Genomic DNA, 56,962 nt, shown 5'->3' on the forward strand with positions numbered 1-56,962 from the left:
CCGCACCCGCCGGTCGCCGGGCGCGGGCTCCACGGTCACCAGGCCGTCGGCCTCCAGGGCGCGCAGCAGCCGGCTGGTGTACCCGGAGTCGAGGCCGAGCCGGTCGCGCAGCCGGCGGACGTCCTGCCCCTCCTCGCCGACCTGCCACAGCAGCCGGGCCTCGCCCACGGGCCGGGCGCGGCCGAGGTAGCGGTCGTGGAGCACGCCCACCCGTTCGGTGACGGTGCGGTTGAAGCGGCGCACCTGGTCGATCTGCGTCTGCGGTTCATCCATTGTCTGACTCTAGTCAGGCAATGGGGGCGGGGGTCAACCCGTGGCGGCGGCGCGGGGCCGGAGGCCGGGTGCCCGGACCGCGCGGCGGCCGCCGGGCGTAGGGTGCGGGAAGGTGAACGTTCAGCCATTGCACGGGCATGGACACCCCAGCGCGCGGAGGCGGCCGATGGAGGGCAGTACGGGCAGGCCGCGACGGGCCCTGTGGATCACGGCCGCGGCCGGCCTCGCGGTGGACCAGGTGACCAAGGCCGTCGCCGCGGTCGTCGTGGAGGGCCGGCAGCCGGTGCACGCGCTGGGCGGCAGCGTGACCTTCACCGCCTTCCGCAACCCCGGTGCCGCCGGGTCCTTCGCCCCGCACGCCACCGTCGTCTTCACGCTGCTGGCCGCCGGTGTGCTCGCCTTCATCACCTGGGCGTCGTCGTCGGTGCGTTCGGTCGGCTGGGCGGTCGGCCTCGGCCTGCTCTTCGCCGGTGCCGGCGGCAACCTCGCCGACCGGCTCTTCCGGCACCCCGGTTTCGGCCGTGGCGCCGTGCTGGACTTCATCCAGGTCGGCCACTCCGGGATCTTCAACCTGGCCGACCAGTGCGTGACGTTGGGCGCGCTGACGATCCTGGTGCAGACGTTCCGCGGCGTCCCGATGCGCGCGCACAGCGCCGCCCGCTGACGGGGCCCCGCGGCGGGGCCCCGGACGACAAGCCCTGGCCGGGGCCGTTCAGGAGCCCTCCTGCGCGGTCCACACGTCCGGTCCGCCGCCGTGCCAGACGAACAGGTCGGGGTCGTCGAGGCTGACCGTGTCCGGGTCCAGGCCCGCCCGGCGCAGGAACTCCAGTAGGTCGGCGGGCCCGCGGGCGAGCCCCAGGGACTCCCGGCCGACCCGTATCCGCCGGCCGCCGGGGGTCGGCGGCTCCACGATCACCTGCGCTCCGCTGTCCGCGTCCATGCCCCCAGCCTGCCCACGCGTCGCCGCGTACGCACGTCGGCGCGGTCACGACCCGAGCCAGACGCGGACGCGGGCACCGGACGAGCGCGCGGGGCCTGGCGGTCGCGCGGTGCCGGGCAGTCGGTTGCTGTGGCGGGGGAGGGGACGCGGGTCTCAGCGCGCGGCGCCGAACGCGCGGCGGTACGCCTGGGGGCTGACGCCGGTCGTGCGCTTGAAGCGGTCGCGGAAGGCGGTGGGTGAACCGAACCCGACCTGGGCGCCGATGCGTTCGACGGTGTGCGGAGTGGTCTCCAGCAGGTGCTGGGCCTGCCGCACCCGGGCCCGGTGCAGCCACTGGAGCGGGGGGAGCCCGGTCTGGTCGCGGAAGCGCCGGATCAGGGTGCGGGTGCTCATGCCCGCCCGCGCGGCGATGCCGGCCAGGGTCAGTTCCCGCCCCAGGTCCTCCTGGAGCCAGGCGAGCAACGGTTCCAGTTCGGCGCCCTGCGGGGTGGGCGGGTGGGCGTGCGCGATGAACTGGGCCTGGCCGCCCTCGCGTTCGAGCGGCACCACGGACAGGCGCGCGGCGTCGGCGGCGACCGCGGAGCCGTAGTCGGAGCGGATCATGTGCAGGCACATGTCCAGGCCCGCGGCCGCGCCCGCCGAGGTGAGGAACTGGCCGTTGTCGACGTAGAGCACGTCGGGATCGACCTCGACGGCCGGGTACGCGGCGGCCAGCAGGTCGGTCGCGACCCAGTGCGTGGTCGCGCGCAGGCCGTCCAGCAGGCCGGTCGCGGCGAGCGGGAAGGCGCCGCTGCAGATGGAGGCGATCCGCGTGCCGTTCGCCGCGGCGGCGCGCAGCGCGTCGCGGACGGCCGGCCCGAGCGGCGCCGCGGGGTCGGCGGTGCCCGGCACGATGATCGTGTCCGCGCTCGCGAGCGCGTCCAGCCCCCAGTGCGCGGTGAGGGTGAAGGCGCCCGCGTCGACCTGGGGCCGCTCGGCGCAGACCCGGACCTGGTACGCCGTCCGCCCGTCCGGCAGCCGTGTCCGGGCGAAGACCTCCAGCGGTGTCGACAGGTCGAACGGGATCACCCGCTCCAGCGCGAGTACGACGACGGTGTGCATGGCACGAAACTACCCTGCCGCTCTGGTGGCGCAGCAGGCCGACCGCCCCCGGGCGGACGGTGGAACCACACGTCAGGACACGTTCCGGGCCGACGCCGCGCACTTGGCGATATCCCGTGGGAACCTGGCGTTCCCGCCACTGGGGCGTGGCCCTCCCGATGCCTAGCGTCAGGGGGTGAACCGGCTCCGACCGGCCCCCGCACCCGAAGGAATCTCAATGACGAAGTCAAGCCGCTTGTGTGACCGGTGGGGCGGAGGTGAACGGCTTTCCGTCACGCAGCATCGCCCACAGCACGTCGACTCGGCGGCGGGCGAGCGAGAGCAGGGCCTGAGTGTGCAGCAGCCCCTCGCCTCGCTTCCTGAGGTAGTAGTCCCGGGACGGGCCCGGCCGCATCATCGCGGACTGGGCAGCCATGTAGAACACCCGGCGCAGGCGCCGGCTGTAGCGTTTGGGCCGGTGGTAGTTGCCGGTGCGGCGGCCGGAGTCCCGTGCGACCGGGGCGAGGCCGGCGTGCGAGGCGAGGCTGCCGGCGTCGCGGTAGCCGGACAGGTCGCCGACGATGGCGATGAACTCGGCGCCCAGGATGGGCCCCATGCCGGGCATGGACTCTATGATCTCGGCGCGGTCGTCGGTGTGGAAGGTCTCACGGATCTCCCGGTCGTTGTCCTTGATCCGCTCGTCCAGGGCCAGGAGCTGGTGGGCGAGGTCGCAGACCAGCTTCGCCGACCGTTTCTCGCCGGGCAGTGCGATCTGCTGGGACTGGGCGGCCTCGACCGCCTTGGCGGCGACGTCGGCGGCGCTGCGGATCTTGCGGCGTTCGAGCCAGGTCGTCAGACGCTTGACGCCGATGCGGCGCAGGGCAGCCGGGGTCTGGTACTCGGTCAGCATGACGACCGGGCCTTTGGCCGCGGAGTAGTCGAAGGCCCGCTCCAGGGCCGGGCAGATGCCCACCAGCAGATCGCGAAGCCGGTTGATCAGCCGAACGCGGTCGGCGATCAGGTCGGTCCGGTAGTTCGTCAGCACCCTCAGGCTGGTGACCAGCTCAGGAGGCGTGTCCAAAACGGCGAAGCCCTTCGGGCGCATGCGTGCCTGATCGGCGATGACCCGCGCGTCCTTGGCGTCGGTCTTCCCCTCGCCCTTGTACGCGCCGGTCATCCGGTTGACCGTGCGGCCCGGCACGTAGACCACGCTCTGTCCGTGGGCGACCAGCAAGGCCAGCAGGAGCGTGGAAGCTCGGCCGGAGATGTCCACCGCCCAGCGGATCTCGTCGGCCCGCTCTCGGGCGGTCTCGATGAGAGCGAGGATCTGGGCCTCGTCGTTGATCACCTTCGTCGAGAACAACGTCTCGCCGTCTGCGTCCAGGGCCACCGCCCAGTGGTGCCCCTTGCCCGCGTCGATGCCGACCCATATCCGGCCCTGTCGAGTGCTCAACCCGTCGCTTCCATTCCACCGTGACCAGCACTTCCGTGGCCCGAAGAACACTCCGCCGACAGGTCCCTAACCAGCGATGGCCGCAGTTCTCAATCAGTGGTCGGAGCGTCCCGGAGGACCGGGCGGCCATTCCTTCGGAGCCATCAACGGCAGAACCCCATCAGCCATACCCGGTCCTCCCGGACCGCCAACCATTCTTAGGGAAGCTCCATGCGCGTCCAGACCGCCCCGCCGCACCCCGTCGCCGCCCCGGCCCCGGCACCTGGCGGCGACGACCCGGGCGGCGGCCGCATGCCCGGGAGCCGCCGCCCGGCGCGCGCGGGGGCGGGGCGCCGGCCGTGACCAAGTTCCTGCTCTCCCTGCACGTGCTGGCGGCGCTGCTCAGCATCGGTCCGGTCGCCGTGGCCGCGAGCATGTTCCCCCGGGCCCTGCGCACCGCCCACACCGGTGCAGCGGACGCGCCCGCCGCGTCCGACCGCGCCACCCCCGACGGCGACCGCGGCTCGCCGGCCGGGGCCCGCACGCTCGCGGACGCCGGCCGCACCCACGCGGACGCCGGCCGGGCTCCCACCGAGAGCGGCCGCGCTCCCTCAGGCGGCGCCCCTGCCCCCTCAGGCGGCGTCCCCGCTCCCGCCGAGGACGGCCCCGCTCCCTCCACGGGCGACCGCTCCGTCACGACCCTGCGCCTGCTGCACCGCATCTGCCGCGTCTACGCGGGCATCGGGATCGCCGTTCCCGTGCTCGGCTTCGCCACCGCGAGCAGCCTGGGCGTCCTGGGGAGCGGCTGGCTGATCACGTCGATCCTGCTGACGGCCGTGGCGGCCGCCCTGCTCGCACTGCTCATCCTGCCGGCCCAGGAGAGCGCGCTCGACGCCGTGCGGGCGGCCGGACCGGGGCAACTCGCCCGGCTCGCCGGCCGGTTGGCCTCGCTCACCGGCGTCTTCAACCTGCTGTGGGCGGCGGTCACGGTGCTGATGATCGTCCGTCCCGGTTCGACCACGGGGGCGTGAGCATGCGTCCAGCCGCCCTGCGCGTCGCGGCGCACGTCGAACTCCTGTCCCTGGCCGTCCTGTTGGTGAACCTGGCCACCGCGCACCTGCGGGCCGTCTCCTCGCTGGTCGGCCCCGCGCACGGCTGCGCGTACCTGTTCGTCGTCGGGGCGACCTGGCGGCTGCGCGCGGCCGACCGCCGCACCCGGGCCGTCGCGTGGGTCCCCGGCGTCGGCGGACTGCTCGCCCTGCGCCGGCTCGCGCGGGCGGCCGGGGGGAACGGGGCGGACGGACCCGCCCGCACACAGGCCGCGGCCGCCCACGCGGGCGATGGGGCCGGCGGCGCGGAGGGAGGCGCCGCGGCGGAGTGGACCGCCGGGGTCAGCCCTCCGTGAGCGCCGACCCGCCGGGGTCAGCCCTCCGTGAGCGCCTTGCCGTAGACCGAACAACTGCGCCGGACCCGCATGCCGAGGTGCTCGTAGAGGGACAGGGCGCCGGTCCCGGAGTGGGTCCACAGGGTGCAGCCGTGGCGGCCGTGCCGGTGGAAGGCGCGGAACGCCTCCCGCAGCAGCACGCCCGCGATGCCCCGGCCGCGGTGGTCGGCGCGGACCGCGAGCCGGTCGACGTAGCCCTCGGCCGCGTCCGGCGGGTCGAGGGCGACCAGCGCGCCGACCATCTCGCCGCCGGAGAAGGCCACCGGGGACATGGCCGGAGCGAACGCCTCCCGCCGCACGGTCTGCCGGGCCCACTCGTCGTACGGGAGGCGGTGCTTCTGCCACCGCCCGAAGGCGTCCTCCACGAGCCGGTGCGCCGCGCGCCCGTCGCCGGTGCGGAACGGCCGTACGGTGACGCCCGCCGGCGGATCCGGCACGGCGGGCTCGTCGGGCACCGCGATGCCCAGCAGCCACTGCGTCACGAAGGGCAGGTAGCCGCGCGAGCGCAGCAGCGCGACGGCCGCCGCGTCGCGCTCCTCGACCGGCTGCGCGAGCCGACCGCCGCCCGCCCGGCGGGCCCGCGCCTCGGTCCAGTCGAGCAGCATCCCGCCCAACCCCCGCCCGCGGTGGGCGGGATGGACGTCCACCTCGCTGCGGTCGGCGTGCACCCACGCCCGCCCCACCAGCCGGGGCCCGGGGCCCGGCTGGTGGACGAGCAGCGTGTCGAGGGCGGGATCGAGACCGGGCAGCGCCAGGCGGCCGGCGACGGCCTCGGGCCCGGTCTCCACGTCGCCGAGCAGGTCGCGCTCGCAGGCGGCGACGAGGGCGTGGATCGCGCCGGCGTCGGCGAGCGTGGCGGGACGGGCGCGGTACGGCGCGGGGAGGGGCGGCAGCGGCGGGACCACGTGGACGGGCGCCGGCGGGCGGCCGTCGCCGGAGGGCTCAGCCACGGGCCCCGCCGCCCCGGACCGTCCCGGCCGCCCGGTCCGCTTCCTCGGTCCCCGAGGCCGTACGGCCACCAGGTCCCCCCGTGCCCCCCTCGCCGTCCATGCCGTGCACCCGGTCCGCCCGGTCCGCCCGGTCCGACCGGTCCGACCGGTCCGACCCGTCGCCCGTGAGCGTGTAGCGGACGAAGAGCACCGCCTCCACGTCGCCGTGCGGCGCGCCGTAGACGTGCGGGCGGTCGGCCCGCCAGTGGGCGTACTCGCCGGGGCCCGCGGTGACCGGGGCGGCGGGCTCGCCCACCACCGCGGTGCCGTCGAGCACGTACAAGTGCTCCCGCACACCCGGCAGATGGGCGTCCGAGCGCTGGACCGCGCCGGCCCGGATACGGATGCGGAACACGTCGGTGACCGCGACCGCGCTCTCGTGCCGGTCGGTGAGCAGCGCCGTGACGGCCTCGCCGGTCGCGCCCGCCCGCGCGACGCCGGGCGCCCCCGCCGCCGGAGAACCGAGCGGGTCCCCGGGCGGGCCGGGGGCCGGATCGGCGAGGACCGAGCTGAGCGGTGTCCCGAGCGCCGTGGTCAGCGCGTACAGCGTCTCCAGGGTGGGGTTGCGCCGGCCGCCCTCCAGCTCCGACAGCGTCGCCTTGCCGACGCGCGAGCGCCGGGCGAGCTCGGACAGCGACAGCCGCCGCTCCTCGCGGAGGGCCCGCAAGCGCAGCCCCACCTGCTCGTTCAGCTCCATCGACCTTCCCCAGGGGCGCCGGCCCGCGGCCGAAAAGGATTGACGGCCGCGCTGCGCCCACTCTAGCGTTCCGTTTCCGGAACGTTCCGCAGGCGGAACGCTCGCGGGTCCCCCTCGCTCCGACCTCTCCGGGAAGTAGCCCATGTCCACCCCTGCGCCCCGTCGCGCCGCGGCCCGCATACGCGCGGCCGCGCCCCCGTCCGCGGTCACGGCCGGCCTCGTCACGGTGCTGGTCGGCACCACCAGCTCGGCCGCCGTCGTGCTCGCCGCGGCCCGCGCCGCGGGCGCCGACGCGGCCGAACTCGCCTCCTGGATGCTCGCGTTGGGCGTCGGCCTCGGCGCCACCTGCATCGGCCTGTCCCTGCGCTACCGGGCGCCGGTGGTCACCGCCTGGTCCACCCCCGGCGCGGCGCTGCTGGCCACCGGCCTGGCCGGCGCGTCGATGGGCGAGGCGGTCGGCGCGTTCCTGCTGTCGTCCGTGCTCATCCTGGTCTGCGGGGTGACCGGCTGGTTCGCCCGGGCGATGGCGTCCGTCCCGGTGCCGATCGCGTCGGCGCTGCTGGCCGGCGTACTGCTGGAGTTCGGCACCGGGCTCTTCCGCGCCATGCACGGCAGCTTCGGCGTCACCTTCCCGATGTTCGCCGCGTACCTGCTCGCCCGGCGTCTCCGGCCGCGCTACGCGGTGCTCGCCGCCCTGCTGGTGGGCGTGGCCGCGACCACCGCCGCGGGCGACTGGGGCGGCGCGGCCGGCCACATCGGCCTCACCCCGGCCGCGCCCGTCTTCACCGCGCCGCGGCTGGACTGGCACGTCCTGGTCGGCGCCGGCCTGCCGCTGTTCGTGGTGACCATGGCCTCCCAGAACCTGCCCGGCGTCGCGGTCCTGCGCGGTGACGGCTACGACGTGCCCGTCTCACCGCTGATCGGCTGGACCGGCGCGGCCGGGGTCGTCCTCGCCCCCTTCGGCGCCTTCGCGCTGAACCTGGCGGCGATCTCCGCGGCGATCTGCACCGGCCCCGACGCCCACCCGGACCGCGAGCGGCGCTATCTCGCCGCGGTGTGGGCGGGCGTGTTCTACCTGTGCGTCGCGGTGTTCGGCGGGACCATCGGCGCGCTGCTGACCGCGATGCCGCGGGAACTGGTGCTCGGCACCGCGGGCGTCGGGCTGCTCGGCACGATCGGGAGCTCGCTGCAAGGCGCGCTGGCGGACCCCGGCGACCGGGAGGCCGCCGTCGTCACCTTCCTCGCCACCGCCTCCGGGGTCACCCTGCTCGGGGTCGGCTCGGCGTTCTGGGGGCTGCTGGCCGGGGTGTTCACGATGGTGGTCACCACGGCTGGGCGGCGGAGGGACCCGGGCGCGCCCCGCGGCGGCGGTCCGGCGGCCGACCGTACGCACGCGGAGCGGACCGTCCGCCCGGGCCCCGTGGCGCCCGACCCGCCCGCCGCCGCGGCGCCCGCCCTGCCCCGCACCGCCGGGACCGCGGGCCCGGGGGGCCGGGCGCCGGGGACCGGCCGGTAGAATGAACGCGAGCGGCGCCCTTCGGGGGTGCCGCGCGGCGGTGGGGCCCGCCGTACCCGAACCGCGGCGATGATGCCGCCAACGGTCCCTGCTTGCGAAGCGCACACCCGCGTCGCGCCGAAGAGCGCGGTCGTGTGTGCCGTACCGATGCGAGTAGGAGACCGACGTGGCAGACCCGCGCCCCCCGTACGTCGAGGAACCGGTCGATCCGGACATCGACCTGCACGTCCCCGAGCAGCGCACCGAACTCAGCAGGCACCCGGCCGTCGTGCTCTCCGTGATCGCGGTCGGCGGCGCGGTCGGCGCGTGCGGCCGGTACGGCGCCGCGCTGCTGTGGCCGACCGCGACCGACGCCTTCCCGTGGACCACCCTGGGGGTCAACGCGCTGGGCTGCGCGGTCATCGGCGTGTTCATGGTGCTGATCACCGAGGTGTGGAGCGCGCACCACCTGGTCCGGCCGTTCTTCGGCACCGGGGTGCTCGGCGGCTTCACCACCTTCTCCACCTACGCCACCGACGTGCGCGGCCTCGTGGACCACGGCCACCCGCGCCCCGCGCTCGGCTACCTGGCGCTGACCGTCGCGGCCGCCCTGGCCGCGGTGTGGGCCGGGACGCACGCGACCCGGCGGGTCGTCGCCGCGACGGCCGGCGGGGAGGCCCGGTGAACTGGCTGCTGGTCGTCGTCGGCGCCATGGTGGGCGCCCCCGCTCGCTACCTCACCGACCGCGCGGTGCAGGCCAAGCACGACACCGTCTTCCCGTGGGGCACCTTCGCGGTGAACGTCAGCGGGTGCGCGGTACTCGGCCTGATCGGCGGTGCCGCGGCCGAGGGCGCCGTCTCCGCGCACGTCCAACTCCTGCTCGGCACCGGCTTCTGCGGCGCCCTCACCACCTACTCGACCTTCTCCTACGAGACGCTGCGGCTCACCGAGAACCGGGCCCGCTTCTACGCGGTCGCGAACGTCGTGGGCAGCCTGACCGCGGGGCTGGGCGCCGCGTTCACCGGGACCGCGCTGGCCCAGGCGCTCTGGGGCTGACCGGTCCCGGCCGCCGCGACGGGCCGCCGTCCGCCCCCTTCGCCTGCCCGTCCGGTCCGATTACCGTGGACACGACGGGAAGAGGCGTACGGGGACGCGGGGCGGGCGCGGCCGGGTCGGCCGGCGGGCGCCCGCGAGGACGGAGACGGCCATGCGCGGTGCGGACCCGAGGACGGACCCGGGCACCGGACCAGGTGCGGACCCGGGTGCGGAGGCCGGCCCAGGGCCGGCCGCGGAGCCGATCACGGACCCCGGCCCCCGTCCCGACCCGGACCCCCGTCTCGACCCCGGCGCCGCTCCCGACCCCGCTTCCGACCCTGGCGCCGGCACGCACACCGCGGCCTCCAACGCTGGCCGTGCCGCGGACGCCGGGGCGGGCACGGACGCCGCGGCGCACGACCCCGGCCTGTTCGGCCCTGACTCGGTGACCTGGCAGCTACACGCCGACCCGATCATGTGGATCGCCGGCATCCGCGCGCTCTACCTCCAGGCGCTGCACCCCCGCGCGGTGCGGGGCGTCGCGCAGAACTCCGACTTCCGCCGCGACGCGTGGGGCCGCCTGCTGCGCACCGCGTCCTTCGTCGGCCGGATCACCTACGGCACCACGTCCGCCGCGGAGCAGGCCGGAGCCCGCATCCGCGGGGTCCACCGCCGGCTCTCGGCGGTCGACCCGGACACGGGCGAGCGCTTCGGCATCGACGACCCCGAGCTGCTGCTGTGGGTGCACTGCGCCGAGATCGACTCGTACCTGGGTGTCGCGCGCCGCTCCGGCTTCCCGCTCACCGACGCCCACGCGGACGCGTACGTCGACGAGCAGCGCGAGGCCGCCCGGCTGGTGGGCCTCGATCCGGCCGGGGTGCCCGCCGACACCGCGCAGCTCGCCCGCTACCTCGCCGAGGTCCGCCCCCGACTGGCCGCGACGCCGGAGGCGCTCGACGTGGTCCGGTTCCTGACGGCGCCGCCGGTGCCCACCGCCCTGCGGCCGCTGCGGCGGGCGGTGTGGCCGGCGGTCTCGGGCACCGCGTTCGCGGCACTGCCGCCGTACGCCCACGAGCTGTACGGGCGGACCGCGCCGTCGCAGGCCGCCGCGGACCGCCGGCTGCGTGCCGCGGGGCGGTTGCTGCGGGCGGTACCGGCCACCGTGCGCTGGCAGTTGCCGCCCGGCCACATCCTCAAGGCGGTCGCCCGGCTCGGCCCCGGCACCCGCCCCTCGACCCGGCGCCTGCCGCCGAACGATCCCGAAGTGCCCTGATGCGCTGTCCCCCTTTGTCGCCCCTCCCGGCCATACTGGGTGCGGGGAAGCACCGACGAGCACCGACAGTCACGGGGGCACGGCGCTGATGGAGGCTGGACACCAGAACGGCCAGTACGGACCCGGGGGCGCGGCACCGCCCGCCGGGGCGGGGAGCGGCACGGCCACCGGCACGGCCGCCGGGACCGGCCGGAGCACGGCGAGAGGGGCGGGGACGGGCACGGTCGGCGAGGGCGCGGCGGAGCCGGACGGCGGCCGCGAGGACACCAAGTTGATCCAGGGCCGCTACCGGCTGCACGAACTCATCGGCCGCGGCGGCATGGGCGAGGTGTGGCGCGCGCTCGACGAGTCGCTGGGCCGCCGGGTCGCGGTCAAGTGCCTCAAGCCCATGGGCCACTCCGGCGACGCGGGGTTCACCCGGGTCCTCCAGGAGCGGTTCCGGCGCGAGGCACGGGTGGCCGCGGCGCTCCAGCACCGCGGCATCACCGTGGTGCACGACTTCGGCGAGCACGACGGCCTGCTCTTCCTGGTGATGGAACTGCTCGACGGCCGCAACCTGCTCCAGATCCTCGACGACGCGCGCCGGCACCCGCTGCCCGTCCCCGACATCACCGACATCGCCGAACAGGTGGCCGCCGCCCTGGCGTACACCCACGCCCAGGGGGTGGTGCACCGGGACCTGAAACCGGCCAACATCATGCGGCTGACCGACGGCGCGGTGAAGATCTGCGACTTCGGCATCGCCCGGCTCGGCCACGACATCGGGTTCACCTCCCGCCTGACCGGCACCGGCGTGGCCATGGGCACCCCGCACTACATGTCGCCCGAGCAGATCGGGAACTCCGCCGTGGACCAGCGCAGCGACCTGTACTCGCTGGGCTGCGTGCTGTACGAACTGGCCACCGGGCACCCGCCGTTCGACCTCGGCGACGCCTGGTCGATCCTCGTCGGGCACCGCGACAGCGCCCCGCCCCCGCCGCGTGCCGAGCGCCCGGAGCTGCCGGTCGACCTCGAGCGGCTGATCCTCGACCTGCTCGCCAAGGACCCCGAGGACCGCCCGCAGGACGCCGCCGACGTCGCCGGCCGGCTCAAGGCGATGAGCGCGGCGGAGCGGGCGTCCGTGCGGACCGGCGGAGCCGTGCCCGACTGGGCGCGGACGCTGACCACCGGGCCGCAGGCCCGCTCCACCCGGGCCCGTCCGGTGGCCGCCGACGCCCGGCACGAACTGACCGGCGCGTGGTCCACCCGGACCGTCACCGCGTCCGCCGACCCCGCCACGCTCGCCGAACTCGCCGCCCGCCAGGCCGAGGCCGACGACCTGGGCCGGATCGGCAACTGGCAGCAGTCGTACGAACTGCACACCGCCGTCGCCACCGCCCGCGACCGCGCGCAGGGCACCGAGCACCCGGACACCCTGTCCAGCCGGCACGAAGCGGCCTACTGCCTGACCCGGCTCGGCCGCGCCGAGGAGGCGCTGCGCCTGTACGCGTACGTCGCCGAGGTGCGGCGCCGGGTGCTCGGGCCCGACGACCCCGACACGCTCGCCGCCCGCCACGAGGCGGCCTACGCGCTCGGCGCGCTCGGCCGGCACCTGGAGGCGCACCGGGAGTTCTCCGCCGTGCTCGACGCGCGCGAGCGGACCGTCGGCCCGGAGCACCCCGACACGCTGCGCTGCAAGCACAACCTCGCCTACAACCTGGCCGAGCTGGGCCGCACGCAGGAGGCGTACACCACCGCCGTCGAGGTCGCCGACGCCCGGTCCCGGGTGCTGGGCGCCGAGCACCCCGAGACGCTGGGCACCCGCTTCGAGGTCGGCTTCACGCTCGGCCGCGCCGGGCGCTGGGCCGAGGCGCTGGAGGTCTACCGGGAGGTCGGCGCGGTCCGCACCCGGGTGCTGGGCGCCGAGCACCCCGCCACCCTCGCCGTCCGCTACGAGACGGGCATCTGCCTGACCCGGCTCGGCCGCGCCTCCGACGCGCTCCAGCTCTACGAGGATCTGGTCGCCGCCCTCACCCGGACCGCCGGCTCCGGCGACGAGGAGACGCTGCGCGCCCGGCAGGCGCTCGGCGTCAACCTCGGCCGGCTCGGCCAGTGGGACCGCGCGCTCGCCGAGGCGCGCGACGTGGCCGCCGTCCGGCAGCGCGTGCTGGGCGCCGACCACCCCGACACCCTCGTCAGCAAGCGGGAGATCGCGGTCTGCCTGGGCTGGCTGGGTCGCTGGGGCGACGCGCTGGGCGTCTACCGCGAGGTCGCCACGGCGCGCGAGGCCGTGCTCGGCCCGGACCACCCCGACACCCTCACCAGCCGCAACGACGAGGCCCGCTGCCTGGAACACCTCGGCCGCACCGACGAGGCCCAGGCCCTCTACCGCCGGGTCGCCACCCACTCCGAGGACGGTCCGGAACGCCTGTGACGCCCGCGGGCCGGGCCGCGCCCCCGCCGGGCGCCCTCGGGGCCGCGGCGGGGCGGCCGGTCACGGGACGACGTGCGCCGCGATCGTCCGGGCGCAGCCGCGCGGGTCGGCCCGGCCGGAATCCACCTCCAGGTCGTAGGAGACGCCGACGTGCACCAAGGACGCCTGGCGGGCCGCCATGCCGGGCGCGCGGTCGCCGCGCGCGGCCTCCCGGGCGGCCGCGATCGCGGGGTCGCACCGCACCCCCACCCACAGCACCCCGAGCCCCGCGGTCGCCTCGCGCCAGCGGGACTGCGAGGCGGCGCCGCCGAGGAAGACCTCGTCGATGACGAGGTGCGCGCCCGCGCGGGCGGTCGCGGCCATGCCGAGCGCCCAGGCGTCGTCGAGCCGGCGGAACTCCGCGCCCGGCACCACCTGGCCGCCGGACCCGAACGCGATGCCGCCGCCGACACCGCCGCCGGGCTCGCCGCCGCCGCCGGGCTCGCCGCCGCCGTTCCCGGTGCCCGCGTCCTGCCCGCGCAGACGGGCCGGCAGCGCCTCGACCAGCGTGTCGGTGCCGAACACCAGCCACGGCGGGCCCGGCAGCACGTCCTGGAGGGCACGGGCGATGCTGCTCTTCCCCGCACTCGATCCGCCGTTCAGAATGATCACCTGGGTGGACATCCCGTCACCTGGGCGTGGCCGTCCTGAGCCGGTACCCGGTCCTGGCCACGGCCGAGCGGCCGCTGCCCACGCTGCCCGGCCACCGGGACGACGGCAAGACCGCGCTGCACGCCCTCCTGGACGTGCCCGGCGGGCCGCTGCCCTTCTTCACCACCCACCTCAACTCCGGCATCGCCGAGTCCGCGGTGCGCTGCGCGCAGGTCCGCGAGCTGGCGGCGTTCGTCGCCGAGCACGCCCGCGGGCCCTTCCCGCCGGTCGTCACGGGCGACTTCAACGCCGAGCCCGACTTCGACGAGGTACGGCTGATCTGCGGCTACAAGACCGCGCCCGCCGTGCCCGGGCTGGTGCTGCTCGACGCCTGGCGGTTCGCCGACCCCGCGCTGCCGCAGGGCACCTGGGACATCAGCACCGAGTACGCCGTCAACTTCGGGGCACGCCCCAGCCGCATCGACTACATCCTCGTCGGGCCGCCGGGTCCGGACAGCCGCGGCTGGGTCCGCACCGCCCGCCGCGCCGGCGACCGTCGGACCGCCGGGGTGTGGCCGTCGGACCACGCGGCCGTCGTCGCCGAACTCGCCCTGCCACAGCCGTCGTTGAAGCTGAGGGGCGCCTGACCCCGCCCGGCCGGCGGCCCGGCCGCGCTGGGTGCGGTGCGCAGGCGGCGGCCCGCCTTCCGCGCGATCACCGCCCGCCTCACCACTGCCTGCCCGTCTCGACGGCGTCCAGCTCCGGCCGGGACAGGTGCAGCACCTGGAAGCGCTCGGCCCCGGGCTCCTCCGGCGCGCGGTCCCGCCACAGCGTGAAGCGCAGCAGCTCCCAGTGCCGCGGGTCGACCAGCAGCGCGGCGGAGTGCGTGCCGGGACCTGCCGCCACCTCCCGCAGTTCCTCCAGTTCGCGCGCGAGGACCTCCGCGAGCGGTTCGTCCGCGGCCAGCGGCCGGGCCGTCCGCGTGGCGGCCGACGGCGGTTCGGCCACGGCCGGCCCCCGCTCGAAGGCGAGCCCGGACCAGTGCTGGACCGCCGGGCGGCCGAAGTCGGCGACCAGGGAATGGAATCCGGGCCCCCACAGGAAGCCGTTCATGCCCCGCGCGGTGTTCCACAGGTAGAAGGGCGCGTACTCGTTCACCGGCGATCCGTCGGTCCCGCGCTCCCGGACCAGGTACGCCTTCAGCCCCAACCCCGGTGCGCTGTCGAGCAGATGGCCGCGGGTCGCGACCCGCTCCCTGATGACGCCCATGTCGTAGTCGGCGGGCAGGCCGATGCGGTAGTTCATGCCGTGCACGGTCGGGTGCTCCTTCGTGCGGTACGAGCCGACCGGGCGCCTGCGGACGCGCGGACGCACGGGGGCGGTTCGGGCCGGTCGGGGACGGTCGGGCTCGGGGGAGAGGGGGCAGGCGAGTCCGCGGCCCGGGGCCGGACGGACGGGGCCGGGTGAAAGGGGCGACGCGGCGGGGCCGGGCGGATGCGGTCAGGAGGAAGGGTCGGCCGCGGCGGCCCGGAGCAGGCCCAGCGCGCCGCGCACCGCCCGGTCGAACGGCTCGCGGTCGCCGGCCGCGCGGGCCAGCACGTAACCGCCCTGGACGACCGCGGCGAGCGCGGCACCGGTGTCCTGCGGGTCGAGGTCCGGGCGCAGTTCGCCGGTGGCGACGCCGTCGGCGACGATGCCGGACAGCCGCCCGCACAGCCACGCGAAGGTGTCGCGGACCGGCGCGCGCAGCTCGTCGCTGGCCACCACCTCCGGGTCCATCGCCAACCGGCCCACCCGGCAGCCGCGCAGTGGCTCGCGCTCGCGCACCAGGTACGCGCCCACGCTCGCCACGGCCGTGCCGCCCCCGGCGAGCTGTCCCTCGGCCTGGGCCCGCAGCTCCGCCGCGCTGCGGCGCATCGCGGCGGCCGCGAGGTCGGGCTTGCCCCTGAAGTGGTGGTACATGCTGCCCTGCCCGGCGCCGGCCCGCTCCTGGATGGCCTTGGGGCTGGTGCCGACGTAGCCGCGCTCCCAGAGCAGTTCCTGGGTGCTGGTGACGAGGCGGTCCGCGGTGTCCATGGCGCGATCGTACATACCAGTAGGTACAGAGACAAGGTCGTGGCCTTACGACGAGCCGTCGCCCGGGCGGGGCGGGGAGCGGCCGGGCGGTCAGGCGAAGTACACGTCGCCCCAGGCGACCACGTCGCCGAACCGGGGGAAGTCCAGCGCGACCGAGGCGTCGTGCTCCGCCGCGGTCAGCCCGGACATCGCGTCGTGGGCGAAGACCAGCCGGTAGCCGAGGTCGGCGGCGGCCCGGGCGGTGGACTCCACACCCACGTTCGTGGCGACGCCGGCCAGGACCAGCGTGTCGATGCCGCGCTCCCGCAGCCGCGCGTCCAACTCGGTCGACTGGAAGGCCCCGACGGTCCGCTTGACCACCAGCGCGTCCGCGGCCGCGGCGACCTCCGGCACCAACCCGCTGCCGGGCGGCTGTTCTGCGGCCCCCGACCGCTGCGCCCGGACCGCCACCACCGGCGCGCCCGCCGCGCGGAAGACCGCCGCGAGTCCCACCGCCGCCGCCACCACGTCCGGCCCCGGGTGCGGGGCCAGCGGCAGCGCGACGACCCGGTCCATCAGGTCGACGAGCACGAGGGCGGTACGGGCGGGGTCCAGACCCGGCGCGAGCGGGGACTCGCGGAGGTCGGCGGCCGCGCGGTGGCCGTGATCATGTGCGGTCATGATCGGACCCTACCGGCCGGGTCGGCCGAGCGGGTGCGGTTCGAAGCGGCCTGCACGGTAGGGAAGTTGGGGGTGCGCAGAGGGCGGACCAGGCCAGGCGGGCGTGCGGCGGCCCCGGGCGGGCCGGACCGCGTCCGCGTCCGCGTCCGCGTCCGCGTCCGCGTCCGCGTCCGCGTCCGCGTCCGCGTCCGCGTCCGCGTCCGCGTCCGCGTCCGCGTCCGCGTCCGCGTCCGCGTCCGCGTCCGCCGGGTGTCCTTAGCGCATCGGGCCGCCCGGCGTGCGGCTTCCGCCTTCTTCCCCGGGGCCGGGCCGACCCCGTTACGCTGGGGGCGGACGTCGATGTGGGAGGAGTCGGGACGTGGCCGAGAGCACCGTCGGACAGCCGTTGGCCAACGGGAAGAAGCCGCAGGTGGATCTGACCGGGGCGGAGTGGCTGTCCAGCAGCCAGGGCACCGGGGACGTGCAGATCGCTTTCGTGGAGGGGTACATCGCGATGCGGGACGGCCGCAATCCCGACGGCCCGGCGCTGATCTTCACCCCCGCCGAGTGGCGGGCGTTCGTCCTGGGCGCGCGGGACGGCGAGTTCGACCTGACCTGACCGGCCTCTGCCGCGGAGGGTCCCCGTCCCCGGGTGGGGCGGGGGCCCTCCGCTGCTTCGGTCAGGGCCAGTTGCCCAACGGGGGCAGGCGGTCCGCGGTCAGGGGCTGCTCGGGGTGGCGGCCGGCGAGCCAGGCGGCGAGGTCGGTCAGGTGCCCCTCGACGGCCAGGGGCGAGCCCGATCCGTGGGACCAGGAGAAGTCCGCGTCGGTGGCGGTGAGCGTCACCCGGTACCCGTCCGGCACGCGGGGCGCGAGGAAGCCGATGAGGTGGGTGCACAGGGGCACCGACCACGCGTGGGTGCGGTAGCCGAGGTCCGCGTCGGCCGTGTGGATCTCCAGTTCCCGCCACCAGGCCAGGCCGGCGTCCCGCAGGGTCCCCTCGCGGTAGCGGACCGGCCGGTCCCAGTCGTCCGGCCCGACCGCGGACCAGGACGCCTCCACCTCGTCCAGCGCGTCGGCCAGGGCCGGCGCGAGTTGCTGCACCGGCCGCCGGTGCCCCGTCTCGATGGCGGCGTCGCGGGCGGCCCGGCCCCCGTCGTAGACGTCGATCAGCTTGCCGCGCAGGGCGTAGCGGGCCTGCCGGGCCAGCGCGAGGCCGACCCCTTCGATGTGCGTGAGGACATGGCCGCGGCTCCAGCCCGGCAGCGGGCTCGGCCCGCGGAGCGCCTCGTCGGTGAGGTCCGGGAGGAAGGCGCGCAGCCGCGACTGCCCCTCCGCGAGCGCCTCCCGGAGGTCGGCGGGCGAGGTCCCGGTCACGGCCACAGCAGCCCCCGCTCCCAGCCGGCGTCCGTACGGCGGTACTCGACGCGGGTGTGCCGGCGCTCCTTGTCGCCCTGCCAGAACTCGACCTGCTCGGCGCGCAGGGTGTACAGCGTCCAGCCGGGGGCGACCAGCCCGGGCCGCGCGGCGATCCGCCCGGCGGCCTCGCGCACGTCGGCGTCGCGCACCGCGAGGTCGGCCAGCGGGGCGCTCTGCCGGCCGAGCAGCGCCTCGGCGCGCGCGCCGGGGGAGCGGGCGAGGAAGTCCGCGGCCGACTCGTCGGGAGTGCCGGGCCGGACCGTGCCGCGCACCCGCACCTGGCGGGCGAGCGGCGACCAGTAGAAGGTGAGCGACGCGGCGGGGCGGGCGGACAGCTCGCGGCCCTTGCGGCTGTCGCGGTCGGCGGCGAACTGCCAGCCGTCGGCGGTGATGTCCTTGCAGATCAGCACACGCGCCGACGGGGACCCGTCGAGTCCCGTGGTGGACACGGTCATCGCGTGCGGCTCGCGCACCCCCCTCCGGATGGCGTTCAGCAGCCACTCGGTGAACAACTCGTGCGGGTCCGCGGGCAGTTCCGAGACGTCGAAGTCCGGCAGCTCCCCCTCGAACACCTCGATCTCGCGCAGTACCTCGCGCAGGTCGGACACGGATACCCCCTCTGCGTTAATGGTGTACGGCGACGATACCATTAGCCCATGCCGGTTGATCATCTCGCCATCGCCCTCGCGGTCACCGTCCGCCACGACGGGCACGGCGGAGTCGCGGACGACCTCGCCGACCCCGCCGGGCTGGCCGCGTGGGTGCGGCTGCACGCGCGGGAACTGGCGGAGTACGGCTTCGCGGCGGCGGACCTGCCGTCCCCGCCGGAGGGACCGGGCGGACCGGACCTGCCGGACGGGTCTGCCGCGTCGGACGGGTCCGCTGAGTCCACCAGGTCTGCCGAGTCCACCGGGTCCGCCGGGCGGCACGGCCCGGACGCCGACCCGGTCACGACCGGCGCCGCCCCCGCAGGCGACGGTCCACACGGCACCGCCACCGGCCCCGCGATGCTCGCGGCCGCCGTCGGCGTACGGACCGCGCTGCGGGCGCTGTTCGCCCGCGCGGTGCTGCCCGGCGCGCCCAGCAAGGCCGACGCCGGGCGGCTGCCGGATGCTGCCGCGGCCCTGGACCGGCTGAACGCGGCCGCCGCGCGGGTGCCGGTCACCCATCGGCTCGCCTGGCCGCCCGGCGCCGCACCCGCCGCCGGCTACGCGGTGGCAGGGCGGCACGCCCCCGCCGACCTGCTCGCCGCGGCGCTCGCCCGGGCGGGCATGGCCTTCCTCGCCGGCCCGGACCGGCCCCGGCTGCGGGCCTGCCCGGCGCCGCGCTGCGTGCGCTACTTCGTCCAGGCGCACGCCCGCCAGGAGTGGTGCAAGCCCTCCTGCGGCAACCGCGCCCGGGTCGCCCGCCACCACGCCCGCCACCGCGACCAGCCCACCGACACCCCCAAATGACCCCGGACCCGGCCGGTCGTGGGCGGGGCTCCGGCAGCCCGGTAGTCCGGCAGTCCGGCAGTCCGGCGGTCCGGCAGTCCGGGGCGGGCCCGGGCCGTGACCGCGGTGCCGACCGGGTGGGTCGGCGCCGTCCCGGCGCGACCCGGGCCCGGATCGGCCCGTCCGGTCCCCACCCGCGCCCGGATCGGCCATGCCCGTGCTGGGTCGGTCCGGGTCCGGGCGGCGGGAGGTGCGGCCGGCCGCGGCGCGGACGCGTGCGGGGGCGTCCGCGCACTGCGGCGCAGAACCGTGCCCGCCGCGGTGGCACGGGGCGCCCGCCGGGCCCCGCCCGGCCGAGGAGGAGCCCCGTCGTTCCGGGGCGTCCCACCGGGACCGCCGCCCCGCCCGCGCCTCCCCTTCCGTGACGCATGGTGATGGGGGCGCACGCGGGGCGCATGGGAGCTTTGGCGGGGAGTGGGGCCCCAGCGCTGTGGTGGTGAGCGTGACAGCCGTGGGAAGGTCGCGGCGGGCCGACCGGGAGGTGCCCGCCTTCCTCGGAACCGCCGGGCTCCACCCCGCCGGTGCGCCTCCTGCCAGGGGCGCACCGGCACCGCCCGGCCGCGGACGTTCACCGTCGTACGCCCTTACCGCGCGCATCCGACGGCGTACGCTGTGGTCCCACCGGAACGAGTGCGCCCCGCGCGCGCCCCGCCGGTCGGCAAGGGGAGCAAGGATGCTGGGAGGGACGGTCGGCGGCGCCCGCGCGCTGTTCGAACGTGACGCCGAACTGGCCGCCGTGGATGAGGCGTTGACCGCCGTCACCGGCTTGGAGCCCGGGGCCGTGCGGGAGCCGGCCGCGACCCCCGGCCGGCGGCGGGGCGGGCTGCTGGCGTTCGCCGCCTCCGCCGGGCTCGGCAAGACCACCCTGCTCGCCGAGGTGCGCTCCCGCGCCGCGGACCGCGGCTGCACCGTGCTGTCCGCGCGCGGCGGCGACCAGGAGCAGCAGGTCGCCTTCCACGTCGCCCGGCAGCTCCTGCAACCTCTGCTCGCCGGCTCGACCGAGGCGGAGCTGCGTGCCGCGCTGGGCAGTTGGTACGGCATCGTCGGCCCGGCGCTCGGGCTGTGCACGGCCAGCGGCGCCGCCCCCGACCCGCAGGGACTGCGGGACGGCCTGGACTGGATGCTCACGCACGTCGCGGTCCAGCACGCCCCGGTGGTGCTGGTGCTCGACGACGCCCACTGGGCCGACCCGCAGTCCCTGAACTGGCTCGCGGCCTTCGCGCCGCGCACCGACGACCTCGCGCTGCTGGTCGTCGTGGCCTACCGGCCGGACGAACTGCCGTCCTCCGCCGAGGCGTTCCGCGGCCTGCCCGGCCGCGCGGGCCACCGCCCGCTCGGCCTGGAACCGCTGACCGCCGACGCGATCGGCCGGCTGGTGCGCGACCGGGTCGGCGACCACGCCGACGACGACTTCTGCCGGGAGTGCTGGGCGGTCACCGCCGGAAACCCCTTCGAGGCGGTCGAGTTGGCCGTCAAGGTGCACGACCGCGGGCTGCGCCCCGACAACGGCAGCGTCCACCTGCTGCGCGACCTGGCCGCCGCCAGCAAGGGCAGCGGCCTCATCGCCGGACTGGAACGCCTCGGCCCCTCCACGGTCCGGCTGGCCTGGGCCGCCGCCGTGCTCGGCACCGAGATCCAGCCCGCGCTGGCCGCCGCCGTCGCCGGACTCGGCAGCCAGGAGGCCGCCGACTGCGCGGACCGGTTGCGGGCCGCCCGCGTCCTGACCGGCAGCCGCACCCTGGAGTTCGTCCACCCGCTGATCGCCACCGCCGTCTACCGGGCGATACCCGACGCGGTGCGCGTCGCCCTGCACGGCAAGGCCGCCTGGGCGGTCGTCGACGCCGGGCTCGGCGCCACCGCGGCCGCCCGCCACCTGCTGGAGACCCATCCGGAGGAGGACCCGTGGGTGGTGCACCAGTTGCGCTCCGCCGCCCGGGAGATCCTGCGGGCCGGCGCCCCCGAGGCGGCCCGCGACTGCCTGGCCCGGGCGCTGCGCGAGCCCCCGCCGCCCGGCGAGCGGGCCGCCGTCCTGTACGAACTCGGCTGCGCCACACAGCTCCTGGAGCCCACCACCACCGCCAACCACCTGCGCGCCGCCCTCGAAGAGCCGATCGGGGACCCCGAACTGCGCGACGGCATCCTCTTCCTGCTCTCCCAGTCCCTCGCGCACAGCGACCGGCTCAGCGAGGCCGCCGAGGTCGTCGGCAAGGCCGCCCGCACCGCCACCGCGCCGCGCACCCGGCTGCGGATGCAGGCCGAGCAGTTCATGTGGGACGCGTTCCGGTCCGACGAACCCGACTCGCCCGGGCGCTCCCGCCGGCTGGCCCGGCTCGCCGACCGCCTCACCGGCCGCGACCTCACCGAGCGGTACATCATCGGGCTGCGCGCCTGGGACGCCACCCTGCGCGCCGAACCCACCGACACCGTCCTGCGCCACGCCGCCCGCGCGCTGCGCGGCGGCCTGCCCTGGGCCGACGAGGGCCGCGGCTTCGAGGTCCCCGTGCTCGTGGCGATGACCTACGTCTACGCCGACCGGCCCGACCGCGCCGAGGAACTGTTCGCCGAGGGCATCGCCGACTTCGAACGCCACGGCTGGCGCGGCGCGCACCTGTCCTTCGGGTACGTCCTGCTCGGCTACGTCCGCTACCGCTGCGGGCGGCTCGCCGAGGCGGAGGAACTGGCCCGCGACGGGCTGCGGCTGGCCGAGCGGGTCGGCCGCGGCACCCCCGTGCAGTGGTACGCCGTCGCTGTGCTCGCCGGGATACTGGTCGCCCGCGGCCGGGCCGAGGAGGCCGCCGCGCTCGCCGCCGACTACGCCTTCGCCGCGCCCTTCCCCGCCGCCGTGACCTTCCCCGACGCGCAGGCCGTGCACGGCGAGGTGCTGCTCGCCCTGGGGCGGCGCGAGGAGGCCGCCGCGGAACTGGCCGCCGTCGGACGCCGGCTCGACCCGCGCGGCATGCGCAACCCCGGCTGGTGCCCCTGGCAGCTCCACCTCGCCCTGGCCGAGGCGCCCGACGCGCCCGAGCACGCCGCCCGCACCGCGCTCGACGCGGTGGAACGGGCCCGGCAGTTCGGCGCGCCCTCCGCCGTCGGCGGTGCGCTGCGGGTCGCCGCCGAGGTGATCGGCGGGCCGCGCGGCCTCGCCCTGCTCGCCGAGGCCGTCACCCACCTGGAGGCGTCACCGGCCGCCCACCAGCTCGCGGCGGCCCGGGTCGCCCAGGGCGCCGCCCTGCGCGCGGCCGGGCAGCCGGGTCCGGCCGCCGACGCCCTGCGGCGCGGGCTGGAGGGCGCGCTCGGCTGCGGCGCCGACGGCCTGGCCGGGTCTGCCCGGGCCGAGCTGGCCCGGGTGCCGGCGCCGCGGCGTCCGCCCGGCGCCGGATCGCCCGGCGTGCGCGCCACCGCCCCGCGCGAGACGTGAAACGGGCTCCCGTCAAGACCCCGCCACCACGTACGATGGCGGCATGTCCTTCCTCCGCCGCCGTAGCGCAGCCACGCCCACCGGGCCGGACTTCGACGTCCTCGCGATGGACCCGGGGGACTGGCCCGGCGACCTGGGCGCCGGCCTGCTGCCCGGCACCGACGGTAGCTGCCAGGGCATCTACCTGCGGTACGACCTCTTCGGCGGCCGCGGCCCCGCGATGCTGATCGGGAACCTCCCCGAGGGCTCGCCCGCCCGTGAGCTGGAGGAGGGCCAGGTGCCCTTCGAGGTGGCGCAACTGCTGGCCGCCCTGGGCAACGACGAGCCGGCCGAGGTGGTCGACGTCGAGCAGATCCCCGTGATGCTGGGCGACGGGCCGCTGATCGTCCGCCGGATCAAGATCTCCGAGTCCCGGGTCGCCTGCGCCCAGTTCGACCGCAGCGACGGCGTCCAGGTCACCATCGCCACCTGGGACCGGCCGATCAGCGAGGACCTCTACCAGTTGCTCAAGCCGCTGCCCGCGGACATGTTCCAGGCCGAGTGAGCCGCCCGGGGCGCGGGGACCGCGCCCACCGGTGACATGGGTGAGGGGCGCCGTCCCGGACGGCGCCCCTCACCCGTGCCCGCGGGCCGCCCCCTGAGGACGGCCCGCCCGGCCGGACTACGACAGGGCCGACGGCAGCAGCGTCACGTCCGACGCGAGGACGTACTCCACGCGGTGCCCGAGCTGGATCTCGTAGTACACGTTCTTGCCGCGCACCACCTGGTGGCCGGCCGGGTCGAACGTCACGGAGTAGTAGTACTCGCCGTGCACCGCGCCGCCGACGACGTACCGCTGGCCGGCGGGGACGGTGTAGGGCATCGGGGTGAGCGCCTGGACCGGCACGCCGGCCGGGTACGCGCTCGCCTCGGGGTAGGCGCGGCCGTAGACGGGGATGCTCGCCAGGCCCTTCTTCGGGGTCACCACCAGACCGGTCGCGTCCACCGCCGTCGGGTTCGCCTTCGGGTTGCGGAACCACGCCTTCTGGCCGAGGTACCAGATCGCCGTCCAGTCGCCCTGCCGCCCCGCGACCGCGTACTGCTGGCCGGTGGACGCCCGCGCGCCCACGTCGTTGACGTCGGTGGTGCTGGCGCCGCCCGCGCCGTGCAGGCCCGCGTCCTGCACCAGCGGGGCGTCCTCGCTCGGCGCGGTGTACAGCCGCACCGCGTCGGAGCCGTGCGCCGGGCAGGTCGCCCCCGCCGTGGTGCAACCGGTGTAGACCGGCTGGTTCGTCGCGTAGTCCGGGTCGATCGTCACCTCACCGCCCCACGCCCCCGCCGTCGGCACCACCGGCGCGCCCAGCAGCGCCATGTAGTGGCCCCAGTCCCAGTACGGCCCCGGGTCGGTGTGCATACCCGGCACGTAGGCGCCGGTCGGGCCGGGCACGTTGTCGTGGCCGAGGATGTGCTGCCGGTTCAGCGGCACGTCGTACTTCTGCGCCAGGTACCGCACCAGCCGCGCGGAGGAGCGGTACATCGCCTCGGTGTACCAGGCGTCCGGATCGGTGAGGAAACCCTCGTGCTCGACCCCGACGGACTTGGCGTTGGTGTACCAGTTGCCCGCGTGCCAGCCGACGTCCTCGGTCCGTACATGCTGCGCGACGTGCCCGTCGGAGGAGCGCACCGTGTAGTGCCACGCCAGGTACGTCGGGTCCTGGACCAGCTTCAGCGACGTGTCCCACGAACCCTCGGTGTCGTGGATGACGATCGTGTCGATCTTCTCGTCGTCCGGCCGGTCGGCGAGGTCGTAGTTGCCGTAGTCGCCGTCCCCGGTCTCCTGGTAGGGCGCCGGCACCCACTCGCAGCCCAGGCCCGGCGGGCACTCGGTGTTCGCGTCGTCGTCCGCGCGCAGGCCGACCCTCGCCGCCTGCCCGGACGCCGGTGCCAGGCCGGGCACCGCGGCGAGCACCACCCGCTGGCCGCTGTCGGTGGTGCGCGCCTGGCCCTGGCGGATCACGTCGAACACGTCGTCGGCGAACGAGTCCGCCGTGTCCCGGTCGTCCGCGCCGGAGTAGCGCGCCACGGCGGCGTACCAGTCGGCCGGGTCGGCGCTCAGCGGCTCGCCCAACGCGCGCTGCGCGGCGGCCAGCAGGGCCGCTCCGCCCGCCACGTTCGCCGCCGGCTCGGCGCGCAGGTCCGCAGCGGCCAGACCGGTCAGGGACGCCGCGCGGTCCACCGTCGTCAGGTTCGCCGGGAAGGACGCGGTGGCCGGTGCGGCCGCCTCCTCGGGCGTGATCAGCGGGCGCGAGTCGTCGCCGCGCCCGTCGTCGCCGCCGTCCCCGACCGGCCCCACCGGGAAGTCGGTGAGCGCGGTCCGCGCGTCGGTCAGGTGCATCGGCCCGTAGCCGCCGGTGACGCTCGGCATGCCCTGGTGGCCGTCCCACCGGGACTCCAGGTACGACACGCCCAGCAGCACGCTGCGCGGTACGCCGTACTTCCCGGCGGCGTCGGTGAACGTCTGCTGGAGCGAGCCCGTCGCGGCGGCGTGGGCCGCGGTGCCCGTGCCGAACAGCGGCAGCAGGAGCGCCGCCGCGGCGACCGCCACCGCGCTGCGGGCGTGTCGACCGAGCGGGGCGGGTCTTCCGGGTGCGGGCGGGGGAGCGGAACGCGGCACGAGTGCCTCCTCCGAGTGGGGGTCCGGATGATCGGTGCCCCACAGCTACCGGCCGCCCCGACGCCCCGTCAACCACCCGTATACGGCGCGTCCGGCGCCCGCCGACCCCCGTACGGCGGGCTTTCCGGGCCGCGTGGCCGCCGACCTGCCGACCGCCAGTGGCGTACACCTGTGAACCCGCTGTGCCGGACGGCGCCGCCCTGTCGACATTTTTCCCGGGCCCGCCCCCGCGGGCGCCGACGGCCGGGTCACTGCGTGCCGACCGCCGCCCGCACCGCGCGCCGCGCCATCCCGCAGTCGTCGTGGAGCCGGCGCAGCAGCAGCCGCTGCTCCTCGCCCGCCTCCGCGGCGCCCGGCGCGACCGGCCCGGTCGCCCGCATGGTCCGCTGCACGGCGGTCTCGTAGGTGCGGATCTCGCGGGTGAGCACCAGCATCAGGTTCACCAGGAAGCCGTCCCGTGCCTCCGCGCCCTGCGCCTGGGCCTGCTGGCTGATCTGCCGCCGCGCCGCGGGGTCGTCGCCGAGCACCGACCACAGCACGGCCAGGTCGTAGCCCGGCAGGTACCAGCCCGAGTGCTCCCAGTCGACGAGCGAGGGGCCGGCCGGCGACAGCAGCACGTTCGACAGGAGGGCGTCGCCGTGGCAGAACTGGCCCTGCGTGTGCGCCAGTCCGCGCAGCAGCTTCTGCAGGTCGCCCAGGTCCCGGTCGGTGAGCAGGCCCAGCTCGTGGTAGCGCCCGATCCGCGCCGGGTAGTCGATGGGCGCGTCGAACGACCCGTTGGCCGGCCGCCACGCGTTGATCCGCGCGTACGCCGACAGGGCCGCGCGCACGTCCGTGCGGGACGGCGCCTGCACGGGATGCCGCTGGGGGGCGACCACGCGGCCGGGCACCCGCTCGATCACCAGGACGCAGCTTTCCGGGTCGGCGGCGATCAGCCGCGGCACCCGCACCGGCGGGCGCTGGCGGACGAACGTGCGGTAGGCCGCTATCTCGTGGCGGAAACGTTCCGCCCAGGCGGGGGAGTGGTCCAGCAGACACTTCGCGACGGCCGGCGCCCGGCCGGAGGTGCCGATCAGCAGCGCGGTGCGGCCCCCGCGCCGCAGCAGTTGCACGGGCGCGAACTCCGGACAGATCCGCTGCACGGCGGCGACCGCGGTGCGCAGCTGGGCCCCCTGGGGGCCGGTCAGGTCGATTCTCCCGCTGAGCGGATGGGGCCCGCCGGCCACGGTCCGCCGCAAGGCGGCCGGGCGCGGGCGCAGCACCGGCTCGCCGACCGACGGGTGCGCGAGCCGGGGCGGGGCGGACACGGAGGACGATGCCGAATACATGAGTGGAAGCAGATCCCTTCGCGTGCCAACGAGTTCCAGGGGCGCCGCCCCGCCCTGGTGCCGCACCCTGGGGAATGCGGAACCGGGGCGGGGTGGCGCGTTCCTACCTGACACCCTGGCGCGGGTGGCAGACCATCTGGCGGACCCTGGCGAACCCTGGCGAATAGTCGCGGGGCCAATGTCACCGGGATTAGTGTCAACGTGCCGAGGAACCTGGGGGCTTGACGTGGGCAACGAAGCCAACACCCGACTCGCGGACCTGTTCGGTCTCACCGGATGGTCCAAGGGCGAACTCGCACGGCTGGTCAACCGGCATGCGGCGGCCACGGGCCATCCGCAGCTGTCGACCGACACCTCGCGGGTGCGCCGCTGGATCGAAACCGGCGAGTCACCGCGCGAACCCGTGCCGCGGGTGCTGGCCGCGTTGTTCACCGAGCGCCTCGGTCGTGTCGTGACCATCGAGGACCTCGGGTTCGACCGGCGCCGGCAGGGGGGGAAGAGACAGACCGGGGACGGCCTGCCGTGGCCGCCGGAGCGAACCGCCGCGGTCCTCACCGAATTCACGGGAATGGACCTCATGCTCAACCGACGCGGACTGGTGGGCGCGAGCGCCGCGCTCACCGCCGGCACCGTACTCAGCACGGCCATGTACGACTGGCTGCACACCGACCCGGCCCTCGCGGCCGACGGACCCCTCCTCGACGACCCGCTGACCGTGGACCCCGCCGCCCGCGACCTCTACGAGGCGGTCCCGGTCGGCTCCCAGGAGATCGAGTCGCTGGAGCACTCGGTCGAGGTGTTCCGCGCGTGGGACGCCTCACGCGGCGGCGGCCTCCAGCGCAAGGCGGTGGTCGGCCAGCTCAACGAGGTCGGCGGGATGCTCTCCTACCGACACCCTCCGCACCTGCAACGCCGCCTGTGGGGCGTCGCCGCCAACCTCGCGGTGCTCGCCGGCTGGATGTCGCACGACGTCGGCCTGGAGCCGACCGCCCAGAAGTACTTCGTGATCGCCGCGCACGCGGCCCGCGAGGGCGGCGACCGGCCGCGGGCCGGCGAGGCGCTGTCCCGGGCGGCCCGCCAGATGGTGCACCTGGAGCGGCCCGACGACGCCATCGACCTGATGCGGCTCGCCACCTCGGGCTCCGGCGAGCAGAACCTGCCGCGCACCCAGGCGATGCTGCGCACCATCGAGGCGTGGGCGCAGGCGTCCATGGGACGCGGCCAGGAGATGCGCCGCACCCTGGGCGAGGCCGAGGAGCTCTTCGCCTCCGACCGGGGCGACGTGCCGCCCCCGACCTGGATGCAGCACTTCGACGAGGCCGACCTGCACGGCATGCAGGCGCTCGCCTACCGCACGCTGGCCGAGCACGACCCGTCGGCCGCCGTCCACGCCCAGGTGCACGCCAGGCGGGCGCTGGACCTGCGCGGCGGCGGTCACGAGCGGTCGACGATCTTCGACTACCTCTCGCTCGCGTCGGCGTGCTTCATCGCCAACGACCCCGAACAGGCCGACCGCTACGCCCGGATCGCGCTGGCGACCATCGGGCAGACCTCCTCGCACCGCACCTGGGACCGGCTGCGCCAGATGTACCGGCTCACCGCCCGGTACGCCGGCATCGGCGACATCCAGGACCTGCGCAGGGAGATCGAGACGGCCCTGCCCCCGCAGAAACCGTCCAAGGAGACGAAGGGAGCGAAGGAGCCCACGCCGCCGAGGGGGAAGGTCCCGCGGACCCGTACGGTGTGACGACGCCGACACGTCGCACCGGACACCGGTCCGTCGCCGGAACCGACGCCGACACCGCGGACATCGGGGAACCGTCCCGGTGACGGGCGGCCCGGGTGCAGGGAAGCCGCCTCAGGCGATCCTGGCGATCAGCACGCACGCGTCGTCCGCCCGCTCGGGGACGTCGAACTCCTCGGCCACCATGCGCAGGCAGTCCTGCGCGGACCGGGCACCGTCGAGCAACGGCGCCATGGCCAGCAGGCGTTCGGCGCTGCCGCCGCTGGACGCGGGGTGCGGGGCACGCCGCGGCACCAGGCCGTCGGTGTGGAGCAGCAGCAGGTCGCCGGGGGCCAGCCGCTCGCTCGCCTGGGCGTACTGGGCGCCGGAGGTGGCGCCGAGCAGTACGCCTTCCGGCGGATCGAGCGCGCGCCCCGTCCCGTTGCGGAACAGCAGCGGGGCGGGGTGCCCGGCCTGCGCCCAGTGCAGGACCCGCCCGGCGGGTTCGTAACGGCAGCACAGGGCGCTGCCGAGGGCGGGTTGGGCGGAGGCGTCGAGCAGTTCGTTGAGCGAGGACATCAGAGCGCCGGGCGCCAGCCCCGCGACGGCCATCCCGCGCAGCGCGCCGAGCAGCATCGCCATGCCCGAAGTGGCGGCCACGCCGTGTCCGGTGAGGTCGCCGACCGACAGCAAGGAGGCGCCGTCCGGCAGTTGCATCGCGTCGTACCAGTCGCCGCCGATCAGACCGCTGGCCGCCGCCGGGAGGTAGCGCGCGGCCAGGTCCATCGAGGTGCTGCCGCCCTGCTGGGGGAAGCGCAGCCCGCCGCGCCACGGCGGGAGCACGGCCTCCTGGAGCTCCACCGCGAGGCGGCGCTCGGTCTGGGCGATCTGCCGCTGCCGCTCCAGGGAGTCACGGGTCTCCCGCAGCACGCGCTGGCTGCGGCGCAGGTCGCTGACGTCGCGGATCACGGCCCACATCGAGATGGTGCCGCCGTCGGCGTCGAAGACCGGTTCTCCGACCATGTGCACGGTGCGGACCGAGCGGTCGGCACGCACGATCCGGAACTCGCCGTCGATCGGCCGCCCGTCGACCAGGCAGCCGGTCACCATCTCGGTGAGCAACTGCTGGTCCTCGGAGAAGAGCCAGGAAGGCAACTCGTCCAGGGTCAGCGGTCCGTCCTGCGGGGAGCGGCCGAAGATGCGGTACAGCTCGTCGGACCACTGCGCGGCGTCGGTGAGCAGGTCCCACTCGGCGCTGCCGGCCCGGCCGAGCGCGCCGACCGCGGTCGCGTCGGGCAGCGCGGACCCGGCGAACCGCGGGTCCGCCTTCCCTTCCGGCGCCCGCGACAGCACCTCCACCGGCACGTCGAGGTCGAAGCCCTCCCGTAGCTGGCCGAGGTGCGTGCCCAGGTCGTCGAGCTGGTGCACGGCGAGGTCGCACAGCGCCCGCTGCCACCGCAGCCGGGGGTCCTCGGCGGCCGACACACTCTCTCCGAGCACTTCGTCGACCCGACTGCGCAACTGGCGCGCCTGACTGATCAGGGCATCCACGGCCCCGGGACCGGGCGGCTGTGCTGCGGGGGAATCCGCGTGCGCGGGGGACGGCATGACGCACTCCGAGGGATGTCTGCGGGCAGCCGCTGTGACGGCCGTGGCGGACGGTGGGACAGATGGACCGGTAACGACTGTTGCACAGCGAGCGATGGCCCGTAAGGGTTTCCGCGATACCCGATCCGGTGGTGCTTCCGGCATATGCCAGCCGCCACCCCCGCCCACGGCCCGTCCCCGCGTGGGCGCGCCCCCGGCGGGCCCCTCCGCGAAGCGCGCGGACCTGCGCGCGCAGCCACGACGAGGCGGGCTTCGCCGGTCTCCGCGGCGCCCGCGCGGACCTTCGCGCGCAGGCCCGACGCGCGGGCGCGACGGGCCTTTCCGCACGTTCCGCGGACCCGGAGGCGCGCTCGGCGGGTCCCACGGACTCGCGGGCGTGCAAGGTGGGCCCCGCGGATCCAGGGCCACGCTCGGTGCGTCCCGCGGAACCGGGCACCCGGGGCCGCGCTCGGTGTGTCCCGCGGACCGCGCGCCCGGGGAACCGCGTGCCCGGCCACGACGCGTCCGCGAGCCGGGCGCCCTCCGCCGAACCCCACCCATCCCGCGGCCGACGGTCCCGGCGGTCACCCCGCGCTGAGCCGCCCCCGCACCGCCGTCTGCACGTCCACTTCCTCCGCCGGGTCCGCGGCGAGCCTCCGCAACTGCGCCAGCACCCGGACGTCCCCGGACGCGGCCTTGCGCGCGGCCAGCTCCCTCGTGCTCTCCTCGCAGTCCCACAGGCACTCCACCGCGAACCCGGCCGCGAAGCCGGGATCGGTGGCCGCCAGGGCCTGCGCGGCGGTCCCGCGCACCTGCGAGGACGACGTCTCCCGGTACAGGTGCCGCAGCACCGGCGCGGCCCGGCACGCCGACAACCGCCCCGCCCCCTCGACCAGCGCGTCGAGCCCTTCGGCGTCGGCCCCGCCCGCCTGCACCGCCCGCCGCAGCGCGGCCAGCACGAGGTCGGCGTCGCGCGGACCGCCGTGTCGGGCCAGGATGCGCGCGGCGGCGTACCCGAGCGCGTCGGTGCGCCCCGCCCACCCGCGCGCCCGCGCGCACGCCTCCTCGTCCGCGCGCCGCTCGAACGCTTCCAGGGCGGCCCGCACCACGCGCTCGTCGGCGCCGGACGCGGCCGCCTCCACGAGGGCGAACGCCTCGGGGTCGCGCCGGTCGACGAGGTGGCGCAGTGCGGCCGCGCGCGCGGCCGAGGGCCCGCGCAGGGCCGCCTCCAGCAGCGCGGGGCGGTCCTCCGGCCCGGCCACCGAGGCCAGGCACCGCGCGGCGGGCTGGTCGCGTTCGACCGCGGGATACCGGGTCAGGCCCTGCTCGGCCCACTCCAGCACGGCCGCGACGCTCCACCCGGGGGCGGGCCCGGCGGACCGCATCTGCCGTTGCCAGCGGTCGAAGGACACCTGCTCGGTCGCCCGGCGCACCCGAGCCGCGGTGCCGGGGTGGGCGGCGTCCTCGGCCCACAGTTGCCACGGCCGCGGTTCGTACGCCTCGCGGACGGCCAGCGCCAGCTCCGCGTCGCCCTCCTCGGTCTCGGGGAAGCGGGCCACCACGGCCGGGCCGAGCGCGCGCAGCCCCGCCTCGTCGTCGCGTACGGCGAGCTCGTCCAGCGCCCAGGACCAGCAGCCGCCGGCCGCGGCGTAGCGGCGCAGCAGCCGGAGGGCGTCGCGGCGGCCGTACCCCGCCAGGTGCCCCAGCACGGACAGCGCCAGCCCGCAGCGGTGCTCGTCCGGGACGAGCAGGTCGTCCGGATGGAAGAGGTGCTGTTCGATTCCGTCGAGCGGGCCTTCGAGGTCGGAGTAGAGGCGCGCGTAGTACAAGGAGCGCGACTCGACCCGCCAGTCCAGGCGGGGGTCGCGCAGTACGCACTGCTCCAGGGCGGCGAGGGCCTCCGCGCGCTCGGTCGCCAGGGCATGGAGGGGCCCGTCCCCGCGTCCTCGCTGGAGGAGGCCGAGAAGGGTGCCACTGGGCGCTATGTCTGGGTCGAACATGAGGTCAGCATCCGGTGCGGGGGGTCTCATGGCAACGGGATTTCCGTGGCCAGGCGTGTAACGCCGTCCGGCATCCTTACCGGCCACCGGGCGTTTCATGCCTGGCGGCCGTGCGGACTCCCGTGGGGACGGGGCGGCGGAAGCCTACCGACTCGGGCGCTCCGCTGTCGCACCAGCGCGCCCGGCCGTGCCGTGCGCAGTCCGCCCGCGCGCCCGCCGGCCCCCGCCGACCGCGCCTTCCGGCGCGCCCCCGGACGCGCCGACGTGCCCCGCGCGCGCCGTGCCCGCGCCCGCGTCCCGCCCCGCCGGTTCCGGGTCCCCGGCACACCCCCGCGTGAACTGCGCGCCCCACGCTCCCGGGGCGTTCCCCTTCGGGAGGGATCGACGTGGCCCGGACACCCCCGTTCCGGCGACGAGCCCGTACGAGAGCCGCCACCGCCGTCGGAGCCTTTCCCCCCCGGGGCGCCGACGGAGCGACCCACTGCGCGCCGCGCACCGCGTGTCGGTCAGTCGAACGAGGCCAGCGCGTCGACCAACTGTCGTCCCTCCTTCGCCCCGGAGCGCATGAGCACTGCGGCTGTACGGTGAAGCTCGTTCCAGGAGTGCGGGCGCCCGACGGCCGCTGCATCCGCGACAAGCGGGAGGGCGACGGTCAGCGCCTCGGCGATTCCCCCAGCGGCCCCGTAGGCATGGGCCAGGCAGGAGCCGTACCACGTGCGGTCCCGCTGGTAGTTCGCGTCCAGAGCGGCGAGTCCAGTGGTCAGGCGTCTCACGGCGCCGGACCAATCGTGGAGATGCATGGCGATCATGCCGCGCTGCAACTCGAACCACGTCTCCCCGTAGAAGTACATCCATGCCGGTTCGTCCTCGGGGTGCTCGGACGCCCGGGTGATCAGGTCCTGGGCGTTGTCGATCAGGCGGTGCGCCTCGGCGGCGGCACCGTTGAGCGCGTGGCCGCGTGCGGCCATCTGCACGGCCATCCCCTGCACGCCCAGCGACGCGCCCGGCGCCGACCAGCGCGCGGCCTCGGCGAGACGTACCGTGCGGTCACCGCGTCCACCGGACCACGCCATATGCGCCTTCATGGACAGGGTGGTGGCGGCCATGTCCGCGTCTTCGGCTTCCAAGGCCCATTCGTGGCTGCGGTCGTACCAGGCGAGTGCGGCAGCGGTCCGTCCTTGATCCTGTGCCATCCAGGCGAGGAACTGCGCGTGCTCCGCTGCAAGGCGCACCACGCGGCGTGAAGTCGGTCCTCGGGCACTGGAATACAGGTTCACCACGGTGCGCAGTTGCTGGCGCATGATCTCGTCCAGCGGCCGAGAACCGATCAGGTCCTCCGCCTCCCGGTGCTGGGCAAGCAGCCGGTCCAACCAGTCAAGAGTGGCCGCATCGACCCGATGCGTCGCGTTCGTAGCAGTGGTGACGCGCGCCAACAGGTCCTCATCAGGACCTGGACCCGGCAGTTCCAGAACCGGTACCGGAGATGTGGCAGGCGCGGGCGCGTCACGGTGCAGCAGTTCAGCCGGTACGCCGAGGCCGGAAACGATGCGCCGGCGGACTTCGGCCGAGGTGACCCGACGACGTCCGCGTTCGATGTCGGACACGTCGGGTTGCACCAGCCCCACCAGCGCACCGAATGTGGTCTGGGACAGTCCGGCCAACGTGCGGTAGCTGCGGAAAACGGCGCCCCAGTCCTGGGATTTGGCTGCCGCGCGGAGTTCGGGATGGGCCCAAAGCCCAAGCGGTGACGCGTCCATAGCTCCGAATATAGGAGCTCGTATAGAGCCGCGCGATTGGTTCGACCGGTTTCACCCTTGAGGATTTCGGGTGCGGACCCCGGCGACCGCGTGAACGGTCCCGGGGCGTGGCCGATCCGAATCCGGTTGAGGGAGCACCAGATCGACATGCAGGAAACTACAGCGCTGTTCGGCAGGACGGCGAGAGATGCCCATCGCCTGTCTCCGGCGGCGTTGTCCGAAGACGCACAGGAGCGTGCTGCGGGTGCGCCGCACGGTCGGGTGGGGCCTGACTCCTTGGGCCGTGGATGCCGCCGCACCCTGGCCGTCGGAACTCGTTGCGTGCTGATCGGGTTCGTCGTCGCGGGTGATCCGTCCCGCCCCTGGTTGCGCTCGCTGAGGCCCCCTTGGAACCCCGTCAGGCGTCGCCCCGGCTGTTCCGCATTGCTCCGTCGCGAGCGCGGAAGGGACTGACGGCTCCGGTTCGATTCCGGACAGGGGGACTTGGTGGCCTGCTACGCGCAATTACGCGTAGGGGCGCCGTATCGCAGCACCGTCATCAGTAACAGAACCGTGGAAGGGATATCGGAATGGCCAGCGACAACACCATTGGCGCGGGTAGCGGGAGAAGGGGGAACGCCGATCTGACGAGTCTGTCGGCACGGGAGTGGTACGCGAGTGAGTTGGCGTACCGGCGGCGGCAGTCGGGGATGAGCCTGGTGCAGCTCGCCGAGTTGTGCCTGTACGAGCAGTCGTACCTGCACCGCCTGGAGCGGGGGCAGCGGCTGGGGACCGTGGAGGCGGCCGCCGCGCTGGACCGGGTGTACGGCACCGGGGACCTGCTGGTGCGGCTGTGGCACCTGGCGAAGCGGGAGGCGAAGGAGCGCCCCTTCCTGGGGCTGGCGCCGTTGGAAGCGGTCGCGGCCTGCATCCAGGAGTACGCGATCAGCGCGGTCCCCGACCTGCTCCAGACCCGCGCCTATGCGGAGGAGCAGGTGCGGGCCGCGCGGCCGGGCAGCGCCGAACAGGTGGAGGCGCGGGTAGCGGCGCGGCTGACGCGGCAGGAACGGCTCACCGACCCGGACCCGTTGCACTACCGGGCGCTGATCGACGAGGCCGTGCTGCGGCGCGGGGCGCGGGACCGGCAGACGTGGACGGAGCAGGTGGAGCATCTGATCGAGGCCGCGCAGTGGCCGGACGTGTTGCTCCACGTGGTGCCGTTCGGTGCGGGACCGCAGCGGCTGCCCGGTTCCCTGGAGTTGATCTACTTCTCCCACGGGCGCACGGTGGCGTACTCGCAGAGCAGTTGGAGCGGTCACTTCGCCGACGAGCCGGAGGAGGTCGAGCCGTTGCGGCTGGCGTACGACGTGGTGCGCGACGCGGCGCTGACCCCGGTGGAGTCGCTGGCATTCCTGCGCACCGTGCTGAGCGAGCACACCGGGAGCACCGCGGCGGAGGGTGGTACGGCGTCGTGAGCGCTGACACGGTGGTCGCCGTTGCGGCCTTACGCACGTCCGGCCCGGCGCGCACGTGGCGGATCTCCACGTCCAACGGCATCACGGCGTACGGGTACCTGCCGGCGTGGGCGCATGAGGACCCGAGCACGAGCGACGTCGATCCCGGGCTGCTCAACGTGACGCTGGCGGACGTCCTGCACTACTTCCACTTCGTGGACGTCACCGGCCCCCTTGCCGGTCCGGAGTACGACGCCGACGACCCCGGGTACGTGCCGTTCTTCTGCTCCGTCGAGTGCCGACCCCACGCCGAAACCGCACAGGATCGGGACGACGGTCCGCTCTTCCCCGTCCTGAACGTCCAGATCACGCGTGACGACACGGTCACGTGCCAGGACCCGGCCGAACTCGCCGCGCTCGTCGCGCGTTTACGTGCCTGCACCGACTACCTCGACCACCACGTCCGCCCCGCCTTCACCGCCATCCGCGAGGACTGGGACACCCGCCACCGCACGCCGACGGAACCGGCCACGTGAGCGGAGGGAGAAAAGACGACGGTCCTCGATCGGCCCGGCGCCGTCCAAGGCGGCTCAACCACGAACCGGAAGCGGTGTGTTGGGCGAGGCGGAAAGCCGGCCTGACCAAGCGGGGCCTGGCCGCCGCCGTGGGGATCTCCGAACAGTTGATGGGCGAGATCGAGTCCGGCTGGCGCAACGCCACCCCGCCCACCCTGGCCAAGATCGCGGCAGCCCTCAACTGCCCCCTGGTGGCCCTGGAACGCAAGCGCCCCTGGTCATAGGCGGATCGTCCCGTCCAAGCAGCTCCCGGACGGGACGGTCCGGTCGTTCCCGGGAGGACGACCCCGCACCCGCACCCGCGGGTTCGTACGGGCGCACGGGTGGCACCGATCGCGGGGAGCGGTTCAGCGGGGGGTCCGTACGGCGGGGGCGAAGCGCAGCGGGGTGCCGGGGGCGGCCTGGGCCGCGGCGGGGAGCGCCGCGGCGGGGACGACACCGATGACCGGGTAGCCCCCGGTGGTGGGGTGGTCCGCGAGGAAGACGACCGGCCGCCCGTCCGGGGGGACCTGGACGGAGCCCGACACCATTCCCTCGCTGGGGAGTTCTTCGTGCCGCAGCCGTTCCACGGGCGGCCCGAGCGTGCGCAGGCCGATCCGGTTGGATGCGGGGGACACCGTGTAGCGGCCGCGGGCGAGGGCGCCCACCGCGCCGGGCGCGAACCAGTCCGCGCGCGGCCCCGGCAGCAGCGGAAGCACCACCTCGGCGCCGATCCCGCCGTACGGCAGTACGTCCCCTGTGTACGGCGGCGGGCCGAACCGGCTCTCGCCGAGGGGGAGTCGGGCGCCGTCGGACAAGGGCGCCGGCCCCAGCCCCGACAACAGGTCGGTCGCACGGCTCCCCAGCACCGCGGGCACGTCGAGCCCCCCGGCGAACGCGACGTAGGCGCGTACGCCCCGCTCCGCCGTCCCCACGTCGAGGACCGCACCGGCGGGCACCCGCACCGGGACGCCCCAGGCGGCGGGGCGGCCGTCCACCCGGACCGGGCACGCGGCGCCGGTCACCGCGACGACGACAGGGCACGAGGCGCGCACCGCGCAGCCGTTCACCGTCGTCTCCAACCCGGCCGCGGCACCGGGGTTGCCGACGAGGCGGTTCGCCAGCAGGTGGGCCGCCCGGACCAGGGCGCCGGAGGCGGGCACCCCGAGATGGGCGTACCCGGGCCGGCCGAGGTCCTGGACGGTGGTCAGGGCGCCGGCACGTTCGACGGTCAGCACGGCGCCGCTCACCGCCCGGCCGCCGGTGCCGCGGCGGGTCCGACCGCGTCCTCGGCGGTGAAACGGACCGCGGTGCCCGGCGCGAGCAGCGCCGCGGGGTCCCGGCCGGCGTCCCACAGCACCGCGTCCGTCGTCCCGATGATCTGCCAACCACCCGGCGACGCCCGCGGATAGACCCCCGCGTACGGTCCGGCGAGGCCGACGGAGCCCGGTGGCACGGACGTTCGCGGGCTGGCCCGGCGCGGCACCGCCAACTCCGGCGGCAGACCCGTGAGATACCCGAAGCCGGGGGAGAACCCGCAGAACGCCACCCGGAAGGCGGTCCCCGTGACGGTCGCCGCGACGTCCGCCGGCGACATGCCCCACCGGTCCGCGACCTCCGCCAGGTCCGGTCCGTCGAAGCGGACGGCCAACTCGACCGCACCCGTGGCGGCGGGCGCCAGCGGGGGCACCCGCCAGCGCACCACGTCCGCCGCGAACGCCCGCGGGTCGGCGAGCCCGTCGACCAGCACCGTACGGGCCGCGGGGACCACCTCCGTCACCATTCCCAACTCGCCGGCCGCGCGCCGCCGTTCCAGCTCCGCGTGCAGGGCCTGGGCCTGCTCCCCGTCCGCCACCTCGACCAGGACGGCCGCCTCTCCGGCAGGCAGCGCGCGGATCGCGGGCGCGCCTCCGCCGCAGACGTCCCCCGGACCCGTAGCAGCGCCGTCCCCCGATCCCGCGCCCGTACCGGAGCCGGCGGCCCCACCCACGCCGCCCGTACCCGATCCCGTACCCGGGCCGGCACACGCGCCCGTACCCTCGCCCGTCCTCATGCGAACGCCTCCATCCGCAGCCCCGCTCCCTCCAGGGCCGCGCGCACCCGGGCCGCGAGGCGTGCCGCCCCCGGCGTGTCGCCGTGCACGCACAACGAGCGCGCCGCCACCTCCACCACCTCCCCGCCCAGCGCCGTCACCCGGCCGTCGCGGGCCAGTCCGACCGAACGGGCCACCACCGCGTCCGCGTCCTCGACCACCGCGCCCGGCTCGCGCCGCGACACCAGGGTGCCGGCGCCGGTGTACGCGCGGTCCGCGAACGCCTCGGGCACCGCGGCCAGTCCGGCCCGCCCGGCCGCCGCCAGCAGCCGCGAACCCGGCAGCCCCAGCACCGGCAGTGCGCCCGCGAGCCGGACACCGGCCACCACCGCCTCGGCCTGCTCCTCGTCGTGCACCGCCCGGTTGTACAGGGCGCCGTGCGGCTTCACGTACGCCACCACCGCGCCCTCCGCCCGCGCGAACACCTCCAGCGCGCCGATCTGGTAGGCGACCTCCGCGGCCAGTTCGTCCGCGGGCACGTCCATCGCGCGCCGCCCGAAACCCGCCAGGTCGCGGTAGGAGACCTGGGCGCCGATCCGCACCCCGCGCTCGGCCGCCCGCCCGCACACCCGCCGCATCGTCGCCGGGTCGCCCGCGTGGAAGCCGCACGCCACGTTCGCACTCGTCACCACCGACAGCAGCGCCTCGTCGTCGGTCAGCCGCCAGCGGCCGAAGCCCTCGCCGAGGTCGGCGTTGAGGTCGATCGCGCCTCGCGCCACCGCTGCCTGCGCCATGATGATCCGCCCGGGTCCGTCGCCTCGCATCGGCCCGCCGATGCCCGTGGGACGATCATGGCAGCTCGCCCGGGCACGAGTCGCGCACCGCCCGCCCCGTACGCATCCGTGCCGTTTCGTGAGTTGTCGGTGGCACCGCCTAGTGTGGGGGCGTGACCACGACCGTCCCGCACCTTCCGCCGCAGCAGTCGCGGCAGCGGCCGCAGCCGCTGCCGGGTGCGTCGCGCCCCGCGCCGGGGCCGGCGGCCGACGAGGGGCTGGCCCGCCGGCTGCGCGCGCTCGCCTGCACCGCGCCGCTGCACGACCTCGACACCCGCAAGGCGAACCTCGCCGGGGCGTACTCGGTGTACGCGATGGCCGAGGTGGCGCTGGCCGCGATCGACCTGGTCACCCTCAACATGGACTTCGACACCGGCGCCGACCACGACCAGATAGTGGCCAGGCTGCTGCCCCGCGTCGCCGCCCAGGCCCCCGCGCGTGCCCACGCCGAGCACGAACGCGTGGCCCGCTGGGTGCTGGAGAACCTGATCAACGTCGGCAGCGCCGACCGCGGGTTCCGCGCCGTCTACGGCACGTTCGGCGCCGACGGCGCCTACGTCCGGCGGGACTACGACTTCAAGCTGATCGAGGAGGTCGCCGGCCCCGGCGGCGGCGTGTACCTGCGCACCACCGACGAGGCGGTCAACGTCCTGGTCGGCGCGCTGGACACCGACGTCACCAGCGCGCAGATCGCCGCCGAGGTCAAACTCGAGGTGCTGATCAGCCGCGGCCGCCTCGCCGACGCCCAACTCGCCGCCGAGCAGGCCCGCTACCGCACGGTGCAGTACGCCGAGACCCTGCGCCGCACCCTGGAGGCCACCCGGCGCAACGTCCGGGCGGTCGACTGGCTGCGCCAGGTCCCCGACATGATCGCCGAGGCGCTGGACCACGTCGCCGACCGTTACCGGCACGAGAACGCGATCCTCACCAACATCCGCAAGGCGCGCGACGAGGCGGAGGAGCCCGAGCACAAGCGGCGCGCCGCCGAGCTCGTGGACATCGTCAAGGACTGCATCCGCCGCCACACCCAGCTGCAGTCCCGGCTGCTGGAGGCCGGGCCGCTCTTCCGCGCCGAGCAGGACCGGCAGGCGTTCGCCGCGCCCCCCGCCCGCGCCGGACTCGACCTGTACGGCCAACTCGTCGCTCCGCTGCTGCCGCTGCCGGTCGAGCAGGCGTCCCGCGTCACCGACGCGTTCTTCGCCCGCGGCACCGGCCTGCGCACTCCCGGCGCCGTACGCGTCACCGACCTGGTCGACCTGCTGCTCACCCCGCCGGTCGAACGCGACCACCTGGGCGCCGAGATGCCCGAGCCGGACCTCGTCGCCACCCCGGACGACTCCCGGTTCAGCGACGAGCAACTGGAGTCCGCGCTCGCCCTGCTCGACCTGCCGCACGACGCCCCGCGCCGGCTGTCGGGCCTGCTCGCCGAAGCGCGCCGCCAGGACCCGGACCTGCCCTACCTGGTCGCGCTCCTCGCCATCCACGCCGCGTCCCCGCCGGTCGGCACGGCCCACCGCCAGGGCGAACCCCGGCTGCTGTTCGCCGTGGACGACGGCACCGTGCTCGACGACTCCGAGTTCGGCGGCGCCGACCTCGTCCTGGGCACCGCCCGGCTCACGGGGGGCGCCGCCCATGAGGGCTGACCGCGGCCGCCGCCCGGCCCCGGCCAACGGCGCGGCCGGACCCCGTACCGCCCTCCGGCCCCCGGCCGCCCCCGGGTCCTCCTCCGCCATCGACCACCCCCGGCACCAGAAGGAACGCACCACGTGATCACCGATCGGCAGGACGACACCCGGGAGCCCGGCGAGCCGGACGCGCCGGCCCCGATCGTGCCCGGCGACGTCGCGGACGCCGCCCGCCTGGTCGGGTTCGGTCTCCAGCCCAAGCTGGTCCCGGCCCGGGACGTGGAGTACGCGGAACTGGTCCGCCGCCACCGCGACGACCCGGCGTTCGCCCGGCTCGCCGACGCCGTGGCGGCCGGGCTCGGCCTCGTCGTCCTGGAGGTGTCGCCGCGGGCGGGCATGGCCGTCGCGGCAGGCGAGGACTCGGTCTTCGCGGTCCGGATGGGCGACTACGCCCGCCGCGCCGCGTCCGACTCCGGTGACCGCTTCCTGCACGGCCTCGCCCACCTCGCCGCGGCCGCGCTCGCCTTCCCCCGCCCCGAGGACCTGGCCGACGACGGATACGTCGGCCGGATCACCGTGCACGGCGTGGACGCCTTCGTCCGGCAGGCGTGCCGCCGGCTGGAGGAGCGCGCCGACGAGAGCGGCGAGAACACCGACCCGGCCAGCGACGCCCCGGGCCTGGAAGCGGCCTGGCGGGTCTACACCCGGCGCAGCGCCACCGGGGCCACCAAGGACGCCCGGCGCCTGGCGAGTTCGACCACCGGCATCATCGGCAAGGCGGTCGCCTTCCTCGTCGACTCCGGCTTCCTGCACCGTACGGGCGACGAGTCCGGCGGCACCTACCGCACCACCGCCCGCTATCAGCTCCAGGTGCGCGACATGGCGGGCAGCGCCGCCATGGCCGAACTCCTCGAACTCGGCGTGGTGCCGGTCGGCGACGGCACCGCCACGCTGGTCCCCGCCGCCGACGGGGAGGCCGCGGACCTCGTCGCGGACGCGGGGCTGCCCTTCCACGCCGCCACCTGACCGCGGCCCGGACCGCGGCCCGCCCGTCCGCGGCCCGCGCCCGCATCCGGCCGGCGCCCCGGCCCGCATCCGCCCACCCACCGAAGCCCCGACCACGAAAGCCCCCCGCATGTACGAGCTCTCCCGACTGCGCCTCTACTCGATCGGGCCGGCCGGCGCGCGGTACGCCGACACCGTTCTCGACCTGCGCGGGGTCGGCGAGCCCGTGCCCCAGCCCGCGCCCGCGCAAGGGGACTTCTTCACCGACGAGCCGACCGGACCGCCGCGCCGCCCCGCCCCCGCCGGCGTCCTCTTCCTGGAGAACGGCGGCGGCAAGTCGGTACTGCTGAAACTGATCTTCTCGGTGATGCTCCCGGGCCACCGCAACACCCTCGGCGGGGCCAGCTCCGGCGTGCTGCGCAAGTTCCTGCTCGCCGAGGACTGCGGGCACGTCGCCCTGGAGTGGCAGCACACCCTCACCGGCGAGCTGGTCGTGGTCGGCAAGGTCAGCGAGTGGCGCGGCCGGCAGGTCTCGTCCGACCCGCGGAAGTTCGCCGAGGCGTGGTACTCCTTCCGCCCCGGTCCCGGCCTCGGCCTGGACTCGCTGCCGGTCGCCGAGGCCACCGCGGTCCGGCCCCCCGTCGAGGGCACGTCCGGCGCCCGCGGCCGCCGCCGCACCATGAAGGGCTTCCGCGACGCGCTGACCGAGGCCGGCAAGGCGTACCCGCACCTGGAGGTCGTCTGGGAGGAGATCCACGACCGCTGGAACGAGCACCTCGGCGACCTCGGCCTCGACCCCGAACTCTTCCGCTACCAGCGGGAGATGAACGCCGACGAGGGCGAGGCGGCCGGACTGTTCGCGGTGAAGAAGGACTCCGACTTCACCGACCTGCTGCTGCGCGCGGTCACCGACACCCGCGACACCGACGGCCTCGCCGACCTGGTGCACGGCTTCGCCGGCAAGCTCGGCCGCCGCGCGGAACTCACCGCCGAACGCGACTTCACCGCCGGCTCGCTCGACCTGCTCGACCGGATCGTCGGGGCTGCCGCCGTGCGTGACCAGGCCCGCGGGGTGCACGCCCAGTCCGAGCGCCGCACCCGCGTGCTGACCCGCCGGCTGGCCGCCCGCGCCCGCCAGGAGCGCGGCCGGGCCGCCGAACTCGCCCAGGACATGGCCGACGCCGCACACGCGGTCACCGACACCGAGCAGGCCAGGGCCGGCAGCGCCCGCATCGCGGCCGAACTCGCCTACCGGCACGCCTCACTCGCGCTGGCCGGCGCGGAGAAGGGCGCCGCGGCGCTGCGCCGCGAGCTGACCGACGCCCGTACCCTGCACGCCGCGTGGCAGACCGCCGAGACCGTCCTGCGGCACCGCGCCGCGGGCGACCGGCTGGCGCGGGTCACCGAGGCGATCCGCGCCGCCGAACGCGACGCCGCGCCCGCGCTCGCGGCCCGTACGCAGGCCGCGGCCGAGCTGGTGCGCGCCTTGCAGGGCGCCGCCGTACGGGCCGAGCGCCAGGCCGACGACGAGGAGGAGCGGTCCGCCGGGCTCCAGACCCTCGCCGAGGGCGCCCACCGTGACGCCACCGCCGCCGCCACCGAGGCGCAGCGCGCCCGCAGCGAGAGCGGCCACCTCGGGCAGCGCCTCGCCGAGGTCGAGCAGGAGACCGCCGAGGCGGTACGCGCCGGGTGGCTCGACGACACCGCGCCCGACGCCGACCCGGCCAGGGCCGCACTCGCGGCCGCGGACGCGGAGCGCACCGCGGAGACCCTGGCGCTCGCCGCCGCCGGCACCGCCACCGCGGCGACCGCCCGTGCCCGCGAGGCCGCCGCGGGCGAGGCCCGCGCCGAACTCGCCGCGGCCCGCGCCACGGACGCGCTCACCGCCGCCGCCACCGCCCATCGCGCGGCGCTGGACGCCACCGCGGCCCTGACCACCGATCCGCGGGCGCTGGCGCTGCTGGGGCTCGGCGAGCGGGGCGCCGCGGGCGCCTTCGCCGGCCCGGCGTCCCCGTCCCCCTCGTCCCCGGCGTCCTTGTCCTCTTCCTCCTCGGCCGCTTCCTCGGGAACGGGTCCGGCCGCGGACCCGGCGGGCGGGGGAGCGGGACCCGCGCCTGCCGGCGCGGACGCGGGCGAGGGCCCGGGCGCCCGGCAGGGCGAGGGGCCGTTGAGCGCGCAGGAGCTGGACCGCTTCGCGGAGCCGCTGCGCGAACTCGTCGAGGACGCGGTGGCCACCGCCGAGCGGCAGATGTTCGAGCTGCGGACGGCAGCCGCCGACGACGCGCGCATCCTCGGCGCGCTCGGTGACGGCGGCCTGCTGCCGCCGGGCCCCGACGTGCTGGCCACCGTGGAGTTCCTGGCCGAGCACGGCGTCCCCGCGCTGCCGGGCTGGCGCTACCTCGCCCAGGCCGTCGCGCCGGCCGACCACGCCGCCGTGATGGCCGCGCGTCCGGAGCTGGTCGACGGGGTCGTGGTGACCGACCCCGACTCCTACGCGCGGGCCCGCGAGGCCCTGGCCCAGGCCGCCCTGCTGCCGAGGTCCACGGTCGCCGTCGGCACCGCGGCGGCGCTGCTGGCCCCGCCGCCCGGCGGCACCGACTCCGACGTGTTCCTCGTCCCGCCGAACCCGGCGATGCACGACGAGATGGCCGCCGACGGCGAGCGCCGCGAACTGCGCGGGCGCGCCGCCGCCCGCGAGGAGGAGATCCGCGCGCTCGCCGCCCGGCTGGCGCACGACCGCACCCTGTCCGCGCGCCTGGCGTCCTGGCGCGCGTCCTGCCCGCCCGGGCGCCTGGCGGAACTCGCCGCCGAGGTCGCCGCCGCCCAGGACACCGCCGAGGAAGCCCGCGCCGACCTGGCGGCCGCGCGCGAGGAGCGTGCCGAGGCCGACGCCGCCGCCGCCGAGGCCGGCGCGGACCACGACGCCCGCAGGGCGGCCGCCGAACAGGCCCGCCGCCGCGCCGACAAGCTCGCGGGGCTCGCCCACCGGCTGCGCGAGCGCGCCAACTGGCAGCGCCGGGCCCGCGAACTGACCGCCGACGCCGCCGAGGCCGAGGCCCGCGCGGAGACCTGCCTGGACCGGGCACGGGCCGCCGACGAGGACCGCCGGGCCGCCCAGCGCGCCTCCGACGACGCCCGCCGTACCGCGCGGGTGCTGCGCGCCGAACGCGCGGAGATCGCCGGTGCCCCGGAGGACACCCCCGAACCGGACCCGCGGGAGCCGTCCGCCTCCTCGCTGCCCGCGCTGCGCGAGGCGTACCGCGCGGCCTCGCAGGTCTACGAGCAGGTCGGGGTCGGGGCCGACCTGCGCGCCGAACAGGCCCGCGCGGAGAGCACCGAGAACGCGGCACTCGCCGAACTCGAACGCCTCAGCAACAAGGTCCGCGCCCGCGCGGCGCAGCTCCTCGAAGGCCCCGACGGTTCCGACGGGCCGTCCCGGCAGGCCGCCGCCGGCCGCGCGGAGCAACTGGTGCAGACCCTGGAGTCACGCCAGTCCGCCGCCAGCGAGCAGCTCGGCCGGCTGCGCGCCGAGGCCGAACGCCTCGCCCCCGACGACGGCGACGCGCACGCGGCGCTGACCGACGCCCTCACCCCGCGCGACGCCGACCACGCCCAGCAACTGCTGCGCGCCGCGAACGCCGAACTCGCCACCCACCAGGAGGAGCTGGAACAGGCGAGGACCGCGCACGCCGACATCGTCCGCTCGCACCGCGCGGCCGAGGACGCGGGGAGCGGCTTCGACGAGACCGCCGCCCTGTTGCGCGACCTGTTGCGCGACGGCCCCCAGACGGCGGCCGAGGACGACGAGCCGGAGCCGTATCCCGGCGACCTGGCCGAGGCCCGGCAGGCCGCGGCCGAGGCCCGCCGCGGCCTGCGCGGCTGCGCCGCCGACCTGTCGACCGCCGACGCGCACCTGCGCGACGCCTCCGACGTGCTGATCCGGCACGCCAACGCCGTGCGCTACGAACAGGTCCGCACCCCGGCCCGCCAGCAGATCAGGGAGCTGCCGGCCTCCTCGCTGCCGGAGCACGCCGCGGCGTGGGCCGCGGCGTTCGCCCCCCGGCTGCGCGTCCTGACCGACGAGCTGGACCAGTTGGAGCGCAACCGGGACAGCATCGTGGACCGGCTGCGCGGCCTGGTCGAGTCCTCGCTCGCCACGCTCCGCTCCGCGCAGCGCCTCTCCCGGCTGCCGGAGGGGCTCGGCGAGTGGTCCGGCCAGGAGTTCCTGCGCATCCGCTTCGACGACCCGGACCACGCCCTGCTCACCGACCGGCTCGGCGAGGTCATCGACGAGGCGACCCGCGCCGCCGTCCGGAAGAACTCAGACCTGCGGCGCGACGGCATGACCCTGCTGCTGCGCGGCGTCGGGGCGGCCCTCGAACCCCGCGGCGTCGCCGTGGAGATCCTCAAGCCCGACGCGGTGCTGCGCGCCGAGCGGGTGCCGGTCGGGCAGATGGGCGACGTGTTCTCCGGCGGGCAACTCCTCACCGCCGCCATCGCGTTGTACTGCACGATGGCCGCGCTGCGCAGCAACGACCGGGGGAGGGACCGCCAGCGGCACGCCGGCACCCTGTTCCTGGACAACCCCATCGGCCGGGCCAACGCCACCTACCTGCTGGAGCTCCAGCGCGCGGTGGCCGACGCGCTCGGCGTGCAACTGCTCTACACCACCGGCCTGTTCGACACGACCGCGCTCGCGGAGTTCCCGCTCGTGGTGCGGCTGCGCAACGACGCGGACCTGCGGGCGGGCCTGAAGTACATCAGCGTGGAGGAGCACCTGCGGCCCGGGCTGCCGGTGCCCGATCCACGCGGCGAGCAGGTGCACGGGGAGATCACCGCGACCCGGATGTTCCGCCGCCCGGCGGAGATCTGACGGCGGATACCTGACGGCGGAGATCTGACGGCGCTGGCAGGACGGCGTCCCTGCCGGGGGGTGCCGTCCTGCCCGGGGCACTCACACCCCGCGGGGGTGCGCCGGGCCGCCGCGGTGGACCGGCCCACCGCGTATGTGCGGCGGGGGACCGGGACGGCGGCGGGCGGCGGCCCGCGCCGCACGGCGCTCGCGGCGGCGCTCCCGGCGCAGGGCGCGCGCCGCGCTGCTCGGGCTGGACACCACGCCGTTGCGCTGGTTCCACACCTGGCGGGTGACCCACACGTCGAGCACCGCCCAGCTCGCGACGACGCTGGTGAGGACGGTGGCCAGCGTCATCGGCGCGCTCAGCCAGGAGTCGCCGGCGGCCAGCAGCACACTGGTCAACGCCTCGGTGAGCGCGACCGCGGAGATCAGCACCGCACGCACCGCCGCGGCCCGTACCGGGTCGGGCATCCGCGGGGTCGGTACGGACTGGTCCTCCCACATTGATCGGCTTTCGAACTCCATAGAGGGTCCCTGCCCCGAAACGTCCATGCGCATTCCGCCCGATCCTTCACCCGAACGGGTGGCACTTTCCGGCCAGACCCGGTCAACCCTCCGGACGCACTTTCGAGTTGTCACTGATCCAGTAGTAGGCTCACGCCGTTTGTACGGTACGGACCGATCCCCGTTTCGGGGTGAGACGTTGGGGAGGCCATGCGCTTTCGCGGTACGACGATCCGCCGGAAGATCGTGGCGCTGCTGCTGATCCCGCTGGTGTCCCTCACCGCCATCTGGGTCTTTGCCGCGACGATCACGAGCAGGGCGGTGTTCGGACGGCCCGATCCCCAGCGAATAGCGAACAACGTGCTCTATCCGCTGCAGAACGCGCTGGGCAGCGTCCAGCAGGAGCGGAAGGCCGCCCTGCTGTACATCGCCGACACCCGCGACTCCGAGGCGCGGACCGCCTTCGAGAAGCAGGGCCAGGTGACGGATTCGGCCATTGCTCAGTTGCGCAGCCACCTCACCGACGGCCACATGGACGGCGACCTCAACTCCCAGGCGCGCGGCCACCTCGACGACTTCTTCAAGGTCGTCGGCGGGCTGGCCGGACTTCGCCGCCAGGTCGACGACCAGCACATCTCCCGCGAGGACACGTACGCGGGCTACAACACGTTCGAGGCGCCCGCCTTCGCGTTCTGCGACAGCCTCTACCTGATCGACAACACCAGCTTCGAGCCGCAGCGCAACGCCGGTATCGGAGTGATCCGCGCCGAGGAGCAGACCAGCCGCGAGGACGCCCTGATGGGCGCGGCGATCAGTACCGGCCACATGAGCCGCGCCGAACTGAACGCCTTCACCTCGGCGGTCGCCCTGGAGCGCGGCTACTACGACGACAACGTCCCCGAACTGTCGAAGGCGGACCGCGACCGGTTCGACGCGTTCTTCAAGAGCGGTCCCGGGAAGCAACTGCGTGCCGCGCAGGACGCCGTGTCGGCCGCCACCACCGACGACGCGCCGATCATCGCCGCGCACCAGTCCTGGCCGACGGTGGCCGGCACCGCCATCACCGACGTCAACAAGCTGGACCAGCAGGTCGTCCAGGACTTCACCGACAGCGCCGCGCCGGTGCCCACCCACCTCGTGGTGGAGGCCGCGCTCGCCGGCGGCCTCGGCCTGATCGCGGTGATCGCCTCGCTGTTCGTGTCGGTCCGGATCGGCCGCGGCCTGATCCGCGACCTGGGCGCGCTGCGCCGCGAGGCGCAGGAGCTGTCCGGCACCCGGCTGCCGCGCGTCATGCGCCGGCTCGCCTCCGGTGAGCAGGTCGACATCGAGACCGAGGTGCCGCGGCTGGAGTACGCCGACGACGAGATCGGCCAGGTCGGCCAGGCGCTCAACGTGCTCCAGCGCGCGGCCGTCGAGGCGGCGGTGCGCCAGGCCGACATGCGCAAGGGCGTCTCCGACGTGTTCGTCAACCTCGCCCGCCGCAGCCAGGTGCTGCTGCACCGCCAGTTGACGATGCTGGACGCGATGGAACGCCGTACCGAACAGCCCGAGGAACTCGCGGACCTGTTCAAGCTGGACCACATGACCACCCGCATGCGGCGGCACGCCGAGGGCCTGGTCATCCTCTCCGGCGCGGCGACCTCACGCCAGTGGCGCAAGCCGGTGCAGCTCATGGACGTCGTGCGCGCCGCCGTCGCCGAGGTCGAGGACTACGAGCGGATCGAGGTCCGCCGGCTGCCGAGGCTGGCCGTGGCCGGCGCCGCGGTGGCCGACCTCACCCACCTGCTCGCCGAACTCATCGAGAACGCCGCGGTGTTCTCGCCCCCGCACACCCAGGTACGGGTGCACGGCGAGCCGGTCGCCAACGGTTTCGTGCTGGAGGTCGACGACCGGGGCCTGGGCCTGACCCCGGACGCGCTGCTGGAGGCGAACCTCCGGCTCGCCGAGACCCCCGAGTTCGAGCTGTCCGACACCGACCGGCTCGGCCTGTTCGTGGTCAGCCGGCTCGCCCAGCGCCACAGCGTCCGCGTCTCGCTGCGCCAGTCCCCGTACGGCGGCACGACCGCGGTGGTGCTGGTGCCGGCCGCGCTGCTCACCGAGACCGGCGAGCCGGACACCGGCTCGACCCGCCTGGACCTCGCGCCCGACCAGGCCCCCGACGCCGTCCCGACGCCCGCCGGCGACCGGCCGTTCGGCGGCGACACCGAGCACACCTTCCGGCAGTGGGGACTGGACGGCGCCGGCGGCGAACCGCAGAAGGAGCACGCCGCGCACGCGGAGGGGACGGCCGCACCGCAGCCCGCCGAGGAGACCGGGGGCACCTCCTTCGGCCTGCCGCGGCGCCGGCGGCGCAGCGCGCCGGTGCTCGTCACCGACCACGGCCACCCGGTCGGGGACCCGCCGCAGCCGGCCGGCCACGGCGCGTCCGAACCCCCCGCCGGGCCGGACGCGCAGGAGCCGGGGCCGCCCCGTCCGGCGGGCCGGGCGGAGCAGCCGGAGGACGGCCGGGGCCGAGGACACGGCGAGGGGCACGGGCACGGCCGGGAGCAGGACGCGCCGCCGTCCCGGAGCACGACGTCCGCGCCCGCCGCGCAGCCCCTGCCCCCGGTGCGGCCGGTTCCGCCGGCGGGCGAGGCCCAGCCGCCCTCCCCCCGCGGCTCCGGGCGCCACGCCGCCCCGCCCCCGGCCGCCGCGCACACGGCCGCGCCGGCTCCCGCGCCCCCGGCGCCCGCGCCGGACGCCGCCGGCGGGACAGTGCTCCCGCGCCGGGTCCGGCAGGCCAACCTGGCGCCGCAACTGCGGGTCGACACGACCCGGTCCGACCGGCAGGCGCGGGAGACCGCGGCGCGCGAGCGCTCCGCCGAGGAGGTGCGCGACCGGATGGCATCGCTCCAGCGCGGCTGGCAGCGCGGCCGCTCCGCCGACCTCGACCCGGCGCCGGCCGACGACGACACATCGACACCTGACACGCGAACAACACCTGAGGAGTACGGCCGATGACGGCACCATCCAGCGCGACACGTGAGCTGAGCTGGCTCCTTGACGATCTGGTCGCCCGCGTGGCCAGCATCCGCAAGGCGCTGGTGCTCTCCGGGGACGGTCTGTCCATCGGCGCGTCCGACGGGCTCACCCGCGAGGACTCCGAGCACCTCGCCGCCGTCGCCTCCGGTTTCCACAGCCTGGCCAAGGGCGTGGGCCGGCACTTCGAGGCCGGCCGGGTCCGGCAGACCATCGTGGAACTCGACGACGCGTTCCTCTTCGTCACCGCCGCGGGCGACGGTAGCTGCCTGGCGGTGCTGAGCGACGCGGACTCCGACGTCGGCCAGGTCGCCTACGAGATGGCCCTGCTGGTCAAGCGGGTGGGGGTACACCTGGGCAGCGCCCCGCGGCACGACGGCGGCACTGCGCTCAGCGGCTGACCGCGAGGGGCTGAATCTACGGGGTGACAGGCCATGACTTCTGAGTCGTCCGCAACTTCTGAACCGTCGTCGTCGGAGCAGTGGTACGACGCCGCCGCCGGACCTGTGGTGCGGCCCTACGCGATGACACGGGGCCGTACCAGCCATGCCGCGGAGGCCAGGATCGACCTGATCGCCCTGGTGATCACCGAGCGCGCGCCGGGGGACGGCGCGGCGCCGGTGGACGACCCCACCCTGTCGCCCGAGCACCTCGACATCATCGAGCGCTGCCAGTACCAGGCCATCTCGGTGGCCGAGCTGGCGGCAGACCTCGACCTGCCGGTGGGCGTGGTCCGGGTCCTGGTCGGCGACCTGGTGGAAGCCGCGCACGTGCACATTCACAAGCCGGTGCCACCGGCCGAACTGCCCGACGTGAGCATCCTGCGCGACGTGATCAATGGCCTGCGCGCCCTGTAGGGCCGGACCGGGCCGGCGCCCGAGCGGCCTGCGGCGCCGCCGCCGACACGGCTTGTCGACAGGCCGTGACGGCGCCGGCCGCGGCGCCAAGTAACGTGTGTGAAACCTGAGTTGTGAGTACGCCAGATGCGGGCACCCCGTCGCCCGCCCCGGTTGGGGAGTAGAGAAGAGACCATGGCCGTCCTGCGCACCGAACGCCGTCCCGAGCAGCCGGCCAAAGAGCCGGTGGCGCTCAAGCTGCTGGTGGCCGGCGGGTTCGGCGTGGGCAAGACCACGCTGGTCGGCGCGGTCAGCGAGATCCGTCCGCTGCGCACCGAGGAGTCGCTGAGCGAGGCGGGCCGCCCGGTCGACAGCACCGCCGGGGTCGAGGGCAAGCGGACCACCACGGTCGCTATGGACTTCGGCCGGATCACGCTGCGCGAGAACCTGGTGCTCTACCTGTTCGGCACGCCCGGGCAGGACCGCTTCTGGTTCCTGTGGGACGAGCTGGCGCAGGGCGCGCTGGGCGCGGTGGTGCTCGCCGACACCCGCCGGCTCGCCGACTGCTTCGCCGCCGTCGACTACTTCGAGCAGCGCGGCATCCCCTTCGCGGTCGCCGTCAACTGCTTCGACGGCGCCGAACTGCACGACCCGCAGAGCGTCCGCGAGGCGCTGGACATCGAGCAGGGCGTGCCGGTGGTGCTGTGCGACGCGCGCGAGCGCGACTCGGCGAAGAAGGTGCTCATCAGCGTGGTCGAGCACGCGGCGAACATGGCGGCGCGCCAGAGCGCCGTGTAGCCACCGCCCGCCGGACCGCGTAGGACGGCCCGTCAGCCGTCAGCCGTCAGCCGCTTGCCGGCTGGCGGCTGACGTGTGTGCGGCGCCCTCCGCGCCCCTCTCCCCGTCAGCCGGCGTCCTCCGCGGTCGCCGTCCGTCCGCCCGGACGGCCGTTCTCCGCGAGCCACTTCGCCGCCGTCTCGCCGAGTTCCGCGTCCCGCCCCGCGAGCATCGCGGCGATCATCTTCACGTCGCCGCGCAGCGACCACGCGGGGTGCCCGAACGTCGCCGGGTTGTTCCCCTCGATGAGGAAGTGCGCCGGCCAGGCGGTCCCGTAGCCGATCAGCGGCAGCGCGGCGGCGTACCGAGCCCGGCCGCGGGCCAGGCCGTACCCGGTGATCGCGAGCCCGGTCAGGCTGCCCACCAGGTGGACCCACCGGGTCGCCGCCTTGGAGTGCATCGCCACGTAGTAGGGCCAGAACTCCTCGAATGAGCCGTAGGTCTGCTTCGTCATCACCGCACAGTAGCGCCGGGCCTGGACCCTGTCAGGGCCCCGTGCTATGTTCTTCTCATATCGAGAAATACTCATCATGAGAACAACTCGGCACGGGCATCCGCCGCCCCGGCGCGGTCGGCGGACGAAGGAAGGGGACCGGCGTGGACGCGGCGCGGCACGACCACAGCGGCGAACGGGGGCGGCGTGAGCGGGACTTCCTCGCCGGGTACGACCCGCGCGCGTTCGACCCGATCGCGGTGACCGTTGACGTGGTGGTGCTGACCCTGCGCCAGGGGCGGTTGCACGTCCTGGCGATCGAGCGCGGCGGACAGCCCTTCGCCGGGGCGTGGGCCCTGCCCGGAGGCTTCGTCCGCGCCGGGAAGGAGTCGCTCGACGCCGCGGCGGCACGCGAACTCGCCGAGGAGACCGGTCTGGACGCCACCACGCTCGGCCGGGTCCACCTCGAACAGCTCGGTTCGTACGGCCATCCCGACCGCGACCCGCGCATGCACGTCGTGTCGATCGCCTACGTCGCCTTCGCGCCGGGTCTGCCCGACGCGCAGGCCGGCGGTGACGCCGCCGGCGTCGCCTGGCTGCCGGTGGAGGTGGTCGCACCCGTGAACCCGGTTTTGCCTCCCGGGCAACCGGAGGCGGCGGCCGGGCGTCCCCACGAGCGGGGTCGGCGGACCGGGACCCACGGGGGTGGTACCGGTCGCCGGCCCCTTCCCTCCGAGCCCGGCGAGGCCGTACTCGCCTTCGACCACGCGCACATCCTCGCCGACGCGCTGGAGCGGGCCCGCGGCAAGATCGAGTACACCCCGCTGGCCACCGCGTTCCTCGCCGAGACCTTCACGATCAGCGAGCTGCGCGCCGTCTACGAGACGGTGTGGGGCGCCCCGCTGCACGCCGGCAACTTCCACCGCAAGGTGCTGTCCGTGCCGGGCTTCGTGGAGTCCACCGGGCAGACGGACACCCGTCCCGGCAGCCGCGGCGGCCCGCGCGCCCGCCTCTACCGCGCCGGCGACGCCAAGCTGCTCCACCCGGCGCTGCTGCGCCCGGACCGCGAGGCGGGCATACGGTGAGCGCCGCCGATCCGCGCCGATCCGCCGATCCGCATCGTCCCGCCGGCCCGCACCGTTCCGCCGGCCCGAGCCGTCCCGCCGATCCGGACCGCGCCCCCGACGCGCACCGCGCCACCGGCCGCCTCGGCGGCCCGGAGGAGGGCGGCCACCCCGAGCCGCGCACCTTCGACGAGGCCCTGGCCGTACTCGACGGCGCCGCCGCCTTCCCCGCCGACCCGGCGCACGCCGCGACCCGCTACCGGCGGCTGGCCCGCCTGCTGCACCCCGACACCGCCCCGCCCGGGCGTACCGCGCAGGCCACGGCCGCCTTCGCGCGGCTCACCGCGGCCTGGCACGACCACGACCGCCAGGTCCTCACCGGCCCGCGCCACACGTACGTCCTCGGCCCGCTGCTGGCCGCAGGCGACCTCTGCGACCTGCGCGTAGCCCGTTTCGACCAGGACGGCGAGCGCCGCGCCGCGGTGCTGAAGATCCCGCGCGCGCCCCGCGACAACGACCTCACCGAACACGAGGCGGACGTCCTGACCCGCCTGGACACCGTCGCCGAGCCCCGGCACCGCGCCTACGCGCCCACCTTGCTGGAGAGCTTCCGGCACCGCGCCGGCGACGGCACCGAACTGCGGGTCAACGCGCTCGCACCACTCGACGGCTTCCACAGCCTCGCCGCCGTGGCGGCCGCGCACCCGGGCGGGCTCGACCCCCGCGACGCCGCCTGGATGTGGCGCCGCCTGCTCACCGCGCTGGGCTGGGCCCACCGGGCCGGACTGGTGCACGGCGCGGTCTTCCCCGAACACGTCCTCATCCACCCCGAGTTGCACGGCCTGGTGCTGGTCGACTGGTGCTACGCCACCGCCGTCGGCACCGACGTGCCGGTGCTCGTCCACCACCACGCCGCCGACTACCCGCCCGAGGCCCGGCAGCACGAACCCGCGACCGCGGCCACCGACATCCACCTCGCCTCGGTCTGCGTCCGCGACCTGGTCGGCCCCCGGGCCCCCGGCCCGATGCGCGCCTTCCTGCGCGGCTGCACCCTCCCGGGGCAGAACGCCCGCCCGCAGGACGCCTGGCACCTGCTCGCCGAACTCGACGACCTCCTCGACCGGCTCTACGGGCCGCGCACCTTCCGCCCGTTCACGATGCCGGCCGTCCGGGCCGGCTGACCGCCGGCCGGGCCCACCCACCACCCGACCGCAACGACAGAACCCACCACCACGTCTCCAGGGGGATCACCATGGGCAGCGGAAGCTGGTCCACCAACGTCTACGACGCCGCCGAGCGCTACCGTTCGGCTTCCGGCGCGAGCGCCTTCGCCTACAGCGACCGCGTCAAGCACACCTCCCCGCGGTCGGGTTGGACCGCGCACCCCTCGCTCGACCCGCACGGCCTCACCACCCGCGAGAGCCGCGACTCCGCCGAGCACCCCACCTCGCTCGCCATCTCCGTCCTGTTCGACGTCACCGGCTCGATGGGCTCCGTCCCGCGCGTCCTCCAGACCAAACTGCCCGAACTGTTCGGGCTGCTGCTGCGCAAGGGCTACACCGAGCACCCGCAGATCCTCTTCGGCGGCGTCGGCGACGCCACCTGCGACCGGGTCCCGCTCCAGCTCGGCCAGTTCGAGTCCGACAACCGCATGGACGAGCAACTGGGCAACATCCTCCTCGAAGGCGGAGGCGGCGGCCAGATGACCGAGTCCTACGAGCTCGCGCTCTACGCCATGGCCCGGCACACCTCGCTGGACTGCCACGAGAAGCGCGGCCGCCGCGGCTACCTCTTCCTCATCGGCGACGAGATGCCCTACGGCAAGGTGAAGGCCCGCGAGATCCGCGGGGTGCTCGGCGACCGCGTCCAGCGGGACATCCCGCTGCCGGAGATCCTCGCCGAACTGCGCCGCAAGTTCCACGTGTTCTACATCCTGCCGACCGGCGCCGCGCACGCCGGCAACACCGAGGTCCTCACCCTGTGGCGCCGCCTGCTCGGCCAGAACGTCATCGAACTGGACGACCTCGACGCCGTCTGCGAGACCATCGCGCTCACCGTCGGCCTCGGCGAGGAGGCCATCGACCTCGCCGAGGGCCTCGCGGACCTCGCCGAGGTCGGCTCCACCGCCGGTCCCTCGGTGGCACGCGCCCTCAGCACCCTGGCGCGCTGACCCCCGTACCCCGCCATCAGCAGGACACTCCGCCCCGGGGCACGCGCCCCGGGGCGGCAGGAGAGAGGAGCCCGACGTGCACACAGCCGTCGTCGACCTCGGCTACGGCGACGCCGGCAAGGGCGCCGTGGTCGCGCGCCTGTGCCAGGAGCGGACCGTCACCGCCGTCGTCCGGTTCAACGGCGGCCCGCAGGCCGCCCACAACGTGGTGACCGCCGACGGCCGCCACCACACCTTCGCCCAGTTCGGGGCCGGCACCCTCCACGGCACCCCCACCCACCTGTCCCGCTTCATGTGCGTCGATCCGCTCGCCCTGGCCGCGGAGGCCGACCACCTGCGCGCGCTGGGCGTCCCGGCGCCGTACGCCCTGCTCACCGTCGACCGCGACGCCCGCCTGGTCACGCCCTACCACGCGGCCGCCAACCGGCTGCGCGAGCGGGCGCGCGGCGCGGACCGGCACGGCTCCTGCGGCATGGGCGTGGGGGAGACCGCCGCCTACGCCCTGGCCCACCCCGACGACGCGCCCACCGCGGGCGACTGCGCCTCCCGGCCGCGGCTGCTGCGCAAGCTGCGCCTCCTGCGCGACCGCCTCACCGACGACCTCGGGCCGCTGGCCGCACCGCCGGTCGAGGACTGCGCGGCCGCGTTCGGCGCCTTCGCCGACGCGGTCGCCCTCACCGACGAGACGCACCTGCGCCGCCTGGTCCGCGGCGGCCCCCTCGTCTTCGAAGGGGCCCAGGGCGTGCTGCTCGACGAGTGGCACGGCTTCCACCCCCACACCACCTGGTCGACCACCACCTTCGCCCACGCCGACACGCTGCTCGCCGAGGCCGGCGCGCCCGGCCCGGCCCGCCGGATCGGCGTGGTGCGCACCTACACCGTCCGGCACGGACCGGGGCCGCACGTCACGGAGGAGCCGGAACTCGCCGCGGCGCTGCCCGAACCCCACAACGGCCACGGCCGCTGGCAGGGCGCCTTCCGCGTCGGGCACTTCGACGCGGTCGCGCACGCGTACGCCGTCGAGGTCTGCGGGGGAGTGGACGCCCTGGCCCTCACCCACCTCGACGCGCCGCCGCGCTGCCCCGCGCTGCGGATCTGCCACGGTTACGCGATCGGGGGGCAGTTGGTCGAACGCCTCCCGGTCGGAGCGCCCGGAGACCTCGACCGGCAGGCCGCGCTCACCCGCCGGCTGCTCGGCGCGCACCCCGCGGTCTGGTCCACCCCCGACCACTGGCCCACGGCGGTCGGCGCCCTGCTCGGCGCCCCGGTCGTGATGGAGTCCCACGGTCCCGCCCGGCAGGTGCTCACCGGCGCCACGGTCGGGTAGGGTCCGCGCGTGCCCTCCGACGCCGCCGAAGCCCCGCTCCCGGACGACCCGTCAGCCGCACCGCCGCGCCGACCCCACGGCCACTGCTCCGCCTGCGGCGCCCCCTACCCCGACACCGCCGGCTGGCCGCGCACCTGCCCCGCCTGCGGCCACACCGCCTACCGCAACCCGCTGCCCGTCGCGGTCTGCCTGCTGCCGGTCCACGACGCCGCCGGCACCGGCCTCGTCGCCATCCGCCGCGCCATCCGGCCGGCACTGGGCACTCTCGCGTTGCCCGGCGGCTTCATCGACGTCGGCGAGACCTGGCAGCAGGCCACCGCCCGGGAACTCCTGGAGGAGACCGGGATCGCCGCCCGGGCCGCCGACGTCGTGCTCGCCGACGCGCTGACCGACACCGACGGCGGCTACCTGCTGCTGTTCGGCCTGCTGCCGCCGCGACCGCTGGGCGAACTGCCGCCCTCCGCCGCGACCGACGAGACCGAGGGCTACGACATCCTGCGCGCACCCCAGGAGTTGGGGTTCCCGCTGCACACCCTCGCCGTCCGCCGCTGGTTCGACGGCGGCTACGCCTCCAGCCCCCGCACCCGCACCTCGTAGCCGACCTCGCCGCCGCCCTCCCGCTCCACCACGACCCGTTCACCCT

General features: G+C 75.7%; 51 protein-coding genes and 1 pseudogene (2 of these 52 cut by a window edge). 29 read left to right on the forward strand and 23 right to left on the reverse strand.

The genetic code is table 11. The annotated features are described in order from the left end of the window. Positions 1-273, reverse strand: partial view of a bifunctional helix-turn-helix transcriptional regulator/GNAT family N-acetyltransferase gene (locus tag RVR_RS33215; protein WP_202237625.1) — the beginning only. The gene continues 627 nt to the left of window position 1, outside the view; only the first 273 of its 900 coding nucleotides appear in the window; its start codon is at positions 271-273; its stop codon lies off the left edge, out of view. Between the two features lie 166 nt (positions 274-439). Between RVR_RS33215 and RVR_RS33220 the strand changes: the two genes are divergently transcribed. Next, positions 440-937 (forward strand): signal peptidase II, encoded by a 498-nt coding sequence (locus tag RVR_RS33220; RefSeq protein ID WP_202237626.1) that lies wholly within the window; start codon positions 440-442, stop codon positions 935-937. Between the two features lie 48 nt (positions 938-985). Here RVR_RS33220 and RVR_RS33225 read toward each other — a convergent pair whose 3' ends face one another. The 3 genes from RVR_RS33225 to RVR_RS33235 form a co-directional block, all read right to left on the reverse strand. Further along, complete coding sequence (locus RVR_RS33225) at positions 986-1,213, reverse strand: hypothetical protein (protein ID WP_202237627.1); 228 nt, start codon at positions 1,211-1,213, stop codon at positions 986-988. Positions 1,214-1,366: 153 nt separating this feature from the next. Next, on the reverse strand, positions 1,367-2,314 hold the full coding sequence (locus RVR_RS33230; RefSeq protein WP_202237628.1) for a GlxA family transcriptional regulator: 948 nt from the start codon (positions 2,312-2,314) through the stop codon (positions 1,367-1,369). Positions 2,315-2,540: 226 nt separating this feature from the next. Continuing rightward, the gene (locus RVR_RS33235) at positions 2,541-3,746 is read right to left on the reverse strand and encodes an IS110 family RNA-guided transposase (RefSeq protein WP_202231855.1); all 1,206 of its coding nucleotides are present in this window, start codon (positions 3,744-3,746) and stop codon (positions 2,541-2,543) included. A gap of 338 nt (positions 3,747-4,084) precedes the next feature. On the opposite strand from RVR_RS33235, the gene RVR_RS39240 reads away from it, so the two are divergent. Together RVR_RS39240 and RVR_RS38995 are read left to right on the forward strand one after the other, a co-directional pair. Next, a complete protein-coding gene (locus tag RVR_RS39240) occupies positions 4,085-4,756 on the forward strand; it encodes a hypothetical protein (RefSeq protein WP_202237629.1) in 672 nt (223 codons plus the stop codon). Next, on the forward strand, positions 4,753-5,130 hold the full coding sequence (locus RVR_RS38995; protein ID WP_346731491.1) for a DUF3817 domain-containing protein: 378 nt from the start codon (positions 4,753-4,755) through the stop codon (positions 5,128-5,130). The genes RVR_RS39240 and RVR_RS38995 overlap by 4 nt, the downstream gene beginning before the upstream one ends. Before the next feature lie 17 nt (positions 5,131-5,147). Here RVR_RS38995 and RVR_RS33250 read toward each other — a convergent pair whose 3' ends face one another. Together RVR_RS33250 and RVR_RS33255 are read right to left on the reverse strand one after the other, a co-directional pair. Next, positions 5,148-6,119, reverse strand: coding sequence for a GNAT family N-acetyltransferase (locus tag RVR_RS33250; protein WP_237405115.1), 972 nt, complete (start codon positions 6,117-6,119; stop codon positions 5,148-5,150). A 163-nt stretch (positions 6,120-6,282) separates the two neighbouring features. Beyond that, positions 6,283-6,855: pseudogene (locus RVR_RS33255) on the reverse strand (helix-turn-helix domain-containing protein); the annotation flags it as partial. Between the two features lie 142 nt (positions 6,856-6,997). Here RVR_RS33255 and RVR_RS33260 point away from each other — a divergent pair. The 5 genes from RVR_RS33260 to RVR_RS33280 all read left to right on the forward strand — a co-directional run bounded on the left by RVR_RS33260 (position 6,998) and on the right by RVR_RS33280 (position 13,071). Continuing rightward, positions 6,998-8,371, forward strand: coding sequence for a benzoate/H(+) symporter BenE family transporter (locus tag RVR_RS33260; protein WP_202237631.1), 1,374 nt, complete (start codon positions 6,998-7,000; stop codon positions 8,369-8,371). A 166-nt stretch (positions 8,372-8,537) separates the two neighbouring features. After that, a complete protein-coding gene (locus tag RVR_RS33265) occupies positions 8,538-9,035 on the forward strand; it encodes a fluoride efflux transporter FluC (RefSeq protein WP_202237632.1) in 498 nt (165 codons plus the stop codon). Continuing rightward, positions 9,032-9,406 (forward strand): fluoride efflux transporter CrcB, encoded by a 375-nt coding sequence (crcB, locus tag RVR_RS33270; RefSeq protein WP_202237633.1) that lies wholly within the window; start codon positions 9,032-9,034, stop codon positions 9,404-9,406. The genes RVR_RS33265 and crcB overlap by 4 nt, the downstream gene beginning before the upstream one ends. Before the next feature lie 406 nt (positions 9,407-9,812). Continuing rightward, on the forward strand, positions 9,813-10,658 hold the full coding sequence (locus RVR_RS33275; RefSeq protein WP_237405454.1) for an oxygenase MpaB family protein: 846 nt from the start codon (positions 9,813-9,815) through the stop codon (positions 10,656-10,658). Positions 10,659-10,746: 88 nt separating this feature from the next. After that, on the forward strand, positions 10,747-13,071 hold the full coding sequence (locus RVR_RS33280; RefSeq protein WP_237405116.1) for a serine/threonine-protein kinase: 2,325 nt from the start codon (positions 10,747-10,749) through the stop codon (positions 13,069-13,071). A gap of 60 nt (positions 13,072-13,131) precedes the next feature. On the opposite strand, the gene RVR_RS33285 is transcribed toward RVR_RS33280, so the two are convergent. Beyond that, positions 13,132-13,734 (reverse strand): chloramphenicol phosphotransferase CPT family protein, encoded by a 603-nt coding sequence (locus RVR_RS33285; protein WP_202237634.1) that lies wholly within the window; start codon positions 13,732-13,734, stop codon positions 13,132-13,134. Between the two features lie 14 nt (positions 13,735-13,748). On the opposite strand from RVR_RS33285, the gene RVR_RS33290 reads away from it, so the two are divergent. Next, the gene (locus RVR_RS33290; RefSeq protein ID WP_237405117.1) at positions 13,749-14,348 is read left to right on the forward strand and encodes an endonuclease/exonuclease/phosphatase family protein; all 600 of its coding nucleotides are present in this window, start codon (positions 13,749-13,751) and stop codon (positions 14,346-14,348) included. Positions 14,349-14,427: 79 nt separating this feature from the next. Here RVR_RS33290 and RVR_RS33295 read toward each other — a convergent pair whose 3' ends face one another. From RVR_RS33295 to RVR_RS33305, 3 genes are all read right to left on the reverse strand, one after another. Further along, on the reverse strand, positions 14,428-15,015 hold the full coding sequence (locus RVR_RS33295) for a DUF4865 family protein (RefSeq protein WP_202237635.1): 588 nt from the start codon (positions 15,013-15,015) through the stop codon (positions 14,428-14,430). A gap of 186 nt (positions 15,016-15,201) precedes the next feature. Then, entirely contained in the window at positions 15,202-15,777 is a 576-nt protein-coding gene (locus RVR_RS33300) for a TetR/AcrR family transcriptional regulator (protein ID WP_202237636.1), read from the reverse strand. Between the two features lie 90 nt (positions 15,778-15,867). Beyond that, a complete protein-coding gene (locus RVR_RS33305; protein ID WP_202237637.1) occupies positions 15,868-16,437 on the reverse strand; it encodes an isochorismatase family protein in 570 nt (189 codons plus the stop codon). A 358-nt stretch (positions 16,438-16,795) separates the two neighbouring features. On the opposite strand from RVR_RS33305, the gene RVR_RS33310 reads away from it, so the two are divergent. Next, a complete protein-coding gene (locus RVR_RS33310; RefSeq protein ID WP_202237638.1) occupies positions 16,796-17,035 on the forward strand; it encodes a DUF397 domain-containing protein in 240 nt (79 codons plus the stop codon). Positions 17,036-17,096: 61 nt separating this feature from the next. On the opposite strand, the gene RVR_RS33315 is transcribed toward RVR_RS33310, so the two are convergent. Continuing rightward, positions 17,097-17,792: a maleylpyruvate isomerase family mycothiol-dependent enzyme gene (locus tag RVR_RS33315; protein WP_237405118.1), complete on the reverse strand. Its 696-nt coding sequence runs from the start codon at positions 17,790-17,792 to the stop codon at positions 17,097-17,099. Beyond that, on the reverse strand, positions 17,789-18,442 hold the full coding sequence (locus RVR_RS33320; RefSeq protein WP_237405119.1) for a pyridoxine/pyridoxamine 5'-phosphate oxidase: 654 nt from the start codon (positions 18,440-18,442) through the stop codon (positions 17,789-17,791). The genes RVR_RS33315 and RVR_RS33320 overlap by 4 nt, the downstream gene beginning before the upstream one ends. A gap of 48 nt (positions 18,443-18,490) precedes the next feature. Between RVR_RS33320 and RVR_RS33325 the strand changes: the two genes are divergently transcribed. The 3 genes from RVR_RS33325 (at position 18,491) to RVR_RS33335 (ending at position 23,289) form a co-directional block, all read left to right on the forward strand. Further along, a complete protein-coding gene (locus RVR_RS33325) occupies positions 18,491-19,288 on the forward strand; it encodes a CGNR zinc finger domain-containing protein (RefSeq protein WP_202237641.1) in 798 nt (265 codons plus the stop codon). Positions 19,289-20,000: 712 nt separating this feature from the next. After that, entirely contained in the window at positions 20,001-22,745 is a 2,745-nt protein-coding gene (locus RVR_RS33330; protein ID WP_202237642.1) for an ATP-binding protein, read from the forward strand. 43 nt (positions 22,746-22,788) lie between these two features. Beyond that, a complete protein-coding gene (locus RVR_RS33335) occupies positions 22,789-23,289 on the forward strand; it encodes a hypothetical protein (protein ID WP_202237643.1) in 501 nt (166 codons plus the stop codon). 117 nt (positions 23,290-23,406) lie between these two features. On the opposite strand, the gene RVR_RS33340 is transcribed toward RVR_RS33335, so the two are convergent. After that, positions 23,407-25,398, reverse strand: a complete 1,992-nt coding sequence (locus RVR_RS33340) for an N-acetylmuramoyl-L-alanine amidase (protein ID WP_430393199.1) — start codon at positions 25,396-25,398, stop codon at positions 23,407-23,409. A 248-nt stretch (positions 25,399-25,646) separates the two neighbouring features. Further along, positions 25,647-26,726, reverse strand: coding sequence for an aminoglycoside phosphotransferase family protein (locus RVR_RS33345; RefSeq protein ID WP_202237644.1), 1,080 nt, complete (start codon positions 26,724-26,726; stop codon positions 25,647-25,649). Positions 26,727-26,952: 226 nt separating this feature from the next. On the opposite strand from RVR_RS33345, the gene RVR_RS33350 reads away from it, so the two are divergent. Then, entirely contained in the window at positions 26,953-28,473 is a 1,521-nt protein-coding gene (locus RVR_RS33350) for a DNA-binding protein NsdB (protein ID WP_202237645.1), read from the forward strand. Positions 28,474-28,584: 111 nt separating this feature from the next. Here the strand turns inward: RVR_RS33350 and RVR_RS33355 are convergent, their stop codons facing one another. The 3 genes from RVR_RS33355 to RVR_RS33365 all read right to left on the reverse strand — a co-directional run bounded on the left by RVR_RS33355 (position 28,585) and on the right by RVR_RS33365 (position 33,793). Beyond that, positions 28,585-30,057: a PP2C family protein-serine/threonine phosphatase gene (locus RVR_RS33355; protein WP_202237646.1), complete on the reverse strand. Its 1,473-nt coding sequence runs from the start codon at positions 30,055-30,057 to the stop codon at positions 28,585-28,587. A 563-nt stretch (positions 30,058-30,620) separates the two neighbouring features. Beyond that, complete coding sequence (locus RVR_RS33360) at positions 30,621-32,036, reverse strand: HEAT repeat domain-containing protein (protein WP_202237647.1); 1,416 nt, start codon at positions 32,034-32,036, stop codon at positions 30,621-30,623. A 506-nt stretch (positions 32,037-32,542) separates the two neighbouring features. Next, the gene (locus RVR_RS33365) at positions 32,543-33,793 is read right to left on the reverse strand and encodes a helix-turn-helix domain-containing protein (RefSeq protein ID WP_202237648.1); all 1,251 of its coding nucleotides are present in this window, start codon (positions 33,791-33,793) and stop codon (positions 32,543-32,545) included. Between the two features lie 569 nt (positions 33,794-34,362). Between RVR_RS33365 and RVR_RS33370 the strand changes: the two genes are divergently transcribed. From RVR_RS33370 to RVR_RS38170, 3 genes are all read left to right on the forward strand, one after another. Next, positions 34,363-35,247 carry a helix-turn-helix domain-containing protein gene (locus RVR_RS33370; protein WP_202237649.1) on the forward strand — a complete coding sequence of 295 codons (885 nt, stop codon included), beginning with the start codon at positions 34,363-34,365 and terminating at the stop codon, positions 35,245-35,247. After that, positions 35,244-35,762: a DUF6907 domain-containing protein gene (locus tag RVR_RS33375; protein ID WP_202237650.1), complete on the forward strand. Its 519-nt coding sequence runs from the start codon at positions 35,244-35,246 to the stop codon at positions 35,760-35,762. The genes RVR_RS33370 and RVR_RS33375 overlap by 4 nt, the downstream gene beginning before the upstream one ends. 74 nt (positions 35,763-35,836) lie before the next feature. After that, on the forward strand, positions 35,837-36,025 hold the full coding sequence (locus RVR_RS38170; protein WP_272933124.1) for a helix-turn-helix domain-containing protein: 189 nt from the start codon (positions 35,837-35,839) through the stop codon (positions 36,023-36,025). A 123-nt stretch (positions 36,026-36,148) separates the two neighbouring features. On the opposite strand, the gene RVR_RS33385 is transcribed toward RVR_RS38170, so the two are convergent. From RVR_RS33385 to RVR_RS33395, 3 genes are all read right to left on the reverse strand, one after another. Continuing rightward, positions 36,149-37,030 (reverse strand): 5-oxoprolinase subunit C family protein, encoded by an 882-nt coding sequence (locus tag RVR_RS33385; protein ID WP_202237652.1) that lies wholly within the window; start codon positions 37,028-37,030, stop codon positions 36,149-36,151. Then, positions 37,027-37,677, reverse strand: coding sequence for a 5-oxoprolinase subunit B family protein (locus RVR_RS33390; protein ID WP_202239552.1), 651 nt, complete (start codon positions 37,675-37,677; stop codon positions 37,027-37,029). The genes RVR_RS33385 and RVR_RS33390 overlap by 4 nt, the downstream gene beginning before the upstream one ends. A gap of 152 nt (positions 37,678-37,829) precedes the next feature. Beyond that, positions 37,830-38,606 carry a 5-oxoprolinase subunit PxpA gene (locus RVR_RS33395; protein WP_202237653.1) on the reverse strand — a complete coding sequence of 259 codons (777 nt, stop codon included), beginning with the start codon at positions 38,604-38,606 and terminating at the stop codon, positions 37,830-37,832. 209 nt (positions 38,607-38,815) lie between these two features. Between RVR_RS33395 and RVR_RS33400 the strand changes: the two genes are divergently transcribed. From RVR_RS33400 to RVR_RS33410, 3 genes are all read left to right on the forward strand, one after another. Then, entirely contained in the window at positions 38,816-40,288 is a 1,473-nt protein-coding gene (locus tag RVR_RS33400; protein ID WP_202239554.1) for a hypothetical protein, read from the forward strand. 123 nt (positions 40,289-40,411) lie between these two features. Beyond that, positions 40,412-41,296 carry a hypothetical protein gene (locus RVR_RS33405; protein ID WP_202237654.1) on the forward strand — a complete coding sequence of 295 codons (885 nt, stop codon included), beginning with the start codon at positions 40,412-40,414 and terminating at the stop codon, positions 41,294-41,296. 109 nt (positions 41,297-41,405) lie between these two features. Further along, a complete protein-coding gene (locus tag RVR_RS33410; protein WP_202237655.1) occupies positions 41,406-46,148 on the forward strand; it encodes a coiled-coil domain-containing protein in 4,743 nt (1,580 codons plus the stop codon). An 81-nt stretch (positions 46,149-46,229) separates the two neighbouring features. Here the strand turns inward: RVR_RS33410 and RVR_RS33415 are convergent, their stop codons facing one another. Continuing rightward, positions 46,230-46,655: a hypothetical protein gene (locus RVR_RS33415; protein WP_237405121.1), complete on the reverse strand. Its 426-nt coding sequence runs from the start codon at positions 46,653-46,655 to the stop codon at positions 46,230-46,232. Positions 46,656-46,844: 189 nt separating this feature from the next. On the opposite strand from RVR_RS33415, the gene RVR_RS33420 reads away from it, so the two are divergent. From RVR_RS33420 to RVR_RS33435, 4 genes are all read left to right on the forward strand, one after another. Then, on the forward strand, positions 46,845-49,634 hold the full coding sequence (locus RVR_RS33420) for a nitrate- and nitrite sensing domain-containing protein (RefSeq protein WP_202237656.1): 2,790 nt from the start codon (positions 46,845-46,847) through the stop codon (positions 49,632-49,634). After that, a complete protein-coding gene (locus RVR_RS33425; RefSeq protein WP_202237657.1) occupies positions 49,631-50,053 on the forward strand; it encodes a roadblock/LC7 domain-containing protein in 423 nt (140 codons plus the stop codon). The genes RVR_RS33420 and RVR_RS33425 overlap by 4 nt, the downstream gene beginning before the upstream one ends. A 33-nt stretch (positions 50,054-50,086) precedes the next feature. Next, positions 50,087-50,509 carry a DUF742 domain-containing protein gene (locus tag RVR_RS33430; protein WP_202237658.1) on the forward strand — a complete coding sequence of 141 codons (423 nt, stop codon included), beginning with the start codon at positions 50,087-50,089 and terminating at the stop codon, positions 50,507-50,509. 174 nt (positions 50,510-50,683) lie between these two features. Beyond that, a complete protein-coding gene (locus tag RVR_RS33435; protein WP_202237659.1) occupies positions 50,684-51,286 on the forward strand; it encodes a GTP-binding protein in 603 nt (200 codons plus the stop codon). Between the two features lie 106 nt (positions 51,287-51,392). On the opposite strand, the gene RVR_RS33440 is transcribed toward RVR_RS33435, so the two are convergent. Continuing rightward, positions 51,393-51,779, reverse strand: coding sequence for an Mpo1-like protein (locus RVR_RS33440; RefSeq protein ID WP_202237660.1), 387 nt, complete (start codon positions 51,777-51,779; stop codon positions 51,393-51,395). 143 nt (positions 51,780-51,922) lie between these two features. Between RVR_RS33440 and RVR_RS33445 the strand changes: the two genes are divergently transcribed. The 5 genes from RVR_RS33445 to RVR_RS33465 all read left to right on the forward strand — a co-directional run bounded on the left by RVR_RS33445 (position 51,923) and on the right by RVR_RS33465 (position 56,916). Next, positions 51,923-52,843: an NUDIX hydrolase gene (locus tag RVR_RS33445; protein WP_202237661.1), complete on the forward strand. Its 921-nt coding sequence runs from the start codon at positions 51,923-51,925 to the stop codon at positions 52,841-52,843. Then, positions 52,840-54,003: a molecular chaperone DnaJ gene (locus tag RVR_RS33450; protein ID WP_237405484.1), complete on the forward strand. Its 1,164-nt coding sequence runs from the start codon at positions 52,840-52,842 to the stop codon at positions 54,001-54,003. The genes RVR_RS33445 and RVR_RS33450 overlap by 4 nt, the downstream gene beginning before the upstream one ends. Positions 54,004-54,074: 71 nt before the next feature. Next, positions 54,075-54,992, forward strand: coding sequence for a hypothetical protein (locus RVR_RS33455; RefSeq protein ID WP_202237662.1), 918 nt, complete (start codon positions 54,075-54,077; stop codon positions 54,990-54,992). A 76-nt stretch (positions 54,993-55,068) separates the two neighbouring features. Continuing rightward, the gene (locus tag RVR_RS33460) at positions 55,069-56,319 is read left to right on the forward strand and encodes an adenylosuccinate synthetase (protein WP_202237663.1); all 1,251 of its coding nucleotides are present in this window, start codon (positions 55,069-55,071) and stop codon (positions 56,317-56,319) included. A gap of 9 nt (positions 56,320-56,328) precedes the next feature. Then, positions 56,329-56,916 (forward strand): NUDIX domain-containing protein, encoded by a 588-nt coding sequence (locus RVR_RS33465; RefSeq protein ID WP_202237664.1) that lies wholly within the window; start codon positions 56,329-56,331, stop codon positions 56,914-56,916. Here the strand turns inward: RVR_RS33465 and RVR_RS33470 are convergent. Then, on the reverse strand, positions 56,883-56,962 hold the final stretch of the coding sequence (locus RVR_RS33470) for a glycoside hydrolase family 31 protein (protein ID WP_237405457.1). The gene runs 2,242 nt beyond the window's last position; 80 of the gene's 2,322 nt are visible here — the last part of the coding sequence; its start codon lies beyond the right edge, outside the window — the gene reads right to left on this strand; its stop codon occupies positions 56,883-56,885. The genes RVR_RS33465 and RVR_RS33470 overlap by 34 nt on opposite strands.

The sequence above is a fragment of the Streptomyces sp. SN-593 genome, from assembly GCF_016756395.1.
GTDB classification, from domain to species: domain Bacteria; phylum Actinomycetota; class Actinomycetes; order Streptomycetales; family Streptomycetaceae; genus Actinacidiphila; species Actinacidiphila reveromycinica.

Excerpts from the sequence above, each read along its gene's own strand:
- RVR_RS33220 (WP_202237626.1), top strand. The coding sequence starts at position 440 with ATGGAGGGCAGTACGGGCAGGCCGCGACGGGCCCTGTGGATCACGGCC.
- RVR_RS33225 (WP_202237627.1), bottom strand. The coding sequence starts at position 1,213 with ATGGACGCGGACAGCGGAGCGCAGGTGATCGTGGAGCCGCCGACCCCC.
- RVR_RS33230 (WP_202237628.1), bottom strand. The coding sequence starts at position 2,314 with ATGCACACCGTCGTCGTACTCGCGCTGGAGCGGGTGATCCCGTTCGAC.
- RVR_RS33260 (WP_202237631.1), top strand. The coding sequence starts at position 6,998 with ATGTCCACCCCTGCGCCCCGTCGCGCCGCGGCCCGCATACGCGCGGCC.
- RVR_RS33280 (WP_237405116.1), top strand. The coding sequence starts at position 10,747 with ATGGAGGCTGGACACCAGAACGGCCAGTACGGACCCGGGGGCGCGGCA.
- RVR_RS33285 (WP_202237634.1), bottom strand. The coding sequence starts at position 13,734 with ATGTCCACCCAGGTGATCATTCTGAACGGCGGATCGAGTGCGGGGAAG.
- RVR_RS33300 (WP_202237636.1), bottom strand. The coding sequence starts at position 15,777 with ATGGACACCGCGGACCGCCTCGTCACCAGCACCCAGGAACTGCTCTGG.
- RVR_RS33305 (WP_202237637.1), bottom strand. The coding sequence starts at position 16,437 with ATGACCGCACATGATCACGGCCACCGCGCGGCCGCCGACCTCCGCGAG.
- RVR_RS33325 (WP_202237641.1), top strand. The coding sequence starts at position 18,491 with ATGCCGGTTGATCATCTCGCCATCGCCCTCGCGGTCACCGTCCGCCAC.
- RVR_RS33330 (WP_202237642.1), top strand. The coding sequence starts at position 20,001 with ATGCTGGGAGGGACGGTCGGCGGCGCCCGCGCGCTGTTCGAACGTGAC.
- RVR_RS33335 (WP_202237643.1), top strand. The coding sequence starts at position 22,789 with ATGTCCTTCCTCCGCCGCCGTAGCGCAGCCACGCCCACCGGGCCGGAC.
- RVR_RS33345 (WP_202237644.1), bottom strand. The coding sequence starts at position 26,726 with ATGTATTCGGCATCGTCCTCCGTGTCCGCCCCGCCCCGGCTCGCGCAC.
- RVR_RS33355 (WP_202237646.1), bottom strand. The coding sequence starts at position 30,057 with ATGCCGTCCCCCGCGCACGCGGATTCCCCCGCAGCACAGCCGCCCGGT.
- RVR_RS33360 (WP_202237647.1), bottom strand. The coding sequence starts at position 32,036 with ATGTTCGACCCAGACATAGCGCCCAGTGGCACCCTTCTCGGCCTCCTC.
- RVR_RS33365 (WP_202237648.1), bottom strand. The coding sequence starts at position 33,793 with ATGGACGCGTCACCGCTTGGGCTTTGGGCCCATCCCGAACTCCGCGCG.
- RVR_RS33370 (WP_202237649.1), top strand. The coding sequence starts at position 34,363 with ATGGCCAGCGACAACACCATTGGCGCGGGTAGCGGGAGAAGGGGGAAC.
- RVR_RS33395 (WP_202237653.1), bottom strand. The coding sequence starts at position 38,606 with ATGGCGCAGGCAGCGGTGGCGCGAGGCGCGATCGACCTCAACGCCGAC.
- RVR_RS33410 (WP_202237655.1), top strand. The coding sequence starts at position 41,406 with ATGTACGAGCTCTCCCGACTGCGCCTCTACTCGATCGGGCCGGCCGGC.
- RVR_RS33415 (WP_237405121.1), bottom strand. The coding sequence starts at position 46,655 with ATGGAGTTCGAAAGCCGATCAATGTGGGAGGACCAGTCCGTACCGACC.
- RVR_RS33420 (WP_202237656.1), top strand. The coding sequence starts at position 46,845 with ATGCGCTTTCGCGGTACGACGATCCGCCGGAAGATCGTGGCGCTGCTG.
- RVR_RS33425 (WP_202237657.1), top strand. The coding sequence starts at position 49,631 with ATGACGGCACCATCCAGCGCGACACGTGAGCTGAGCTGGCTCCTTGAC.
- RVR_RS33430 (WP_202237658.1), top strand. The coding sequence starts at position 50,087 with ATGACTTCTGAGTCGTCCGCAACTTCTGAACCGTCGTCGTCGGAGCAG.
- RVR_RS33435 (WP_202237659.1), top strand. The coding sequence starts at position 50,684 with ATGGCCGTCCTGCGCACCGAACGCCGTCCCGAGCAGCCGGCCAAAGAG.
- RVR_RS33440 (WP_202237660.1), bottom strand. The coding sequence starts at position 51,779 with ATGACGAAGCAGACCTACGGCTCATTCGAGGAGTTCTGGCCCTACTAC.
- RVR_RS33455 (WP_202237662.1), top strand. The coding sequence starts at position 54,075 with ATGGGCAGCGGAAGCTGGTCCACCAACGTCTACGACGCCGCCGAGCGC.